The following is a 55840-nucleotide window of genomic DNA, read 5'->3' on the forward strand; positions in this document are numbered from 1 at the left end:
ACTTGATGGGGTAAGGCTCCCAGTAGACGACTGGGTTGATAGGCCGGATATGGAAGCCAGGTGACTGGTGGAGTTGACCGGTACTAATAGGCCGAGGGCTTGTCCTCAGTTGCTCGCGTCCACTGTGTTAGTTCTGAAGTAACGAACATGCCGAGACCACCGTGTGGTCGGCTGGTTCGACATCTTCATAGTGTTTCGGTGGTCATAGCGTTAGGGAAACGCCCGGTTACATTCCGAACCCGGAAGCTAAGCCTTTCAGCGCCGATGGTACTGCAGGGGGGACCCTGTGGGAGAGTAGGACACCGCCGAACAATTTTTCAGGGAAAGCCCCGGACCATTGGTCCGGGGCTTTCCCGCGTTGTGCGCAGTTTATGCGGCATGATCGACGCCACCCCTGTGTACCCGCTCCACCAGGCTGAAGGTAGGGTCAGGGAGCATCGTTGGTACGTTCGGCACAGGAGGCCCCCGGGTGGAGGTCCAGGAGACCCGCGTTCAGACCGACCGGGTACTCACCATCCCCAACATCCTCAGCATGGCTCGCCTGCTCGGCGTACCGCTGTTCCTGTGGCTGATCCTCCTGCCCGAGTTCGGCGGCCCGAAGGCGGACGGGTGGGCCCTGCTCGTCCTCGCCCTGAGCGGCGTCAGCGACTACCTCGACGGGAAGCTCGCCCGGCGATGGAACCAGATCAGCAGCCTCGGCCGGATCCTCGACCCCGCCGCCGACCGTCTCTACATCCTTTCCACCATCGTGGGCCTCACCTGGCGGGGGATCCTGCCGCTTTGGTTGACCGCGGCACTTTTGGCGCGGGACCTGATGCTCCTCGTGATGGTGGGAATCCTGCGCCGGCACGGCTATCCGCCTCCCCAGGTGAACTTTCTGGGCAAGGCGGCTACCTTCAACTTGATGTATGCGTTCCCGCTCCTGCTGCTCAGCGACGGAAACGGGTGGCTTGCGTCACTCGCCGAAGTTTTCGGATGGGCGTTCGCAGGATGGGGTACAACTCTGTATTGGTGGGCAGGGATCCTCTATGTGGTCCAGGTCCGCCGACTCGTCAAGGCTGACGCCGTGGCCGATTGAGCCGTATGCACGTAGCTGTGCAGAGTCCCACCGGTCCGCATGAGAACTGGAGAGGGCCTGCCCGGACGGGTGAAGTCGGCTGGACCGTCGTCTCTTCAAGGAGGACGCTTCCGACATGAAGGCCGTCGTGATGGCTGGTGGCGAAGGAACACGACTTCGCCCCATGACCTCGAGCATGCCCAAGCCACTGCTGCCGGTGGTCAACAGGCCGATCATGGAGCATGTGCTGCGCCTGCTCAAGCGGCACGGGCTCAATGAGACGGTCGTGACCGTCCAGTTCCTCGCTTCCCTCGTCAAGAACTACTTCGGCGACGGTGAAGAGCTAGGGATGGAACTCACCTACGCGCACGAGGAAAAGCCACTCGGTACCGCGGGTAGCGTGAAGAACGCAGAAGAGGCGCTCAAGGACGACGCATTCCTCGTCATTTCCGGCGACGCGCTCACCGACTTCGACCTCACGGACCTCATCCGGTTCCACAAGGAGAAAGGCGCACTGGTCACCGTGTGCCTGACCCGGGTGCCGAATCCTCTTGAATTCGGCATCACGATCGTGGACGAACAGGGCAAGGTCGAGAGGTTCCTGGAGAAGCCGACCTGGGGCCAGGTCTTCTCCGACACCGTGAACACGGGCATCTACGTCATGGAGCCGGAGGTCTTCGACTACGTCGAGCCCGATGTCTCCGTGGACTGGTCCGGTGATGTCTTCCCGCAGCTGATGAAGGAAGGCAAGCCGATCTACGGCTACATCGCCGAGGGCTACTGGGAGGACGTCGGCACCCACGAGAGCTATGTGAAGGCCCAGGCCGACGTTCTCGAGGGCAAGGTCGACGTGGAGATCGACGGCTTCGAGATCTCGCCCGGCGTCTGGGTGGCGGAGGGCGCGGAGGTCCATCCGGACGCCGTGCTGCGAGGCCCGCTCTATGTCGGCGACTACGCCAAGGTCGAAGCGGACGTCGAGATCCGCGAACACACCGTGGTCGGGTCCAATGTGGTCGTGAAATCAGGTGCGTTCCTGCACCGGGCCGTCATTCACGACAACGTCTACATCGGACCGCACAGCAATCTGCGCGGCTGCGTCATCGGCAAGAACACCGACATCATGCGCGCCGTGCGGATCGAGGACGGGGCCGTCATCGGTGACGAGTGCCTGATCGGCGAGGAGTCGATCGTCCAGGGCAACGTGCGGGTCTATCCGTTCAAGACCATCGAGGCCGGCGCGTTCGTCAACACCTCGGTGATCTGGGAATCGCGAGGTCAGGCGCAACTCTTCGGGGCCCGGGGCGTATCGGGAATCCTCAACGTCGAGATCACGCCGGAACTCGCCGTGCGGCTCGCGGGGGCGTACGCGACCACCCTGAAGAAGGGCGCTACCGTCACCACGGCCCGTGACCACTCCCGAGGCGCGCGAGCACTGAAACGCGCGGTGATCTCCGCACTCCAGGCCAGTGCCATCGACGTTCGGGACCTGGAGAACGTGCCGCTGCCGGTCGCCCGGCAGCAGACGGCCCGAGGCAGCGCCGGCGGCATCATGATCCGCACCTCGCCGGGTGTCCCCGACTCGGTCGACATCATGTTCTTCGACGAACGCGGCGCGGACCTGTCGCAGGGCGGTCAGCGGAAGCTCGACCGTGTATACGCACGTCAGGAGTACCGTCGCGCGTTTCCCGGCGAGATCGGAGACCTCTTCTTCCCGGCGAGCATCTACGACTCGTACACGGGATCGCTGCTGCGCAACGTCGACACCAGCGGTATCGCGGAGGCCGGGCTCAAGGTCGTCATCGACGCGTCCAACGGCAGTGCCGGCCTCGTGCTCCCGAGCCTCCTCGGCAGGCTCGGCGTGGACGCGCTGACGATCAACCCCGGGCTCGACGAGTCGCGGCCGACCGAGACGCTGGAGCAGCGCAGGCAGGGCCTGAAGCGGCTGGGCGAGATCGTGGCCTCCGCGCACGCCGCCTTCGGCGTGCGCTTCGACCCCGTCGGCGAGCGGCTGTCGCTCGTCGACGAGCGGGGCCGGATCGTGGAGGACGACCGGGCGCTGCTCGTCATGCTGGACCTCGTGGCCGCAGAACGCCGCAGCGGGAAGGTCGCGTTGCCCGTGACCACGACCCGTATCGCCGAGCAGGTCGCCGCCTACCACGGCACTCAGGTGGAGTGGACCACCACGTCCCCGGACGACCTGACCAGGGTCGGCCGGGAAGAGTCCACCATCTTCGGCGGGGACGGCCGCGGTGGCTTCATCATTCCGGAGTTCAGCAGCGTCTTCGACGGCCCGGCGGCGTTCGTGCGGCTTCTCGGCCTGGTCGCCCGCACCCAGCTCACGCTGAGCCAGATCGACGCCCGCATCCCACGGGCCCATGTGCTCCGCAAGGACATCGCGACGCCCTGGGCGGTCAAGGGGCTCGTGATGCGCCGGGTCGTCGAGGCCGCCGGCGACCGCTTCGTGGACACCACCGACGGTGTCCGCGTGGTGGAAGCGGACGGCCGCTGGGTTCTCGTCCTGCCCGACCCGTCCGAGGCCGTCACCCATCTGTGGGCCGAGGGTCCCGACGACGCGTCCGCCCAGGCACTCCTGGGCGAGTGGTCCACGGTCGTGGAAAGTGCAGGTGACGCCGCGAAGGAGTGAGGGTGCCGGGGGTCTGACGACCATGTGCCGGGATGCGGGACGGTCCGCATCCCGGCACAACCCCGGGGCCATTCGGCGGTAGCGGTTGCGACGTGCGACGATGTGCGGCATGCCGCAGCAGCCCCCCGTCCCGAGGACCGCCTCACCGCCGCCGCGCCCCGATGCCTCCATGTCGCTGCTGAACAACGTCATGGACCACAGCCTCGACGACGGCTACGCGGAGGCCACGGCGCGGAGGGAGTCGGAGGGCGGGCCCCGGCCCCAGACACTCAGGGCCAAGCTGTGGCTCGCGGCCGGGCTGGTGCTGGCGGCTCTGGTCGTCACACTCGGGGCTGCGCAGGCGCGGATATCGGCACCCGTCGTCGCGAAGGAACGCGAAGAGCTCATCGACCGCATCGAGGCAGAGACCGCGGCCGCGGACGAGCTGGAGAAGAACGTCGACCGGCTCCGCGAGGAGGTCGGTGAGCGGCAGCGCAAGGCGCTCCAGCAGCAGGGCGGACACCAGGGGGACCTCGTGGCGCTGCTCTCCGGCGCGACCGAGGTGACCGGCCAGGGGGTCAAGCTCGTCGTCGACGACGCCGAGGACAGCGAGGCGGACGGCGGCGGTCCGCGGGAGAGCAGCAGCTTCTCCGACACCGGCCGGGTCCGCGACCGTGACATGCAGCGCGTCGTCAACGGGCTCTGGGAGTCCGGCGCGGAGGCCGTGGCGATCAACGGGCAGAGGCTGACCGCCCTGTCCGCGATCAGGGCCGCCGGTGACGCGATACTCGTCGACAACAAGCCGCTGGTGCCGCCGTACACGGTGCTCGCGGTCGGGGACGGGAAGAAGCTGAGCACCGCCTTCCAGGACAGCGCGGACGGCCAGTACCTCCACGCGCTGCAGGAGAATTTCGGGATCCGGAGCAGCATCTCCGCCCAGGAGAAGGTGCGTCTCCCGGCCGCACCCAGCCTGATCGTACGTACCGCAGAGCCGAGGACCGCCGGTGGCACGCCCGCCGGTCAGGGCACGGCAGAGACAGGGAAGGGCACATCGTGATCGCCGTACTGGGCCTCGTCTTGGGAGTCGTGGCGGGATTGTTGCTCCGCCCCGAGGTGCCGGCGGTGGTCGAGCCCTACCTTCCGATCGCCGTCGTCGCGGCCCTCGACGCGGTGTTCGGCGGCCTGCGCGCCATGCTCGACGGGATCTTCGTCGACAAGGTCTTCGTGGTCTCGTTCCTGTCGAACGTCGTCGTGGCCGCACTGATCGTCTTCCTCGGCGACAAGCTGGGCGTCGGCGCGCAGCTGTCCACGGGGGTGGTGGTCGTGCTCGGCATCCGGATCTTCTCCAACGCGGCCGCGATCCGCCGCCATGTGTTCCGGGCGTGAGGCCGATGAGCGACAACGACAAGACCCTGCGTGAAACGCCCGACCCCCAGGACGGGACGCCGAGGACGACCGGCGGGCGGACGCCCGAGGTCGCGCCGCCCCGCCGGCCCGAAGCACCGCTGCCGGAGCGGAGCGTCCCCACCGCGCCCGTCGGGCCGGGCCCGCTTCCCGCCCCGGTCCGGGCGGCGCCCGAGGAAGCCGGGAAGGCCGGCGCGGCGTCCGCCGCTCCCACGACCGACGGCGCCGCTCCCGCCGGCGCCGGTGCCGACGGGAGCGATGGCGCGAACCGCTCCGCCGCCCGCACCCCGGACTCTCCCGCGGATGAAGAGGCCGGGGAAGCGACACCGGCCGGCGACGGCCCTCATCTGACCGGTCGGCAGCGACTGGCGGCCGGACTGTGGCCTCCCCGCTTCTCGCGCGCCCAACTCATCGTGGCCCTCCTGCTGTTCGTCCTCGGGCTCGGTCTGGCCATCCAGGTCCAGTCGACGAGCGACAACAGCGCCCTGCGCGGCGCGCGCCAGGAAGATCTCGTGCGCATCCTCGATGAACTGGATGACCGCACCAAGCGTCTGGAAGATGAGAAGCAGCGCCTCGAGGACCAGCGGACCGAACTGGAGACCAGCTCGGATCAGGCCGAAGAGGCGCGCAAGCAGACACAGGAAAAGGAGCGGCAGCTGGGCATCCTCGCCGGTACCGTGGCCGCACAGGGCCCCGGTATCACGCTGACCATCGGCGACGGGGCCGGCGCGGTCGAGTCGGACATGCTGCTCGACGCGATCCAGGAGCTCCGGGCCGCGGGGGCCGAGGCGATCCAGGTCAACGGGGTGAGGGTCGTCGCGGACTCCTACTTCTCCGACGTCGGCGGGGCCATCGAGGTCGACGGCAAGAAGATCGACGCTCCGTACCGCTTCAAGGTCATCGGCAAGCCGCAGGACCTCGAACCGGCGCTGAACATTCCCGGCGGCGTGGTGCAGACCCTGGAGAAGGAGCAGGCCACCGCCACGGTGGCCCGGTCGGAGAAGATCGTCGTGGATGCCTTGCGACCCGTGGAACGGCCTGACTACGCTCGGTCGTCCTCCCAGTGAGACAAGGGCGTGTGAGGGAGGCCGGAGATGGACAAGGGGTTGCGGGGGGTCGGCGCATCGTAAGAGTGCTGCGTGGTGGAAACTGTCCGGAGGGTACGGACGTTGTGAGGATGTCCGGGTCGGCAGGTGTGTTCATTCAGGGTTCCTGCCCCACGGGCGGGTCTGTTTCGGTCAAGGGGAATCGCCCGTGAAGTTGTTTGGGAAGTTGTTCGGCAAGAGCGCACGCGAGGACAGCGGCACCGCCCGTCATCGCGCACCGCGCCATGGCCAGGAGGCGGAGCAGGGTGGGGAGCGCCCGCTCTTCCGGGACGAGGTCGCCGGTGGTGACATTCCCGGCGGTCAGGGCGCGTCTGCTGTTGACCCTGCCGGTCCCGGCCGCATAGGTTTCGGGGAACCGTCAACCTCAAGTGCGGGTGGAGGGTTTACGCCCGACCCGTATGCATCCCATGCCCCCGCGGGGCAGCCGCGGCAGGAGGACCCGTCCATGCCGGTGTGTACGCGATGCGGCAACCGCAATGCCGAGACCAGCCGCTTCTGTTCCAACTGCGGTGCGCCCCTGCGGTCCGGGGCTCCGGCGGAGCGTGCTTCGGAGACGACCTCGACGATCTCCATCTCGGGGATCGAGGCCTATGAGGCGGAGGCCACGGGCCAGACGCCGATCCCGTCGCTCTCGCCCGAGGCCCAGGCCGCCGTCGAGGCACTGCCGCTCGGCTCCGCCCTGCTGGTGGTGCGTCGCGGGCCGAACTCGGGCAGCCGCTTCCTCCTGGACAGTGAGCTGACCACGGCGGGCCGCCACCCCCAGAGCGACATCTTCCTCGACGACTTCACCGTCTCCCGCCGTCATGTGGAGTTCCGCAGGGCGGCCGACGGCACCTTCACCGTCACCGATGTCGGCAGCCTCAACGGCACGTACGTCAATCGCGAGCCGATCGACTCGGTCGTCCTGGCGAACGGTGATGAAGTTCAGATCGGCAAGTACCGGCTGGTCTTCTACGCGAACCAGCGGGGCTTGTGACCTCAGGGACGTCCATGCGGCGAACTCCGACGGGCGGTGCCGGCCACGGCACCGCCGGTGGCGACCGGCTGGTCAGCATCGGCTCGGTGCTGAACCAGCTCCGCGACGAGTTTCCCGAGGTCACGATCTCCAAGATCCGGTTCCTGGAGTCCGAGGGGCTCGTCGAACCACAGCGCACGCCGTCCGGCTACCGCAAGTTCAGCCCGGAGGACGTCGAGCGGCTCGCGCAGGTGCTCCGCATGCAGCGGGACCACTATCTGCCGCTGAAGGTCATCCGTGAGCACCTCGACGCACTGGCCCGGGGCGAGCGGCCCCCGCTGCCCTCCCAGGGCGGACCGGCGGAAGCCGGCGGGGCGGACGGGTTCCCCGCCGAGGGGCCGACGGCGGCCCGGGTCGGGCGGGCGGAACTGCTGGCCGCCGCGGAGGTGACCGAGGAGGAGCTCGACGAGTGGGAGTCCTACGGTCTGATCACTCCTTCGGCGGACTCCTCCTATGACGCCGAGTCCGTGACGGTGGCCAAACTGATCGCCGACCTGGGCAGGTTCGGTCTGGAACCGCGGCATTTGCGGGCGATGAAGGCGGCTGCGGACCGCGAGGCGGGCCTGGTCGAACAAGTGGTCGCCCCGCTGCGGCGGCACCGCAATCCGCAGACCAGAGCTCATGCGGAGGCGACCACGAAGGAGCTGGCGGCGCTCTCCGTCAGGCTGCACTCGGCGCTGGTCCAGACGGCACTCGGGGTGCGCCTCCCCTGAGTCCGGGGGCGGCTTGCACCGATCTTGGGGGAGCCCGACTACCCAAACCTGCCGGGCACGTCCTAGGGTTGCTGTGTGAACGAGCTCGACGTTGTGGGTGTCCGGGTGGAAATGCCCTCCAACCAGCCGATCGTGCTCCTGCGCGAAGTGGGAGGCGATCGGTACCTCCCCATCTGGATCGGACCGGGTGAGGCGACCGCGATCGCCTTCGCGCAGCAGGGGATGGCGCCGGCCAGGCCGCTGACCCACGACCTGTTCAAGGACGTGCTGGAGGCCGTCGGCCAGGAGCTCACCGAGGTGCGGATCACGGACCTGCGGGAGGGCGTTTTCTACGCGGAGCTGGTCTTCGCCAGCGGCGTGGAGGTGAGCGCCAGGCCGTCGGACGCCATAGCGCTTGCGCTGCGCACCGGTACGCCGATCTACGGCAGCGACGGCGTTCTGGACGACGCGGGCATCGCGATCCCCGACGAGCAGGAGGACGAAGTCGAGAAGTTCCGCGAGTTCCTCGACCAGATCTCGCCGGAGGACTTCGGCTCCAGCAGTCAGTGATCCGTCGGCCGGGCACCGCGATCCCCGCGAAGGAGCCTCGTTGCGGCAGGCGTGCGGGCGAGGCCGAGGCGAAACGATGCGCCACCCGGGCATCCGGCCACGTTTTCCCGGAAACAGGGCACGCGAAACCACTCTCAGGGTGATTATCACTCGGCGTGCCGAGTGTGGCGATCGTTGACGCACCCCGGGTGACTCCCTACCGTCGAGAGGGCAGGTCAAGGACGGAGGTCGGCGTGAGAAGCAGCGGCGACGGTACGGCAGCGGGTTCTCACGGGCGCGGTCCCGCCGAGGGCGTGCCGTATCCGCTTCACGACAGTGCACAGGCCGACGTGACCCCCGAGACCGTGGGCTACCGGGGACCGACCGCCTGCGCGGCGGCCGGCATCACGTATCGCCAGCTCGACTACTGGGCGCGCACCGGCCTGGTCGAACCGAGTGTCCGGCCGGCCTACGGATCGGGCACCCAGCGGCTCTACAGCTTCCGGGACGTGGTCGTCCTCAAGATCGTCAAGCGTTTCCTGGACACGGGTGTGGCCCTGCAGAACATCCGCGCCGCGGTGCAGCATCTGCGGGCCCGTGGCTTCGCGGACCTGGAGCGGATGACGCTGATGAGCGACGGCGCGACCGTGTACGAGTGCTCCTCGCCGGACGAGGTCGTGGATCTCCTCCAGGGCGGGCAGGGCGTGTTCGGGATCGCCGTCGGAGTGGTGTGGCGGGACGTCGAGGCGGCGCTTTCGCAACTGCACGGTGAGCGCATCGACACCGGTGAGACGCTGATCGGCCACGACCCGGGTGACGAGCTGGCCAGGCGCCGCCGCGAGCGCGCCGGCTGAACCCCCCGGGCCGGGGACGAACCCCGGGCCGGCTCGTACGCGCGTACGGGCGATTGTCAGTGCCGTAGGGCAGCATCGGAGCTGTGAGACCCGCGCCCACGATCCTGCATCTCGACATGGATGCGTTCTTCGCCGCAGCGGAGCAGGCGGCGAAGCCGAGTCTGCGCGGGAAGCCGGTGGTCGTCGGCGGTCTGGGGCCGCGCGGAGTGGTCGCCACCGCCTCGTACGAGGCGAGACGGTTCGGTGTGCACTCGGCGATGCCGATGGCGCAGGCGCGCAGACTGTGCCCGAACGCCGCGTATCTGGTGCCGCGCTTCGCGCTCTACCGGTCGGTCAGCGACCAGGTGATGGAGCTGCTGGGCGCGCTCTCGCCACTGGTGGAGCCGCTGAGCCTGGACGAGGCGTTCGTGGACCTGGAGGCGGGCGGGACGGCCGATGACTCGCGCTCGGCCCGGGAGGCCGGTGAGCGACTGCGCAGGGACATTCTGAGGACCACGGGGCTGACGGGGTCGGTGGGGCTGGCGGGCTCCAAGATGCTGGCGAAGATCGCCTCCGAGCAGGCGAAGCCAGACGGCCTGGTGCTCATAGAGCCCGGCACGGAGCGGGAACTGCTGGGGCCGTTGCCGGTGCGGACGCTGCCGGGCGTGGGACCGGCGACGGGGGAGCATCTGCGGCGGGCCGGGATGACGACCGTGGCGGATCTGGCCGCGGCGGGGGAGGACGAACTCGTACGGCTGCTGGGGCGGGCCCACGGGGGAGCGGTCTTCCGGATGGCGATCGGCCACGACGACCGGCCGGTGGTCGCCGAGCGGGACGCGAAGTCCGTGTCGGTCGAGGACACCTTCGACGTGGATCTGCACGACAGGGTCCGCATCCGGATGGAGGTGGAGCGGCTGGCCGACCGCTGTGTGCGCCGGCTGCGGGCCTCCGGACACTCGGGGCGCACGATCGTGCTGAAGGTGCGGCGGTTCGACTTCTCGACGCTGACCAGGTCGGAGACGCTGCGGGGGCCCACCGACGATGCCGCCGTGGTGCGGGAGGCCGCGGCGCGGCTGCTGGAGGCGGTGGACACCACGGGCGGGGTCCGGCTGCTCGGCGTGGGCGTGAGCGGCCTCGCCGACTACACGCAGGAGGATCTGTTCGCGCAGGCAGCCGCGGGGGAGCGGCAGGACGGGGAGGAGACGGACCCGTCCCGGGAGCCGGTCCTCATGGAGCAGGCCCAGGGCCGGGACACCCGGCCGGAGGCCGAGCGGCGCTGGTCGGCCGGCCAGGACGTGCGCCACGGCGACTACGGCGCCGGGTGGGTGCAGGGCAGCGGGCTCGGGAGGGTCACGGTCCGCTTCGAGGAGCCGTGGTCGGCCGTCCCGGGCCGGGTGCGGACGTTCGCGGTGGACGACCCGGGACTGCAGCCCTCGGATCCGCTGCCGCTGGTGCGTCCGCCCGAGGATCAGTCGTCGTGGCCCGCCAGCCGCCCGAAGTCGCGGTCCGCCGCCGACCCGGAGCCCGAGCCGGGATCCGCCGACGCGTCGCCGGGCGGCGGAGAGGTGGCCGGCCTCTGCGGCGGTGAGGGCAGGTCGAGACCGTAGTGGTGGTACAGCTGCAGTTCCTGCTCGGGCGAGAGGTGGCGGCCGACGCCGAAGTCGGGCGCATCCTTGATCAGGGCCCGATCGAAGGGTATGTGGAGACCGTCGCCCTCGAGTTCGCTCGGTTCCAGCGGTACGAACGCGTCCCGGCTGAACAGCCCGGTCCGTACGGCCGCCCATTCGGGGACGCCCGTCGCGTCGTCGAGGTACACCTCGTCCACGGTGCCGATCCTGGTGCCGTTGCGGTCGAACGCCTTGCGGCCGATCAGGCTGCGCGGATCGATGTCGGTCTGCACGGTCCCTCCAACAGGTCGCACGGGTTCGCTGAACACTACGAAAGTGCACATCTTGGGCGTCGTCCACTCGAAGGTCCCAGGTGAGGCCGCGCTGGTACGCTGGCAGCGGCTGCTGACCCCGTGCGGGAGAGTGCCCCGGCGAAAGCCGGAGCCGCCGAAGGAGCAAATCCTCCCCGGAATCTCTCAGGCCCCTGTACCGCATGGACGAGGTCACTCTGGAAAGCAGGGCGGGCGTCGGACGGCATCCGCTCTCACCGACGGTGAAAGCCGGCGCGCCCCCGGGTGCTCCGGTGAAGCTCTCAGGTTGAGATGACAGAGGGGGAGGCCGTCCGGGCACCCGCGCCGTGGTGCCCCTCGCAGGTCGTTACGACCAGGAGGCCTCCGCAATGACCGCCAACCGCATTCCGCTCTCCCAGCTGGAGCGAGGCACCCCCTTCGAGCAGCGCCACATCGGCCCCGACACCGAGGCCCAGGCGAAGATGCTGGCGCAGGTCGGCTACGGCTCGCTGGACGAGCTGACCGCCGCCGCCGTGCCGGACGTGATCAAGAGTGCCGAGGCCCTGGGGCTGCCCGGCGCCCGAACCGAGGCCGAGGTGCTCGCCGAGCTGCGCGACCTCGCCGACCGCAACCAGGTGCTCGCCCCGATGATCGGCCTGGGCTACTACGGCACCTTCACGCCGCCGGTCATCCTGCGGAACGTGATGGAGAACCCGGCCTGGTACACGGCGTACACGCCGTACCAGCCGGAGATCTCCCAGGGCCGTCTGGAGGCGCTGCTCAACTTCCAGACCATGGTCGCCGACCTGACCGGCCTGCCCACCTCCGGCGCCTCGCTGCTCGACGAGGGCACCGCCGCCGCGGAGGCCATGGCGATGTCCCGGCGCGTAGGCAAGGTCAAGGACGGTGTCTTCCTGGTCGACGCCGACGCCCTGCCGCAGACCATCGCCGTGATCGAGACCCGGGCCGAGCCGACCGGCGTCGAGGTCGTCGTGGCCGACCTCAGCGGCGGGATCCCCGCGGAGATCGCCGAGCGCGGTGTCTTCGGCGTACTGGTCCAGTACCCGGGAGCCTCCGGTGCCGTCCGCGACATCAAGCCGATCATCGACCAGGCCCACGAGCTCGGCGCGATCGTCACCGTGGCCGCCGATCTGCTCGCGCTGACCCTGCTGACCTCGCCCGGTGAGCTCGGCGCGGACATCGCCGTCGGCACCACCCAGCGGTTCGGTGTCCCCATGGGCTTCGGCGGCCCGCACGCCGGCTACATGGCCGTCCAGCAGAAGCACGCCCGCAGCCTGCCCGGACGGCTGGTCGGCGTCTCCGTCGACGCGGACGGCAACAAGGCGTACCGCCTCGCGCTGCAGACGCGTGAGCAGCACATCCGCCGCGAGAAGGCCACCAGCAACATCTGCACCGCCCAGGTGCTCCTCGCCGTCATGGCGGGCATGTACGCCGTCTACCACGGCCCCGAGGGTCTGCGGACGATCGCCCGCCGCACCCACCGCTACGCCGCGATCCTCGCCGAGGGGCTGCGCGCCGGCGGTGTCGAGCTCGTCCACGGCACCTTCTTCGACACGCTGACCGCCCGCGTCCCGGGCAGGGCCGCCGACGTCGTCGCAGCGGCCCGCGAGGGCGGCGTCAACCTGCACCTCGTCGACGCCGACCACGTGTCGTTCGCCTGCGACGAGACCACGCTGCGCGCCCAGGTGTCCGCCGTCTGGGCCGCCTTCGGCGTCGATGGCGACATCGATGCGCTGGACGCGACCGTCGAGGACACGCTGCCGCCCGCGCTGCTGCGCACGGACGACGTCCTCACGCACCCGGTCTTCCAGGCACACCGCTCCGAGACCGCGATGCTCCGCTACCTGCGCCGGCTCGCCGACCGCGACTACGCGCTGGACCGCGGCATGATCCCGCTCGGCTCCTGCACGATGAAGCTGAACGCGACCACCGAGATGGAGCCGGTCACCTGGCCGGAGTTCGGCCAGATCCACCCCTTCGCCCCCGTCGAGCAGGCCGAGGGATACCTGACCCTCATCCACGAGCTGGAGGAGCGTCTCGCCGAGGTCACCGGCTACGACAAGGTCTCCATCCAGCCGAACGCCGGTTCCCAGGGCGAACTCGCGGGTCTGCTCGCGGTGCGCGCCTACCACCGTGCCAACGGCGACGAGCAGCGCACCGTCTGCCTCATCCCGTCCTCCGCGCACGGCACCAACGCGGCCAGCGCCGTGATGGCCGGAATGAACGTCGTCGTCGTGAAGACCGCGGACGACGGCGAGATCGACGTCGCGGACCTGCGCGCCAAGATCGAGCAGCACCGCGACGAGCTGTCCGTCCTGATGATCACGTATCCGTCCACGCACGGTGTGTTCGAGGAGCACGTCGCCGACATCTGCGCCCAGGTCCACGAGGCGGGCGGCCAGGTGTACGTCGACGGCGCCAACCTCAACGCGCTGGTGGGCCTCGCCAAGCCGGGCAAGTTCGGCGGCGACGTCTCGCACCTCAACCTGCACAAGACCTTCTGCATCCCGCACGGTGGCGGCGGCCCGGGCGTCGGACCGGTCGGCGTCCGCGAGCACCTCGCCCCGTACCTGCCGAACCACCCCCTCCAGCCCACCGCCGGGCCCGAGACCGGCGTCGGCCCGATCTCGGCCGCCCCGTGGGGCTCCGCGGGAATCCTGCCGATCTCCTGGGCGTACGTCCGGCTGATGGGCGGCGAGGGCCTCAAGCGCGCCACCCAGGTCGCCGTGCTCGCGGCGAACTACATCGCCAAGCGCCTCGAACCGCACTACCCGGTGCTGTACACCGGCCCGGCGGGCCTGGTCGCGCACGAGTGCATCGTCGATCTGCGGCCGCTGTCGAAGGCGACCGGCGTGAGCGTCGACGACATCGCCAAGCGCCTCATCGACTACGGGTTCCACGCGCCGACGATGTCCTTCCCGGTGGCCGGCACGCTGATGATCGAGCCCACCGAGAGCGAGGACCTGACCGAGATCGACCGGTTCTGCGACGCGATGATCGCCATTCGTGCGGAGATCGAGAAGGTCGCCTCGGGTGAGTGGCCCGCGGAGGACAACCCGCTGCGCAACGCCCCGCACACCGCGGCCGTGCTCGGCGGGGAGTGGGGGCACGCGTACAGCCGTGAGGAGGCGGTCTTCCCGGCCGGTGTCCTGGCGACGGACAAGTACTGGCCGCCGGTACGCCGGATCGACGGCGCCTTCGGTGACCGGAACCTGGTCTGCTCCTGCCCGCCGCTGGACGAGTACGACGGCTAGTCCGCTGCCGGGGTCACCCGGAAAGCATCAGGGCCGGCTCGGAGATCTCTCCGGGCCGGCCCTCTTCGTCGGTGCCGTCGGTGCCGTGGGTGCGTCTCTGTGCACAGGGCGCAGCGGCGCTCCGCACGACGGTCGCGGGTGTCCGCGCCGTGCGGGCGGCGGGCCTCAGGCCGCTGTCACGATCCTCAGCGGCCGGTGCGGGGCGATGATCTGCCCGTCCGGCAGCAGCTCTCCCGTGTCCTCGAAGAGCAGCACTCCGTTGCACAGCAGGCTCCAGCCCTGCTCCGGATGGTGCGCCACGAGACGGGCCGCCTCCCGGTCGGCGGAGTCTGCTGTCGGGCACGGCGGCTGGTGCTGGCACATGGATGGGTTCTTTCGCTGCGATGTGGTGAGTGTCCTGCGGCTCGATGCGGTGCTCATGGCCGCCCCCCGTATCTGTCGTCGGTCCCAGTGTTGCCCCACGAGCGTCGATCCGCAGGGATTTCACGGCAGCTCGTCCTACCAGTTAATGACGTGTCACCCCGGCGGGCGGTTCAGCTCAACTGCACCGTCCCTTCGGGTGGTTCGTACTGGCCTTAGTGGGCTAGTCCGGAAGGGGCATGAACATGCCCCGTGACACGGTGTCACGGGGCATCGCCGTTCGGTGGCTCCGGTCAGGCGGGGAATCCGAGCAGGGGCACGGGAGTGACCCGCAGGGTCATCACCGGCAGCAGATCGGCGACACGGTGCGGCCGGTGGGCGGCGATTCCCGGAGGCGCGGGAGCGAGCGGCACCAGCAGATCGGCGGGGGCCGGCTTGCCCTTCGCCGGATCGGCCTCGCGGTTGCCGTGCAGCCACAGCGTGAGCATGTACAGCTCGGGCACGGACAGCAGCCTCGGCTGGAAACTGCCCGGGAGGGCCTCGGCCTGTTGCAGCGCCCGCTCGGTCGACGCGATGTAGGGGCCTTCGAAGAAGTGGGAGAAGGCCCAGCCGTCGGGGGTCAGCATGGTGTCCGCGGCGGCGATGGCGCGGTCGCCGCCGCGGATCAGGAATCGCCAGCCCGCCAGTCGGGTGCGCGGCCTGCGGCTGCCCTGCGGCACCACCTGGTCCAGGACGTGGACGGGAAGCGGGAGTTCGGCGGTCACCGCTCCCTGGACGGAACGGAGGGCAGGAGTGCGCGCCTCACGGACTGCGGAGGGGGATCCGAGTGCCGTGAGGACGCTGCGCAGGGCGGGCGCGGGAGCCGGGGGGACGTGCAGCGGCATGGTGGGTCGCCTCTCACTCAAGAGACAGGGTGATGCGAGGGCAGATGCGGACGGCTCTGTCGGCGTGGGCCGGAGGGGGGCCGGATTTCCGTGGCCGGGCGCCGACTTTCTGCCTCGTTCGCGCGAGTTTATACGACGTGTGTTCACTCAATGTTTCTGCTAGCTGTCCCCGGCATTGCGGTCAAGGCCGAAACAGGCCTTTGGCTCGCGGAGTTCGAGAGGAATATCCGTGAACGCACCGCCGTCACCTGGTGTGTTACCCCACGGGTGGACGGCCGAATCTCGTCGGAGTTTTTCACCACACGCCGGGAAGTGGTAAATGCGCACTGCGCCATGCCTACGGAATGTGCCGCACGGATGCCGCACGGACACGGGTCCAGACTAGCGGCCGGCCGGTCCCGCGCGAGACGTTATGGATCTCTTCGTCTGGGCATTATCGTCCGTGACACGAGCAGCCCGGCCGCGGACTGCCCACTCGAGGAGGGACCCTTCGATGGGGGAGAAGATCGTGGCAGGCGGGTTCGACCTGTCCGATCGGCAAAGGTACCGGAGAAAGCTCCAGCAGTGCCTGGCGGGACTGGGGAGACTCCTGACGGAGAAGAGGTTCGATCGCCCCAGGAATCTGATGGGGCTGGAGATCGAGCTCAATCTCGCCGGATCCGACGGCCTGCCCCGGATGATGAATGCCGAGGTGCTCGACCGGATTGCCAGCCGTGATTTCCAGACCGAGCTCGGAATGTTCAATCTGGAGGTCAACATTGCGCCGCACCGGCTGGACGGCCGGGTCCTCGACCAGCTCGCCGAGGAGCTGCGCACAGGTCTGGGATATGCCCACCGCAAAGCCGCCGAGGTCGACGCCGGAATCGTGATGATCGGAATCCTGCCGACCCTCAACGGCAATGATCTGGTCTCCGCGAACCTGTCGGACGTCGACCGCTATGCACTCCTCAACGACCAGATCGTCGCCGCTCGCGGTGAGGACTTCACCCTCGACATCGACGGCGTGGAGCGCCTGAGCTGCACTTCGTCGTCGATCGCCCCGGAGGCGGCCTGCACGTCGGTGCAACTGCACCTCCAGGTGACGCCGGCCCGGTTCGCCCAGGTGTGGAACGCCGCCCAGGCCGTGGCCGCGGTCCAGATCGCCGTCGGCGCGAACTCCCCGTTCCTGTTCGGCAAGGAGCTCTGGCGTGAGTCCCGGCCGCCGCTGTTCCAGCAGGCCACGGACACCCGGCCGCCCGAGCTCCAGGCCCAGGGCGTGCGGCCCAGGACCTGGTTCGGCGAGCGCTGGGTGGGCTCCGCCTACGAGCTCTTCGAGGAGAACCTGCGGTACTTCCCGGCCCTCCTGCCGATCTGCGACGACGAGGAGCCCCTGCGGGTGCTCGACGACGGCGGCGTACCGCGGCTGCAGGAACTCGTCCTGCACAACGGCACCGTCTACCGCTGGAACCGGCCCGTGTACGGACTCGCGGACGGAGTGCCCCATCTGCGTGTCGAGAACCGGGTGCTCCCGGCCGGGCCCACCGTCACCGACGTCGTGGCCAACGCGGCCTTCTACTACGGGCTCGTGCGGGCGCTCGCCGAGGAGTCGCGACCGTTGTGGACCCGGATGCCGTTCGAGACCGCCGCCGCGAACTTCGAGACCGCCTGCCGGCACGGCATCGAGGCCGAGCTGGAGTGGCCCCGCCCGGGCCGGGGCGCGGGGCTCACCCGGGTGCCCGCGGTCAAGCTCGTGAGGGACGAGCTCCTGCCGCTGGCGGCGGCGGGGCTGGACGCGTGGAACGTGGAACCCGCGGACCGGGACTTCTATCTGGGTGTCATCGAGGGGCGGTGCAGGCGCCGGGTGAACGGCGCGTCCTGGCAGGTCGAGGCCTTCCACCGAGCGCTGGACGCCGGGCTCGACCGGCAGGCCGCCCTCGCCGCGGTCACCCGCCGCTACAGCGTGCTGATGCATTCGGACGAGCCCGTGCACACCTGGCCCGCCGGGCCGGGGGACTGACCGCTCCGTCACCGGGTCCCGCCTTCGACCCCGGTCCCGCAGTCGGGCAAGCTGTGACGGCGGGACCGAGGCAACGGGAGGCAGTGTGCAGGCGGAGGCGGGACGGGTGTCCGGATCGGCGCCCGAAGGGGGATTGCCGCGCGGGATCCTGCGGTCCGAGACCCTGATCGTCCTGGCGCTCTCGCTGGGCGCCAGCGCGGCGTCGTCGCTCATCAGCTTCATCGGGGCGCTGACGAAGCCCGGGGGGCTCAAGGACCAGGCCGCGAACCTCAACAGCTCCTACGCGCCGGGCAGGCCGTGGCTCGACCTCGCCTGGCAGCTGTTCGGCATCGCGACGGCGCTGGTGCCGGTCGTCCTCGTCGCCCACCTGCTGCTGAGGGAGGGGGCCGGGGGGCTGAGGGCCATCGGCTTCGACCGCACCAGGCCGTGGCCCGACCTCGGGCGCGGCGCGCTGGTCGCGGCCGGCATCGGCAGTGCGGGGCTGGCGTTCTACCTGGCGGTCAGAGCCGCGGGGGCCAATCTCACCGTCGTCCCCGAGTCGCTTCCGGACGTCTGGTGGAAGTACCCGGTTCTCATCCTCTCGGCGGTGCAGAACTCCGTGGTCGAAGAGGTGATCGTCGTCGGGTACCTGCTGCGGCGGCTGGACCGGTTGGGGTGGAGCCCGATCGGGGCCCTCGCGGCCAGCTCGGTGCTGCGCGGCTCGTACCACCTCTACCAGGGGATCGGCGGCTTCGTCGGCAACATGGTGATGGGCGTGGTCTTCGTCCTGCTGTACCGCCGCTGGGGCCGGGTGGGGCCGCTCGTGGTCGCCCACGCCCTCCTCGACATCGTCGCCTTCGTGGGCTACGGACTGCTGGCGGGCAAGGTGGGCTGGCTGCCCACGGCTTGACGCGCGGCGCCCGCGGCCCGGTGCCCGGCGCCCGCAGCCCGGTGCGCGGGCCCCCGGCCCGGTGGGGGCGCTCACGGCTTGATGCCCGGCCTGATGGCGCCGAGGGGCGTGCGGCGGGTGCCGTACGCCCCTTCTGCGGGCCGGGGTCCGGCCGCCCGGCGCCGCGGCGGACTCGTGACCGTCGGCGAACCGGTCAGGGGCCGAAGAGCAGTTCGCCGTCGACGACGGTCACCGCGCCGCCGGTGAGCAGGACGCGGTCGCCGCTCACCGCCGTCCGCACCAGGCCGGAGCGGGCGGAGGCCTGCAGCCCGGTCAGCTCCGGGCGCCCCAGCCGTGCCGACCAGAAGGGCGCGAGGGCCGTGTGGGCGCTGCCGGTGACGGGATCCTCGTCGATGCCGACGTTCGGGAAGAAGCAACGCGAGACGTAGTCGTACCCCTTCGCCGGGTCCGCGGCCGCCGCGGTGGCGATGATCCCGCGCCGAGAGTGGGCGGCGAGGGCCCGGACATCGGGCCGCAGGGCGCGCACGGTCGCCTCGTCGGCGAGCTCGACCAGCAGGTCGCCGATGTGGTCCGAGGTGTCCAGGGCCGAGAGCGGGGCGGCTCCCAGGGCTTCGGCGACGCCGTCCGGGACGTCCACCGGGGTCAGGGAGGACACCGGGAAGTCCAGGGTGATCGCACCGTCCTCGCGCAGGGTCGCGGTGAGGATCCCGCAGCGCGCGGCGAAGCGCACGGTGCCGCTCGCGGCGCCGGTGCGGTGCAGCACGTGGGCCGTGGCGAGGGTCGCGTGTCCGCACATGTCCACCTCGGTGACCGGCGTGAACCAGCGCAGTGCCCAGTCGGCCTCGCCGCCGGCGGGCAGCGGGTGCGCGAAGGCGGTCTCGGAGAGGTTCATCTCCTTCGCCACGTCCTGGAGCCGGTCGTCGTCGGGGAAGGCGTCGGTGTCGAGCAGCAGGACCCCGGCGGGGTTCCCCGCGAAGGGCCGGTCGGTGAAGGCGTCCACGATTCGAATCCGCATGGCGCCGACCGTAGGGGGCCGCCGGCGCCGCAGGCCAAGGCCAATCCCGGGGATCTGGACCGGTCGGCGATTGTCATGAGAAGTGTTCCGATATATCGTTGAGGCATCGCGACAGATCGATGATGGAGGGAGCGTAGCGATGCGTTCACATGGACAGGGCTTCGGATCCGGACCGGGACAGGGCAACTGCGGATCCGGTCATCACGGTCGGGGTGAGTACGAGGGGCGTCGCGCCGCCTTCGGTCCGTTCGGGCCGGGCTTCGGAGGGCCCCCGTGGGGCGGCGGCCGCGGCCGCGGCCGGGGGAGGGCGCGCCGCGGTGATGTGCGCGCCTCGATCCTGGTCCTGCTGAAGGACCGCCCGATGCACGGGTACGAGATGATCCAGGAGATCGGCGAGCGCAGCGGCGGGGCCTGGAAGCCCAGCCCCGGCTCGGTGTATCCGACGCTCCAGCTGCTGGAGGACGAGGGGCTGATCACCAGCGAGAGCGACGGTGGCAAGAAGCTGTTCACGCTCACCGACACGGGGCGCACGGAGGCCGATTCGGTCCCCGACGCGCCCTGGGAGGAGGCCGGCCGCGGGATCGACTGGGATGCCATGAACGAGATACGGCAGGCCGGATTCGGGCTCATGGAGGCCTTCGGTCAGGTCTGGAAGACCGGGACCCCGGAACAGCGGCAGAAGGCGATCTCGGTGATCGGCGAGGCCCGCAAGAAGCTGTACCTGATCCTGGCCGACGAGGACTGACGGCACGCGCCCGTCCGGCGTTCAGCGGCCGGGCGCCGGTGCCGGAAACCACTGGCACCGACCGGTCCGGGACCGTACGGGGCCGGCCGGCCGGGCGCGATGGCAGGGGCCGCCGCCGCGCCGGGCTGGGCGAAGGGCTCCGCATCGTGCGGAGCCCTTCGTACGCCTGCCGGCCGGTCAGCCCACGAGCCCGCCGAGTTTGCGCAGCGACTCGTTGAGCGCGGCCGTCGCCGAGTCCCTGAGCTTGCCCGCCATCAGCGAGACGGCGGCACCCGTGAACTCACCGTCGATGCGCAGGGTCGTGGCGTCCCCCTCCGGGGTGAGCGTGTAGCGGGTGCCGACGAGGACGCCCATCGGTCCCTTGCCTCTGATCGCGAGAACCCGCTCGGGCTCCAGTTCCTCCACCGTCCACTGGACCTCCGCGGGGAAGCCCATGAGCTTCATGTTCTCGGCGAAGGTCGCGCCGGTCTCGAGGGTCTCAGGGCCGCCCTGCGGGAAGCTCGTGTGCGTGGCGTTCCACCGGCCGTACGAGGCGAAGTCCGTCAGCTGGGCCCACACCTTCCCGGCAGGCGCCCCGATGCGTGCGTCCGCGCTGACCTCGGCCATACGACCACCCCTTCTCGTCGGGCTCGGCGCCCTTCGGGTTCCGGTGTCGCGGAACGTAGCCGTGCGGCCTGCAACATTCAATACTGATGAAGCGTCAGATCCGGGGCGGACCGCCGGGCATTGCGCTACGCCTCCCGCCGCCACGAGCCCGCCTGCCGCAGACGTGGGAGCGAGCGCCGGTCCGCCCCGTCAGGGCCGCGTCTCCTCCGCAAGGAGGAGGAGCGGCACGCCGTGCCCACCTTCCGTGGGATGCCCGAATGCTCCCGTACGGCGATGACCGGCATCGTTCCCGCTGATGGGGTGGGACCGTGCACTTCCCTGTCCCGCGCGTACCCCGGCAGCCTGCCCCCGGCCCCACCGGGGGCGACGCCGGACTCTCCGAGGAACTGGCCCCTGTCGTCGCCGGTGCGCGCAGGCGTGCGCTGAGGGACGGTGACCACCTGATCGACACGGCCCATATGCTGCACTCCCTGCTCGAGTCCGAACCCGAGGTGCGGGCGGCCTTCGACGGCCCGGACCAGGTCGCCCGGGTCCTCGGCTATCTCGTGCAGCGCAGCATCGGATACGGGCTGCGCTGGCAGGCGACGGTCGAGAGCCCCGGCGCGGCCCCGGTGGTCCCGGCGGGCCGGGGTTCCGGTCGGACGGGCTGGTCGCCATCGGCCGCGGCCGCCATGGTGCGCGCGCGGGAACGCGCCGCGGGACGCGGTGTGCCGCATGCCGGCGGCCTCGATCTGCTCGCCGAACTCGCCGTCGACCGGGACTCCAGGGCCGTCGAAGTGCTCGCCCACGCGGGGGTCGACCCCGGGCGGCTGGCGGGCCGGATCGGCGAACTGTCTCAACAGGTGTGACGGACGTGACGCTCATGACGCGGGCTGCCATGATGTGCCGATGCACGCTTCTCGGGAAAGGAACGCCGGGCTGGGACTCGCCCTGGTCTCGGCGTTCGCCTTCGGTGGTTCAGGTGTGGCGGCCAAGCCGCTCATCGAAGCGGGGCTCGACCCCCTGCATGTGGTGTGGCTGCGAGTGGCCGGTGCCGCCCTCGTTATGCTTCCCGTCGCCTGGCGCCACCGCGACCTGCTGATACGCAAACCGGCGCTGCTCGCCGGATTCGGAATGCTCGCCGTCGCCGGCGTCCAGGCGTGCTACTTCGCTGCGATCTCCCGCATTCCCGTGGGCGTGGCGCTGCTCATCGAGTACCTGGCCCCGGCTCTCGTCCTCGCCTGGGTCCGCTTCGTCCAGCGCCGCCCCGTCACCCGTGCCGCCGCCGCCGGTGTCGTCCTCGCGGTCGGCGGACTGGCCTGCGTCGTCGAGGTCTGGTCCGGGCTGGGATTCGACGCGATCGGCCTCCTGCTGGCCCTCGGGGCCGCGTGCTGCCAGGTCGGCTACTTCGTCCTGTCCGACCAGGGCGCCGACGGCGACGACGCCGCCGACCCGCTCGGCGTCATCGCGTACGGACTGCTCATCGGCGCGCTCGTGCTCACCGTGGTCGCCCGCCCGTGGGAGATGGACTGGCAGGTGCTCGGTGGCGGCGCCGGCCTGGCCGGCACCACGGTCCCGGCGGCTCTGCTCCTCGGCTGGATCGTCCTGATCGCGACCGTCGTCGCCTATGTCACCGGCGTGGTGTCCGTCCGCAGGCTCTCGCCGCAGGTCGCCGGAGTCGTCGCGTGCCTGGAGGCCGTGATCGCGACGGTGCTGGCCTGGGTCCTGCTCCGCGAGCATCTCTCCGCGCCCCAGATCCTCGGCGGCACCGTGGTGCTCGTGGGAGCGTTCATCGCCCAGTCGTCGGCGCCGAAGGCCGCATCCGGACCGGTCGCGGGAGGTTCCGGCACCGTGGCCGGGGCGGCCGACGGCGACTTGGCGGCCGAGCGGGCGGCGGTCTGAGGGCTGTCCCGTCATCACCGGTGGATCAGCGCGCGGCGTCAGATGCGGTGGATCGCAAGGCGGAGGGTCGTAAGGCGGAGGGTCGTCCTCATACTGGGTGTATCCGGGCGATCCGCCAACGCGGCGAGGCGCGGTGGCTGTCGTCGTGCGCCCGCCGGGCATTGCGGAACAGGCCTTAGGATGGCGATCATGCATTCGACCGTCCTTCCGCCGCCCGCCGCGTAGCGCGGGCGGTTCTCCGCCGACGAAGACCGGATCCGGGGTGTGGAAGCCCCCCGGCGGTTCGTCGCTGCCCGCGCGTGGAGTCCAGCGGCCAACTGCCCTGTCTTCCCGGCCCGTCGTGGGACGCGATTCCCACTGCCCTTCAGGGGCGGGCCTCCGGGGGCGATCCCCCGGGCACCCAGCACGGAGTACTCACGTGTCGAATCCCTCCTCGGCTGCCGTCGTCGGCCTGCCCGTCCGCCGCAGCCTGCTCTACCTCGTCGTGGCCGGTGTGGCCTGGGGGACCGCCGGGGCGGCCGCCTCACTGGTCTTCGCGGTCAGCGATCTGGGCCCGCTCGCCCTGTCGTTCTGGCGCTGTCTCGGCGGACTGCTGCTGCTCGCGGGCGCACTCGCGCTGCGCGGGCGCCGGACGGCGCGGACCGGCGCCGCCGTCGTGGCCCGGCCGGAACCGCGCCGTCGCAGGCTGCTGCGCATCCTCGGCACCGGTGTCGGCCTGACGGTCTTTCAGAGCGCTTATTTCGCCGCCGTCGAGCAGACGGGTCTGGCGGTCGGCACGGTCGTCACCCTGGGCGCCGGGCCCGTACTGATCGCGCTCGGCGCGAGGATCACCATGGGGGAGCGGCTCGGGGGCGGTGGGATCGCCGCCGTCGTCGGCGCGCTGACCGGGCTCGTGGTGCTGGTCCTCGGCGGCGGGAGCGGTACGGTGCGGCCGGCGGGCGTGGTGCTGGCCGTCGTCTCGGCCGCGGGCTACGCGGCCATCACCCTGCTGACCCGATGGCTCGGCCGGGACGGCGACGGTCCCGATCCCCTGTCGACGACCATGTGGACCTTCGTGGTCGGCGCCGTCGGCCTGCTGCCGGCGGCCCTCGTCGAAGGACTCCTGCCGCACACGGCGGAGCCGGTGCGGGTGCTGGGCCTGCTGGTGTACGTCGCCGCGGTGCCGACGGCGCTCGCGTACGCGCTCTACTTCGCGGGTGCGGCCGTCGTCCGCGCCGCCACGGTGTCGGTGATCATGCTTCTCGAGCCGGTGAGCGCTGCGGTCCTGGCCGTGACGGCGCTGAACGAACGGCTGACCTCGGCGACGGTGGTCGGGACGGTGGTCCTGCTCACGGCGGTCGTCGGGCTGGCCTGGCAGGAGGCCCGGCCGGCGGCCGGGCGGCGGGCCGTGGTGGACGCGCCCGTCTGATCGGGCGGCGCCTCGACGGCCACGACCGCGGAGGCCGGGCGGCACACCGGAGCCGGGACGGTTCGGGTGGACTTCCGCGGACCGGTGCCACCGGCCCCGGGCCCGCCCGCTCTCCGGCTGGCGCCCCGTTCCCGGGGTGCCGGCCGGACCGAGGCGGGCGCGTGCCCGGACCGCGACCCGTCCGCGGTCCGCGCGGAGTCGTCCCGGGCCCGGCCGTCACAGGCGGACGGACCCGGGCGTCCGTCACAGCGCGGACAGATACGCGGGAAGCGGCACCGACGGGTCCAGGTCGTCCGCTGCGACCGGCGCGCCGTAGCCCCGGACCACGGGGACGACGCCGGTCCAGTACGGAAGCGCCAGGTCCTCGGGGTCGTCGCCGGGACCGCCCGTGCGGACCTTGGCGGAGACCTCGTCCAGATCCAGCCGGAGCACGGCGGTCGCGGCGAGTTCCTTGGCATTGGCCGGTCGCGAGTCGGAGGAGCGGCCGGGGACGACGTGGTCGACGAGGGCGTCGAGCGCGGTGCGCTTCTCCTCCGGGTCGGTGACCTGGCGGGCGGTTCCGTGGACCACCACCGACCGGTAGTTGATCGAGTGGTGGAACGCCGAGCGGGCGAGGACCAGGCCGTCGACGTGGGTGACGGTCAGGCAGACCTCCAGGCCGCGGTCGGCCTGCCCGGCCATGCGCAGCGGACGGGATCCGGTCGAGCCGTGCACGTACAGCACGTCACCGACCCGGCCGTAGAGGGTCGGCAGCACCACGGGCGCCCCGTCGCGGACGAAGCCGAGATGGCACACGGAGGTCTCGTCGAGTATCGAATGCACCAGTTCGCGGTCGTGGGACGCGCGCTCCCGCACCCGGGTGGGGACGGTTCGGTCAGTGGCCCGGTAGGGCGGTGCCGCCTGCGACGGTGTCATTGCGCTCTCCATTGCACTAGTGCATAATGTTGTTTGTGCTAGGAGAGTATCGGATCCAGGGTCGCGGCGCATCGGAGATTGCCGCCAGCATCGAGCGCGGCGTCGGATCGGGAGACCTCGGCCCCGGTCAACTGCTACCCCCTATGCGGGAGTTGGCGGCAACGCTGGGGGTCAACCCGAACACCGTCGCGGCCGCGTACCGTACGCTGCGCGACCGCGGCGTGATCGAGACGGCGGGCCGAAAAGGCAGCCGAGTGCGGGAACGGCCGGCCAGTACGGCGCGCGGCTCGCTCACGATCGACGCCCCGCCCGGCGTACGGCAGATCTCCGAGGGCAACCCGGACACGGCCCTGCTGCCCCCGCTCCACGACGCCTTCGCGGCGGCGGCACGCCTCCACGACGCCCGGCCGGTGCTCTACGGGCAGCCCGCCGTCGACCCCGAGCTGGCGCGGCTCGCAAGGGCCGGACTCGACGCGGACGGCGTGCCGGACGGCCCGGTCGCCGTCACCTCCGGCTCGCTCGACGCCATCGAGCGGGTGCTCCACGCCCATCTCCGGCCGGGCGACGCCGTGGCCGTGGAGGACCCCGGCTGGGGGAGTCTGCTGGACCTGATTCCGGCGCTCGGGCTGCGGCCGGTGCCGGTCGCCGTCGACGACGACGGACCGCGTCCCGAGGACGTCGAGCGGGCGCTCGCTCGCGGGGCGAGAGCCCTGATCGTGACCGACCGGGCCCAGAACCCCACGGGCGCCGTCGTATCCGCGTCGCGCTCCCGTGAACTCCGTGACCTGCTGGGCCGGTTCCCGCGGACGCTTCTCGTCGAGGACGACCACGGCCACGCGATCGTATGCCGGCCGCTGTACCCACTCGCCGGAGTGACGGACCACTGGGTGCTCGTGCGGTCGGTCGCCAAGGCGTACGGTCCCGACCTCAGGCTCGCCGTGCTCACCGGGGACCGGGTCACCCTCGACCGGGTCCAGGGGCGGCAGCAGCTCGGTCCCGGCTGGGTCAGCCGGCTGACCCAGCGCGCCGTCGTGGAACTGTGGAACTCGGGAGCCGTCGACCCGGTGGTGGTGTCGCGCGCGTACGGAGACCGGCGCGACGCTCTGCTGACGGCCCTGGCGGAGCGGGGCGTCGAGGCCCGCGGCCGCAGCGGGATGAACGTATGGGTGCCCGTCGCGGACGAGACGGGGACGGTGGCCCGTCTGCTGCACTCCGGCTGGGCCGTCGCCCCCGGAGCCCGCTTCCGCATCTCCTCGCCACCGGCGGTGCGGCTCACGGTGTCGGCTCTGACGGCCGGCGACATCACCCGGCTCGCCGACGCCGTGGCCCGGGCGGTCGGCCCGGTACGGCCGCGCAGCTACGGCTGAGCGGTTGCGGATTCGGCTCGGGCCGAACGGCGATCGGGCGGCGAGGCGCCTCGCCGCCCGCCAGCCGATCGCCGTCACCGCACGCCTCTGGTGGCGGCCCGTCCCGGCAGCCGGCCGTGGCCGCACGGTCATGGCCGCCCGCGGGGCGCCCCCGCCCGCGGCCGTGCGGTCACGAGCGGATGCGGCGCGAGCGGGTCCGGGGCACCCGGACGGTCTTCCGCGGGGTCTTCGGCCCGGACCGGCTCTGGGTGAGCGCGGCGCCGGCCAGCACGATCAGGGCGCCGACCGGGGTGTTCCAGCCCAGCCGCTCGTCGAGCAGCGTGACGCCCGCCGCGGTCGCGATGACCGGGATGAAGTAGGTGACCATCGTCGCCGTCGTGGGCCCGACCTCGGCGACCAGACCGTACTGCAGCAGCATGGCGAAACCCGTCCCGAGCGCGCCCAGGGCGACCACCGCGAGCAGCGGGGCCACCGGCAACGAGCTCGGCAGGGTCGTGAACAGAGGCGTCACCACGGCCAGTTGGAGCGTGGCGAGCATCAGCTGCGCCCCGGTCAGGGACAGGTGCGAATGAGATGAGCCCGCGAGCGTACGGCGGACGTAGATCCAGCCGACCGGGTAGCTCAGCGAGGCGAGCAGGGCCATCGCCGTGCCGCCGACGTCGAGGCCGGAGAAGCCCTGCCAGGCGCCCAGGACGGTCAGCACACCGATGAAGCCGATGCCCAGACCGGCGACACGGCGACGCGTGGGCCGGTCCTCGGAGAGCGCCACCAGCGAAAGCGCCATGCCCCAGAGCGGGGACGTGGCGTTGCAGATCCCCGCCAGTGTCGACGGGATGGTCAGCTCCGCGTAGGCGAAGAGCGAGAACGGCAGCGCGTTCAGGAAGAACGCCGCGACGGTCAGATGCGCCCAGGTGCGCGCACCGCGCGGCAGCCCCTCACGCCGCACCGCCATCGCGACGGCCAGCACGGCCGTACCGAAGAACAGCCGTCCGAAGGTGACCTGGAACGGTGCGTAGCCCTCCGTGCCGACCTTGATGAGCAGGAAGCTGAAGCCCCAGATCAGGGCGAGCACGGCGAACCTCAGGCGCCAGCCGAAGGCCGGGCGGTGTCGGGCGTCGGGAGCGTCCGCGGGCGGTGGGGCCGCCGGGGGAGAGGCGGGCGCGGAGGAATCGGTTCCCGTCGAGGGCTCCGCGTGTGACGGCGGCGTGGCGGTGGTCATGGCATCCACCCTGGAGCCAATGTCCTCTTAGAACAAGCGAGACTTGTTTCAGTTATCCGATTAGCATTGCTTACATGTTGAACCTGGAGCGCCTACGGACCCTGGACGCCCTGGCCCGGCACGGTTCCGTCAGTGCCGCGGCCGACGGGCTGCACGTCACGACCTCGGCCGTGTCCCAGCAAATGGCGAAACTGGAGCGGGAGGTGGGCCAGCAACTGCTGGCCAAGAACGGGCGCGGGGTGCGGCTCACGGACGCCGGGCGCCTGCTCGCCGACCACGCCGCCCGCATCCTGTCGCAGGTCGAGCTCGCGCAGGCGGACATCGAGGCGCAGCGGGGCCAGGTGGTCGGCGAGGTGCGGCTCGGGGCGTTCCCGACGGCTGCCCGGGGGCTCTTCCCCGCCGCGCTCACGACCCTGCGGGCCGACCACCCCGACCTGCGGGTGCGCACCAGCGAACTGGAACCGGAGTACGCCCTGCGCCAGGTGCTCCGGGGCGATCTCGATCTGGCGGTGGCGCTGGACTGGAGCAACAAGCGGCTCCCCGTCCCGGGCGGGCTCACGCGCGAGCCGCTCCTCGACGACGCCGCCGACGTGGCGATGCCCGCGGACCACCCGCTCGCGGGCCGTGGTGACGTGGATCTGGAGGACTTCGCCGACGACGACTGGGTCTCCTGGCCCGAGGGTGAGTTCTGCTACGAGTGGCTGGTGTTCACGCTGCGCGCCAAGGGCATCGAACCCCGCATCGCCCACCTCGCCGGCGAACACCACACGCAGCTGGCCCTGATCGCGGCGGGCCTGGGCGTCTGTGTGACCCCGCGGCTGGGCCGGGGTCCGGTCCCCGACGGCGTCAGGCTGGTCCCGGTGCGGCAGAAGGTGCGCCGGCACATCTACGCGGTCTGGCGGACGGACGCCGACCGCCGGCCGTCGATCCGCGCGGCGCTGGCGGCGCTCCGGTCCGCGGCGGCGTCCGTCTGAGCGCCCGCGCGAGGCGTTCCCGCACTTCGCGGGGAGTGCGACGTCGGCGGGTGCGGTCCGGGGGAGGGTTCAGAGCCCGCCCAGTTTGCGGAAGTCCCACGACGCGATCGCCTCGGGCGTCAGCCGGAGCCAGGCATGCCGGCCGTCGTGCGGCATCGAGTCCAGGCCGAAGTTCTTCCGTGCGAACAGCCGCTCGGGGGCTTCGAGTTCCGGGCACGGCTCGCCGGTGCGCGGGGCCTCGCCCACGAAGACCGCGGTGCCGGAGAGCTCCACGCCGCGGAGTTCGCCGTACTCCTCCCCGGCGTCCACCACGACCGCGATCCGCGGATCGCGGCGCAGTTCGGACCATCGCCGGCTGCGCGTGATCGAGTACAGCCACAGCGACGTGCCGTCCCAGGCGAACCACAGGGCACTGACATGGGGCGTTCCGGCGGGCGATACCGTCGCCACCCGGCAGGTGCGCTGCTCGCCGAGGAAGGCGTCCAGCTCGGCGGGCGACATCATGATCCGCCGGCCCCGGCGCTGTGTGACGGCCATCGGCGGCGCCTCCTCCCGCGAGCCGGCGTTCCGCCGGCCCGACGACTGATGTGGTGTCAGAAAGGATGAGCGCTCTTCCCCCGTGACGCAATGCCCGTTACCGTCGCGCGCCCGGGCCGCCGGCGCCGCGAGGCCGTCCGTGGCCGGACGCGGACCCGCACTCGGACCGTCCGCGGCCGGGCCCGGACCGACCCGGACCCGGCACGACAGGTCCGGCACCGACAGGGGCCGTGCGCGGCCCGGACGAAGCGGAGGGGGAAGCGAATGCCTTCGTACGAACAGCTGGTGGCGCAGCTCGATCCGGCCTCCACGGTCCTGCTGACCGTCGAATGCCAGCAGGGCGTCGTCGGCCCGGACAGTGCCCTCCCGGAACTCGCGGCGCAGGCGCGGTCGTCGGGTGCCCTGGAGAACATCGGCCGGCTCGTGGACGTGGCCCACGGAGCCGGGGTGCAGGTCATGCACGCGGTGGCGGAGCGGCGCCCCGACGGGCGCGGCGCCAGCAGAAACGCCCGTCTGTTCCGCGCCGCCGAGCGGCTGCCGGTCCAGCAGCACTCCGGAAGCAAGGCGGTCCGCGTCGCCGATCCGATCGAGGTGGCGGACGAGGACATCGTGGTGCGCCGACTGCACGGCCTGTCGCCGCTCTCCGGCACCGACGTGGACCCGCTGCTGCGCAATCTGGGCTGCCGCACGCTGGTCGTCACCGGCGTCTCGGCCAACGTGGCGATACCGAACGCCGTCTTCGACGCGGTCAACCTCGGCTACACCGCGGTCGTTCCCGCGGACGCCATCGCGGGGGTGCCCCCCGAGTACACCCCCGCGATGATCAGGAACACGCTCGCTCTCGTCGCCACCGTCACCACCACGGACGACGTGCTCGCGTGCTGGAAGGCGCCGCGCCGGGCCGCACGCACCTGACGTGCGCTGCCCGGCCGGGCCGCCTGCCGGTCAGGCGAGCTTGATCGAGCCGCCTTCGACGACGATGGCCGCGGCGGGCAGCGGCGTCGTCGCCGGGCCGCTCTTCACGCTGCCGTCGCCGGCGTCGAAATTGCTGTTGTGGCAAGGGCAGTTGATGATGCCGTCGGCGACGCTCTTCACCGCGCAGCCCTGGTGCGTGCACTTGGACGAGAAGGCCTTGAACTCGCCCGCGGTCGGCTGCGTCACCACGATGTCGCCGATGACCTTGCCGCCTCCCTCGGGGATGTCGGCGATGCTCGCGATGACCTTGCCACCGCTGCCGCCGGTCGTACCGCCGGTCGTGCCGCCCGTCGAACCACCGGTCGAGCCGCCGTCCGCCGGAGTCACGGTCCCGCTGCCCGAACTCTCCGAGCCGCCGCACGCCGTCAGTGCCGCGGCCAGCCCGGCACCGCCGGCTGCCGTGAAGACGGTGCGACGCGCCACGGCGCGCGCCGGTCCCTGCGTTCCGGTCATGCCGCTCCCTTTCCACAGTCGGCCCCCGTCCCGGGCCGCTCGTGTTGTTCTACGGGACCGGGCCACCGCTCGTTCAACGGCCACGCCGGAAAACCGCAAAGTAATCTGGCGCAATGCTTTCCGAAGTCACAGCGACCCGCTATGTCACGCCCTTGCGTGAGGGCGGCTCGCTCCCGGGCATCGTCGAGGCCGACGATCTCGGCACGTACGTCATGAAGTTCACGGGGGCCGGGCAGGGGCGCAAGACCCTGGTGGCCGAGGTCATCTGCGGGCAGCTGGCGCGCAGGCTCGGGCTGCGCGTCCCCGAACTGGTCCGGATGCAGCTCGATCCGGTGATCGGCCTCTCCGAGCCGGACCAGGAGGTGCAGGAGCTGCTGAAGGCCAGCGGCGGGCTGAACCTCGGGATGGACTTCCTGCCAGGCTCGATCGGCTTCGACCCGCTCGCGTACGAAGTGGACGCCGCGGAGGCGGGGCGCGTCGTCTGGTTCGACGCGCTGATCAACAACGTGGACCGGTCCTGGCGCAACCCCAACATGCTCGTGTGGCACGGAGACCTGTGGCTGATCGACCACGGCGCCACCATGATCTGGCACCACAACTGGCCGGGGGCGGCGGCCTCCGCCGCGAAGCCCTACGACGCCTCCGACCACGCCCTGGCACCGTTCCGGCCCGACATCGCCGGCGCCGCCGCCGCACTGGCGCCGCTGGTCACCCGTGAGCTGCTGACCGAGGCCGCCGCTGACGTCCCGGACGAATGGCTCGTGGACGAGCCCGGGTTCGAGACCACCGACGCGCTCCGCCGCGCCTATGTGGAGGCCCTGCTGCCGCGGGCGGCCACCATCCACGAGCGCATCACGCTGGAGGCGCCCTCCCGGCCCCGGCCTTCCCAGGCGCCGGGCTGGCTCACCGATCACCTCGGCTCCTGGCCGCACCCCACCAAGAAGAGCACGAAGGACGGTGGCCAGTGACCCGGCACGACCCCCGGAGGGACGTCTTCGAGTACGCGCTGCTGCGCGTCGTCCCGCGCGTCGAGCGCGGTGAGTGCTTCAACGCGGGCGTGGTCGTCTACTGCCGCGCCAGGTCCTTCGTGGCCGCCCGCACCCACCTGGACGAGACCAAGCTGCGGGCGCTGGACCCGCGGGCCGACGTCACCGGCGTACGGGCGGCGCTGCACGCCGTGGAGGGGGTCTGCCGCGGCGGCGAGGAGGCCGGACAGGCGTCCCGGGACGACGCGGGACGGCGCTTCCGCTGGCTGATCGCCCCCCGCTCCACCGTCGTGCAGCCGGGGCCCGTCCACACCGGTCTGACCGCCGACCCCGAGGCCGAGGTGGAGCGGCTGCTGGAGCTCCTGGTGCGCTGAACGAGCCCATCGGAGTGGGTACGTGACGGGGGGCACCCGGTGTGCCGTTGACACCGGGTGCCAGGGCTTCTAGCGTCTCGTCTGCTGAAGGTACTAAGCGGTCGCTCACCCTCCGGGTCGAGTCGACGGGCCGTGCCGGGCGAGCCGTATCCAAGTGATCCGAGGGCGAGGAGAACGAACCATGTCCAGCAACGAGCAGCGCGTCGCGATCGTGACGGGGGCGGCGCGCGGCATTGGCGCCGCCACCGCCGTGCGCCTGGCGGCCGAGGGCCGTGCCGTGGCGGTACTCGACCTCGACGAGGCGGCGTGCAAGGACACCGTCGAGAAGATCACCTCCGCGGGCGGCAGGGCGATCGCCGTCGGCTGCGACGTCTCGGACTCCGCCCAGGTCGAGGCCGCAGTGGAGCGGGTCGCCACCGAGCTCGGCGCGCCGACGGTCCTCGTCAACAACGCGGGCGTGCTCCGCGACAACCTGCTGTTCAAGATGAGCGAGTCCGACTGGGACATCGTGATGAACGTGCACCTCAAGGGCGCGTTCCTTATGGCCAAGGCCTGTCAGAAGCACATGGTCGACGCGGGCTTCGGCCGGATCGTCTCCCTCTCCTCCAGCTCCGCGCTGGGGAACCGCGGCCAGGCGAACTACTCGGCGGTCAAGGCCGGTCTGCAGGGCTTCACCAAGACCCTCGCCAAGGAGCTCGGCAAGTTCGGCGTCACCGCCAACGCCGTCGCGCCCGGCTTCATCGTCACGGAGATGACCGCCCAGACCGCCGCCCGGGTCGGCATGGGCTTCGAGGAGTTCCAGGCCGCGGCCGCCACCCAGATCCCCGTCCAGCGGGTCGGCCGGCCGGAGGACGTCGCGAACGCGATCGCCTTCTTCACGGGCGACGACGCCGGATTCGTCTCGGGCCAGGTCATGTACGTGGCCGGCGGCCCGCTCAACTGAACCGGAGGCGACCGACATGACCGCACAGGAGCGAGAGCTTCCCCCGCTGTCCGGCAAGGTGGCCCTGGTGACGGGTGGCAGCCGCGGCATCGGCTACGGCGTCGCCGAGGCGTTCGTCGCCCGCGGAGACCGGGTCTGCATCACCGGCCGCGGCGAGGACGCGCTGAAGGAGGCCGTGGAAAACCTCGGGGCGGACCGGGTGATCGCCGTCGCGGGCAAGGCCCACGACGAGGCGCACCAGGCCATCGCCGTCGAGCGCGCCATGGAGGCGTTCGGCCGGGTCGACTTCCTGGTGAACAACGCCGGCACCAACCCCGTCTTCGGCCCCATCGCGGAACTCGACCTCAACGTCGCCCGCAAGGTCTACGAGACGAACGTGATCTCGGCGCTCGGCTTCGCCCAGCAGACCTGGAAGGCCTGGCAGAAGGACCACGGCGGTGCGATCGTGAACATCGCGTCCGTCGCGGGGCTCTCCGCGTCCCCCTTCATCGGCGCGTACGGCATGAGCAAGGCGGCCATGGTCAATCTGACCCTCCAGCTGGCGCACGAGTTCGCGCCGGTCGTCCGGGTCAACGCGATCGCTCCGGCCGTGATCAAGACGAAGTTCGCGGAGGCGCTGTACGAGGGCCGCGAGGCGGAGGCCGCGGCCGTCTATCCCATGGGCCGGCTCGGGATCCCGTCGGACATCGGCGGAGCCGCCGCGTTCCTCACGTCCGACCAATCGGACTGGGTCACGGGGCAGACACTGGTGGTCGACGGCGGTATTTTCCTTAACGCCGGAGTCCACTGAGTCGATTTTCTCCTGAATGGCTCAGAATTGCCTCAAGTGCCCCGCCGGACCACCCCGTTGTTCCGGCGGGGCACTGCGGTATGGTTCGCCGACCCATGGCTGAACGAGGAGCGTGCACGTGTTCAACCGGACGATGCTGCAGGCGGCTGCAGCCCTTGCGTCCATATCCCTGGTGGCGGGATGCGGTCTGTTTTCGGACGATGACGCCGATGGGGCGAAGCCCATCGTCGTCGGTACGACGAGTGCCCCCAGCACACTCGACCCGGCCGCCGCGTGGGACGGTTCCTGGGAGCTGTACCGGAACGTCTTCCAGACCCTCCTGAGCTTCCCGACCGGAAGCACCACGCCCCAGCCGGACGCGGCCGAGAAGTGCAAATTCACCGACCCGGCCAACACGGCTTTCCAGTGCACGCTCCGCGAGGGCCTGACCTTCTCCAACGGTCACCCGCTGGACGCGGCCGCGGTCAAGCACTCCATCGACCGCATCCAGAAGATCGACGTGGACAGCGGTCCCAACGGGCTCCTGGGCTCGCTCCGCGAGGTCAAGCAGGACGACGACCGTACCGTCACGTTCCACCTGACCAAGCCGGACGCCACCTTCCCGTTCATCCTCGGCACGCCCGCGATGTCCCTGGTCGACCCGGCCGAGTACCCCGCGGACAAGCTCCGGGAGGACGGCAAGCTCACCGGCTCCGGCCCGTACGTCCTGGAGTCCTACCAGGAGGGCTCGAAGGCGGAGCTCAAGAAGAACACCCGCTACAACGGCTTCGCCGACCGCAAGAACGACGCCGTCACCATCCGCTACTTCAACCAGTCCGAGGCCATGGTCGCGGCGCTGAAGCGGAAGGAGATCGACGCCACCTACCGCGGTCTGACCGCGGAGGAGGTCGTGGACCTCCAGGAGAAGAAGAAGGCCAACGAGGGCCTCCAGCTCGTCGAGACCACCGGCGCCGACATCCGGTACCTGGTGTTCAACCCCTCCGACAAGTCGGTCCGCAAGCTGCCGGTCCGCCAGGCCATCGCCCAGGTCGTCGACCGCGGCACGCTGGTCGGCAAGGTGTACCGGGGCACCGCCGAGCCGCTGTACTCGATGGTCCCCAAGGGCATCGCCGGCCACACCACGAGCTTCTTCGACAAGTACGGCGAGCCGAACGTCGCCAAGGCGCGGGGCATCCTCCGGGACGCGGGGATCGAGACCCCCGTGCCGCTGACGCTGTGGTTCACGACGGACCGGTACGGCTCCTCGACGGCGGCCGAGTTCGCCGAGCTCAAGCGCCAGCTCGACGAGTCCGGCCTGTTCGAGGTCAAGCTCCAGAGCAAGCCGTGGAAGACGTTCCAGCAGGGGTACAAGAAGGGCGAGTACCCGGTCTTCGGACGAGGCTGGTTCCCCGACTTCCCCGACCCGGACAACTTCATCGCGCCGTTCGTCGGCAAGGACAACGTGCTGGGCACGCCGTACGACAGCCCGGAGATCACCCAGCAGCTGCTGCCGGAGACCCGCCAGCAGAGCGACCGCGGTGCGGTGTCCAAGCAGTTCGAGCGGGCGCAGACGATCTTCGTGGACGACGTCAGGCTGCTGCCGCTGTGGCAGGGCAAGCTGTACGTGGCGTCGAGCGAGGAGATCGCCGGCGCGGAGCGCGCCCTGGACCCGCAGACGGTCATGCAGCTGTGGGAGCTGCACCGCCAGACCAGCTGGTAGTGGCGCTCCGCCCTCCGGGACGCCCCACCGCCGTGGGCGTTGTCAGTGGCCGCGGGTAGGTTCTGTGGTCGATAACTGATCGCACCCCGGAGGTTGTTGACGTGACCGACACCGACATGCTGCCCGAGTCCTGGCGCGGCGTCCTCGGCGAGGAGCTCCAGAAGCCGTACTTCAAGGAGCTCGTCGACTTCGTCGAGGACGAGCGCGCCAGGGGGCCGGTGTACCCGCCGCGCGACGAGGTCTTCGCGGCGCTGGACGCCACGCCCTACGACCGGGTGAAGGTGCTGGTGCTCGGGCAGGACCCGTACCACGGCGAGGGGCAGGGCCACGGTCTCTGCTTCTCCGTGCGTCCGGGTGTGAAGACGCCGCCCTCGCTGCGGAACATCTACAAGGAGATGCAGGAGGAGCTGGGCCTGCCGGTGCCGGACAACGGCTATCTGATGCCGTGGGCCGAGCAGGGCGTCCTGCTGCTCAACGCGGTGCTGACGGTCCGCGCCGGTGAGGCGAACTCGCACAAGGGCAAGGGCTGGGAGAAGTTCACCGACGCCGTGATCCGCGCGGTCGCCTCACGGCCCGACCCGGCGGTCTTCGTGCTCTGGGGCAACTACGCTCAGAAGAAGCTGCCGCTGATCGACGAGTCGCGCCATGTCGTGGTGAAGGGCGCCCACCCCTCGCCGCTCTCCGCGAAGCGGTTCTTCGGGTCCCGTCCCTTCACCCAGATCAACGAGGCGGTCGCCGCCCAGGGCCACGCGCCCGTCGACTGGCGCATCCCCGACCTGGGCTGACGCTGTTGGCGCACCTGGCTGACAGTTCGGGGCACCGCCCGAGCCTGTGCCCGATTGCCGCCGGCGGCGGCTAGCGTCGGGACGACGGGTCGAGGCGCTGGAGGCCGCAGTGGTGGAGCAGCAGGGGGCGTCGGGCGACGCGGTCACGACCAGGATCGGGCAGGCGATCATGCTGCTCCACGGCGGCGACCGGGAGGAGGCGCGCAACCGCTTTTCCGCACTGTGGGCGCAGCTGGGACAGGACGGCGATCCCCTGCACCGGTGCACGCTCGCCCACTATCTGGCGGACACCCAGGACGATCCAGGCGACGAGCTCGCCTGGGACCTCCGGGCGCTCGCGGCCGCCGAAGCGCTCACCGACGGGCGGCCGGAGCGGCACGAGGCCGCCGTCGCCGCCCGGGGGCTCTATCCGTCGCTCCATCTGAATCTGGCCGCCGACTACCTGAAACTGCACCGTCCCGAGGTCGCCCGGGTCCATCTGGACCGCGCCAGGGCGGCCTCCGCGGCGCTCGGGGACGACGGCTACGGCAACGGGGTGCGGGCCGCCATCGACCGGCTGGACCGGCGGCTGTCCGGCCTCTGACGGCGTGCCCGCCGCCCGGCGGCACCGTATTCCGCGACCGGGGAGGTTGGCTCAGGCCCCCGTGGCACCGTCGATCCGCTCCCTGAGGAGATCGGCGTGCCCGTTGTGCCGGGCGTACTCCTCGATCATGTGGACGTAGATCCAGCGGAGGCTGAACCGCTTCCCGTGGCGCTCCTCCTTGGAGAGATCGTCCAGGGACCGTGACGCGGCCAGTTCGCGGGCCCGCGCCGTCTCGGCACGCCACGCGGCCCCCGCGGCCTCGAAGGTGTCGTCCGGACCGACGTGGAACTCCCCGTCCGGGTCCTGCTCGCTGAAGTAGAGGGGTGGGGCGTCCTCGCCATCGAGGACCCTGCGGAACCAGATCCGCTCGACCTCCGCCATGTGCCGCACCAGTCCGAGCAGGCTCAGCCCCGACGGCGGCACCGAGGTCTCCCGCAGCTGCTCGTCGCCGAGCCCGGCACATTTCAGGGCGAGGGTCTCGCGGTGGAAGTCGAGCCAGCCCTCCAGCATCTCGCGTTCACCCGCGACGGCGGATACCTCGGTGCGCTCCGATGACGTCATGACCCGATCTTCGACGACGTCCGCCCCTCGCCGCAGGCGGATTCACGGAGAAGCGGCCGGGCCTCACGGCTCCGGGAGGCATTTCTCAGACGCGGCCCAGCATGCCGCCGATCAGTTCGGCGAACCCCTTCCTCAGCTCGTCCCTGCCCGGTACCGAGGCGTGGTATGAGCCGACGGCGCAGGAGAACATCAGCCCCTCACACCAGGCCACCAGCGACAGCGCGTGCCGCTCCGGCTCGGCCGACCCCGCTCCGGCCATCAGCGCCACCAGCGGTTCGCGGAACGCCGCCCCCGCCCGGTCGTAGAAGGCCCTCAGCTCAGGACGGCGCGTGGCCTCGAGCGCCAGCTCGTACCGGCAGACCAGCAGCCGGCGGTGATCCGTCAGATAGCGGTGGAGGGCGAGCGAGAGCGCGTCGAGCAGTACCTCAGTGCCGCCCTGCGGCGAAGGCATCTCGGCGGGTGTGAGCACCTGGGCCTCGCGCTCGGCCAGCCTGCGCACGGCGGTCTCGAGGAGCGCCTGCCGGGTGCGCGCGTGGTTGGAGGTCGACCCCTGGGGGAGCCCGGCGCGCTCGTCCACCGCCCGGTGGGTCAGTCCGCGCATCCCGCGCTCGGCCAGGAGGTCCAGTGCGGCGTCGGCGATCAGCTCGGCGCGCGGGGCGGACGGTCGGGAGGCGGCGGTGCGTGCGGTCATGGGGACAACCTATCTCGCTCACTACATCTGTAGTACGGTGCTGTGGTCACTACAGATGTAGTTGCAGGAGGAGTCATGAACCGGCCCACGAGCCGCCGACCGCCCCGCGCCGTCGTCGTCGGAGGCGGCATCGGCGGCCTGACCGCCGCCGTCGCGCTGCACCAGGCGGACTGGCACGTCACCGTGCTCGAACGCGCCGAAGCCCTCGCCCCCGTGGGCGCGGGCATCGGACTCGCCCCCAACTCCCAGCGCGCGCTGGACGTGATCGGCCTCGGCGACCGGGTGAGGGAACTCGCCGCCTGGCAGGGCGACGGTGGACTGCGCGACCCAGCCGGGCGCTGGCTGAACCGCACCGGCAGCGACGCCACGGCGAAGCGGTTCGGCGGCCCGCTGGTCCTGCTGCACCGGGCGACCCTCGTGGGCATCCTGACGTCGGCCCTGCCCGCCGGGACCGTACGGACCGGTGCTCCCGCGGAGCTCACGGACGCCGGGGACGACCGGCGCGCCGCCGTGGTGACCACACCGGACGGCCCCCTCCGGGCCGACCTCGTCGTGGCGGCCGACGGGATCGGATCTGCCGTGCGGCGGACCCTGTTCCCGGGCCACCCCGGACCCCGGTACTCCGGCTTCACCACCTGGCGCGTCGTCGTCCCGGCCCCCGAGCGCCCCTTCACCCCGCACGAGACATGGGGCCGCGGCGCCCTGTGGGGTACCCAGCCCCTCAAGGACGGGCGGGTGTACGCGTACGCCGCGGCCCTCGCCCCCGCCGGCGGCCGCGCCCCCGACGACGAGAAGGCAGAACTGCTGCGCCGCTTCGGCGACTGGCACGACCCCGTCCCGGATGTCATCGCGGCCGCCGGACCCGGCGGCGTACTCCGCCACGACGTCCACCACATGGCCGAGCCGCTGCCCGCGTATCACCGGGGCAGGGTGGCACTGCTCGGCGACGCGGCCCACGCCATGCAGCCCACCCTCGGACAGGGCGGCAACCAGGCGATCGAGGACGCGATCGTCCTCGCCCACCACGCCGGCCGCGGACAGGACGTCGTGGGGCGGCTCCCCGCGTACACGGAGGAACGGCTGCCGCGCACGATGGGCATCGTGCGCCAGGCCACCAGGACGGGCCGCCTGGCCATGCTCAGCGGTGCCGGCCCGGTCGCCGCGCGCAACGCGCTGATCCGTGCTGTCTCCCGCCTCGGACCCGGCATCGTCCTGCGCGGTTTCGACGGCATCGCCGACTGGCAGCCGCCCGGGCGGACGTATGCTGCCGGGGCGGAGCCGACGACGGCGCCGCGCTGACGGCAGGCAGGACAGGGCGGACTGGGGAGGTCCAGGTGAAGGTCGGCTGCATCGGGCTCGGGGACATCGCGCAGAAGGCGTATCTGCCGGTCCTCACCGCCCTGCCGGACGTCGAACTGCATCTGCAGACCCGGACGACGGCCACCCTCGACCGGGTGGCGGCGGCCCACCGCATCCCCGGCCGCCAGTGCCACACCGCCCTGGACTCCCTCCTCGGCGCCGGGCTCGACGCCGCCTTCGTCCACGCCCCGACGACGGTCCACCCGGCGATCGTCACCCGGCTGCTGGAGGCCGGAGTCCCCACGTACGTCGACAAGCCGCTCGCCTACGAACTCGACGACTCCCAGCGGCTGGTCGAGCTTTCCGAGCGGACGGGAACCAGCCTCACCGTCGGTTTCAACCGCCGCTTCGCCCCCGGGTACGCCCAGTGCCTGGAGCACCCGCGCGATCTGATCCTGATGCGCAAGAACCGGGTCGGCCTCCCCGAGGACCCCCGCACCCTCGTGCTCGACGACTTCATCCACGTGGTCGACACCCTGCGCTTCCTGCTGCCGGGGCCCGTCGAGCACACCGCCGTACGGGCCCGCGTGCGCGACGGCCTGATGCACCACGTGGTGCTCCAGCTCTCGGGCGACGGATTCACCGCCGTCGGCATGATGAACCGGATGAGCGGCTCCGCGGAGGAGATCCTCGAAGTCGCCGGACAGGACGCCAAGCGCGAGGTCCTCAACCTCGCCGAGGTCGTCGACCACAAGGGCCAGCCGACGGTGCGGCGCCGCGGCGACTGGGTGCCGGTCGCCCGGCAGCGCGGCATCGAGCAGGCCGTGCTGGCCTTCCTCGACGCCGTCCGTGCCGACAAGTTCCTCAGCGCCCAGGACGCACTGGCGACCCATGAGCTGTGTGAGCGGGTGGTGCGGGAGGCGCTGGAGCAGGCCTCCTGAGGGCACGCAGACCCTCTCCCGCGCAGAACGCCGCCAGCACCGCCAGCGCGCCGTACACCACCCAGTCCCCGAACCGGAGGTACGGCGTCGTGCCCCGGGCGAGCGGGACCTCGTAGACGACCGCGGTGCTCTCGTCCGTACCCAGCCGGGGGCCCAGCCGCTCCCCGTCCGGCCCGTACACCGCGCTCACTCCCGTCAGCGTCGCGTGCACCATCGGCCGGCCCGTCTCCGCCGCCCGCAGCGCCGCGAGTGAGGCGTGCTGCGCGGGCGCCCAGCTGTCCTGGAACGTGGAGGTGGCGGACTGCGCCACGAGGAGTTCGGCACCGCTCCTGGCGAGCCTCCGGCTCATGTCGGGGAACGCCGACTCGAAGCACACCAGCGGACCCACCCGCAGCCCCGCGCGGCCCTCGCCGCCCGGCAGCGTCATCACCACCTGACGGCCGCCCCGCATCCGGTCCTCGCCGGCGGCCTTGCCGACCGACGTGGCCCAGCCGAGGACGCTACGGAAGGGGACGTACTCGCCGAAGGGGACGAGCCGCATCTTGTCGTAGCGGTCACCGGTCGGCCCGCCGGGACCCACCAGCACACTGCTCTTGAAGATCCCGGGCCGGTCGGAGCGCCGGGCGTCCACGTTCACCAGCACGTCGGAGCCCACCTCGCGCGACAGCGCGGCGAGCCGGTCCGCGAGGTCGCGCCGCGCCGCGAGATCCGCGCCGACACTGCTCTCGCCCCACACCACGAGGTCCGGCCGCTGTCCCGCCAACCGCCGGGTCAACTCCTCACTGCGGGCGAACCGCCGCTCCGCGCCGCCCACGCCGTTGACGACCCCCGGCTGGACGACCGCCACACGGATCACCCCGCCGGTCCGTTCCGGCCGGGGCACCCACAGCCACACCGCGCCCGCCGCCACCGCGCACGCGCACACGGCCGCGACCGCGGGGATCCGCGCCGGCGGCACGGCCACCAGCACGGCCACCGCGGTGTTCACCGCCACCACCAGCAGCGTCACCAGCCACACCCCGCCCACCGAGGCGAGCCGCAGTGCGGGCGGGACCTGCCACTGGCTCGCCCCCAGCAGCCCCCACGGGCCGCCCAACCCCTCCCAGGACCTGACCAGTTCGATCGCCAGCCAGCCCGAGGGGACGACGACGACCGCCACCGCCGTCCGTCCGGCCGGCGGACGGCCGCCGAGCAGCATCCGGACCAGCAGGCCCCAGGGGGCCCACAGCAGGCCGAGCAGCGCGGCCAGGACGACGAGGAAGACGTGAAGGTTCGGCATCAGCCAGTGGTGCACGGCGATCACGAAGCCGGTGCCGCCGAGCCAGCCGTCCAGGGCGGCACGGCGGGCCGTGGGCGCCGTACGGGCGAGCAGCAGCCACGGTACGAGCGCGACGTACGCGAACCACCACAGCCCGGGGTCGGGGAACGCGAGCGCGGGCAGCGCGCCCGCCGCCACCGCGGCCGCGCCGCGCCACCACGGCGACGACAGCAGCCGCGTCGGCTGCTCCCGCCGGCCCACCGGAATCCGCATGCAGCGCCTCCACGAGAGCGGTGTCTGACTCCAGTGTGAAGGAGCCGCCCCGGGCCCGGACGGGCCACGTCGGTCATTCGGCCGCGCGGAGGAACGCGGCACGCCGCCACTTCTCGTGCACGGTGACCGAACTCAGCCGCCAGCCGTCGTCCCCGCGTGCCAGGCCGAACGTGTAGCGGCCGCCGGAAACGAAGTCGTCCCCCGACTCCAGCCGCATCGGATTGACGTAGTCCGCCCGCACGTCCGCCCGGTCCGCCGGGTTGCCGTCCACGTCCTGCAGCCGCACCCGCCGGTTCACGATCAGATGCTGGCGCACGGGGAACAGGCGCATCGTCTCCGCGAGCCAGCCCGCCACTTCGGCCGCGGGCCCCTCGATGCCTCCGGCCTCGCGGTAGTCGGCGCGCCCGTCCCGGGTGAACAGTGCCCGGTAGGCGGGCCAGTCGGCGTCGTCCACGGCCACCGCGTACCGGGAGACGACTTCGTCGATGGCCAGCCGGTCCATCACCGTCGCGAGATCCACGCGCTGCGTCATCGGCCAAGTGTCGGGCAGCGGGCGCGCCACGCCAAGAGGCCCGGCACGGTCAGGACCGGGGAGGGGGGACCGGTTCGCCGCGGCGCACGGCGCCCGGGGCGCGGGCGGCGGGATGGTCGGCGCGGGCGGCGGACTGCAGCTGCCAGGGGACGCTCGTCACCATCACTCCTGGTGTGAACAGCAGGCGGCTCTTCAGCCACAGCGCGGACTGGTTGTGCAGCACGTTCTCCCACCAGTGGCCCACGACGTACTCGGGGATGAACACGGCGACGACGTCCCTCGGGCTCTCGCGCCGGATCGAACGCACGTACAGCAGTGCGGGGCCGGTGATCTCCCGGTACGGCGAGTCCAGGACCTTCAGCGGTACGTCGATGCCGGCCGCCTCCCACTGCCGCTTGAGCTCCGCGGCGGCCTCGCGGTCGACGGCCACGGTCAGCGCCTCCAGCCGGTCGGGGCGGGTGGCCCGGGCGTAGGCGAGCGCCCGGAGCGTCGCCTTGTGCAGCCGGGAGACCAGGACCACGGTCAGGACCCGGGACGGCGGCGCGAGTTCCTTGCGCGGGTCGGTGACCGCCAGTTCGGCCGAGGTCGCGTCGTAGTGCCTGCGGATGCTCCGCATCGTCACCCACAGCACCGTGGCGGCGAGGACCGCCAGCCAGGCTCCCTGGGTGAACTTGGTGAGCAGCACGATCACCAGCACGAGCGCGGTGATGACCGCACCGGTCCCGTTGACGATCCGGGACGTGCGGTGGCGGCGGCGCCGCACGGGGTCCGTCTCCGTGCGCAGTTCGCGGCCCCAGTGCAGGACCATGCCCGTCTGGCAGAGCGTGAACGAGGTGAACACACCCAGGATGTAGAGGTGGATGAGGCTCGTGACGTTCGCCCGGTACGCCCACAGCAGCACGCCCGCGACGACCGCGAGGGCCAGGATGCCGTTGGAGAAGGCGAGCCGGTCACCCCGGTTGTGCAACTGGCGGGGCAGATAGCGGTGCTGCGCGAGGATCGAGGCCAGCAGCGGGAAGCCGTTGAAGGCGGTGTTCGCGGCGAGGATCAGGACGAGGGCGGTGGCGGCCTGGACGTAGAAGAAGCCGAAACTGCCCTCGCCGCCGAACACGGACGCCGCCAGCTGCGCGATGACGGTGCGCTGCGTGTAGTTCTCGCAGTCGGGCAGGCCCGTCAGCCGGCAGGGGTCGTCGGTGACGCGGACGTCGGCGACGATCGCGAGAGTCGTGACGCCGACGAACATCGTGACGGCGATGAACCCCATCACGGCCATGGTGGTGGCCGCGTTGCGCGACTTCGGCTTGCGGAAGGCGGGCACGCCGTTCGAGATCGCCTCCACGCCGGTCAGCGCCGTGCAGCCGCTGGAGAAGGCCCGCAGCACCAGCATCACGAGGGCGAGCCCGACGAGGTTCGCCTCCGCCGGGACGGGCGCGATCCCGTACTGCGCGGTCGCCGCCACAGGAGGATCGCCCAGGAGGTAGCGGAGCAGTCCCGTCCCGCACATGAGGAGCACCCCGGCGATGAACAGGTACGTCGGCGCCGCGAAGGCCCGGCCCGACTCGCGCACCCCGCGCAGGTTGATCGCGGTCAGCAGGGCGACGAAGACGAGCGCCAGCAGCACGCGGTACCCGGCCAGCGCCGGCACCGCCGAGATGATGTTGTCCACCCCCGAGGCCACGGACACGGCCACGGTCATCACGTAGTCGACCAGCAGCGCGGCGGCTACCACGAGACCGGCCGAGGGCCCGAGGTTGGTCGAGGCCACCTCGTAGGAGCCACCGCCGCTCGGGTAGGCGTGCACCACCTGGCGGTACGACAGCACGACGACGGTCATCAGGAACACGACCGCGGCCGCGATCCACGGTGTGAAGTGCAGATAGGCCAGCCCGCCCAGGGTGAGGACCAGCAGGATCTCCTGCGTCGCGTAGGCCACCGAGGACAGCGGGTCGGAGGCGAAGATCGGCAGCGCCAGCCGTTTGGGCAGCAGCGTCCCGCCGAGTTCGTCGCTCCGCAGCGCGCGGCCGAGGACCAGCCGTTTGAGGAACGCCGTCACGTTGAACACGGCGTGAGGTTATGGGGGGACCCGGTACGGCCCCGCCCCGCCGCGCCGTCGCGCAGTGGGGCGGGGGGCGTCATGGGCCGCCCGGGGGACCTCCGGGACGCGCGAGGCCGGCGCCGCGGCGGGAGGTCAGCCCGCGGACTCGCCCGCGTGGGGGCTGAGCACGTCGGTCCCCACCAGGATGAAGATCAGGATGCCGAGGATGATCCGGTAGACGACGAAGGGCATGAAGCTCTTGGTCGTGATGAACTTCATGAACCAGGCGATGACCGCGTAGCCGACGGCGAACGCGATGACGGTCGCGAAGACGGTCGGGCCCCAGGACACATGGCCCTCGCCCGCGTCCTTCAGCTCGAAGATGCCCGAGGCGAGGACGGCCGGGATCGCCAGCAGGAACGAGTAACGGGCCGCCGCCTCGCGGGTGTAGCCCATCAGGAGACCGCCGCTGATCGTGGCGCCGGAGCGGGAGACTCCGGGGATCAGGGCCATGGCCTGGCACACGCCGTAGATCAGCCCGTCCTTGACGGACAGGTCCCGCAGCGACTTCCGCTCCTTGACGACGCGGTGCTTGCCGCCCGTCTCGTCGCGGGCCGCCAGGCGGTCCGCGACACCGAGCACGATGCCCATGACGATCAGCATGGTCGCGGTCAGCCGCAGATCACGGAACGGCCCCTCGATCTGGTCCTTGAGGGTGACCCCGAGCACGCCGATCGGGATGGATCCGATGATCACCAGCCAGCCCATCTGGGCGTCGTGGTCCCGGCGCATCTCCTTGTCCGTCAACGAGCGGAACCAGGCGCCGACGATGCGGGCGATGTCCTTCCGGAAGTAGATGAGCACCGCCGTCTCGGTGCCGATCTGGGTGATCGCGGTGAACGCCGCACCCGGGTCGTGCCAGCCGGCGAAGGCGGCCGTCAGGCGCAGATGCGCGCTGGAGGAGATGGGGAGGAACTCCGTCAGCCCCTGGACGAGCCCGAGGATGAGTGATTCGAACCACGACATGAAAGCTAAGCCGTCCAAGTACTGGTCAGGTCGGAACGTACGGTACGGGCCGCGATCATGCGCCCATCGCGAGGCAGCGTAGCGCCCGAAGGTTTCGGGGTGTCGGGCGGGCTGCCCCGGTGGCTGCGCGCGGTCCCTGGGGAGGTTCGCGGCCCCCCGTCGGCCGGTCGGGCGGCGCCGCCGGGCCCTCCGCCGGGCCCTCCGCCGGTCCCGGCACCGGCCGGCCGGGTGGGTGCGCCCCCGGCGCCGGCTCGCGTCCGGGGCGGCCCCGGCACCGCGCGGCGCGCGGCCGGCCGCCTGTCCCCGGTCAGGAGTCGCGGGTCAGACGGTGGCGCTTGCGCCAGGCGACGATGGCGCCGGCCAGGGCGGACAGGACGATGAAGCCCATCGACGCCAGGAAGACGGGTGACGTGGGCGATGCCGCGGTGCTGCCGGCGATCACGTAGGCGGCGGTGTTCGGGACCGAGCCCAGGCCGGTGGCCAGCAGGAAGGGGAGGTAGCCCATGCGGGACACGGCGGCGCAGTAGTTGGCGGCGGCGAACGGGATGCCCGGGAACAGCCGCAGCGCGAGCATCGAGCGGAACCCGTGCCGGCTCAACTGCCCGTCGGCGGCCTTGAGCCAGCGCCCGCGCAGGAGCGGCCGCAGCGCCTCCTGGCCGAGGAACCGTCCCAGGGTGAAGGAGATGCCCGCGCCCAGCACCGTCCCGGCGATCGCCGCCGTCAGACCGGCCTGCGAACCGAAGAGCGCGCCCGCCGCCAGGTTCAGCAGGGGGCGCGGGACGAACGCTGCGGTGCACAGCCCGTACGCCACGGCGAAGAGCGCCGGCGCCGTCGGACCGCCGATCTGCGGTGGCCAGCCCGCCACCAGCAGTTGCTGAGGCTCGTACGCCACGACCGCCGACGCCGCGGCCGCCAGTACGGCGACCAGCAGGGCGAGACGGGACCAGGGGGAGAGAAGGACGCGGCCGAAGCGGAGAGCGGAGCCGTCGCGCGGCCCGGGGACTGGGTCGAGCATCAGGGGAGACTAACCGACCGCGCCGTGTGATCGCCGTAAGGTGTGGCACATGACGCCCCCGGTGCCGAGCAGCGACCTCGCCGACACGGTGCTCGATCGGCTCACCGCGATCTACCCGGCGGCCGCCGACCCGGTGCGGGCCCGCGAGGCCGCCGCGTACATGAAGGACGTCGCGCCCTTCCTCGGGATCCGGACCCCGGAGCGCCGCGCACTGTCCCGCGCCGTCCTCGACGGCACGCCCCGCCCGGCCGAGGCCGACTGCACGGCGATCGCCCTGCGCTGCTGGCGGCTGCCCGAGCGGGAGTACCACTACTTCGCGGCCGACTACCTGCGACGTCACGTCGGACGCTGCTCGTCCGCGTTCGTGCCGGTGGCGCGCCATCTCATCACCACGGTCTCTTGGTGGGACACCGTGGACACCCTCGCCGCGCACGTCGTGGGCGCACTCGTCGCGGCCGATCCCGGGCTGGTCCGGGTGATGGACCGCTGGATCGAGGACGACGACCTCTGGGTCGCCCGGACGGCCCTGCTCCACCAGCTGCGCCACAAGGAGGCCACGGACGCGGAACGTCTCTTCCGCTACTGCCTGCGCCAGTCCGGTCATCCGGACTTCTTCGTCCGCAAGGCCATCGGCTGGAGCCTGCGCGAGTACGCCAAGACGGATCCGGACGCGGTGCGCGGCTTCGTCCACTCCGCCCGCGACCGGCTCGCGCCGCTGTCGGTGCGGGAAGCACTGAAGAACCTCTGACCTCCGGCGGGCGCCGACCGGTCCGCCGCCTCCCCTCCGCCGAAAACCATTCGACGGACGCCGGCGCCGTCGGCGATCATCGACCCATGTTCCGGCAGACCTTCCTCGCAGCGCCGTCCGCAGTCGCGGACGCGCCGAAGGCTGCCCGCTTCCCCGCCTTCACGGCCTTCTCCGCCGGCCTCGACGGCGCGACTGACCCGGTTGCCGCCGTCGCGGCCGCCGGCGTCACGGCCGCTGCCGCGGCGCCGGTCGACGGCGCCCGAAGCTGACTCTCCCCGGATCGTCCGGCGGACCCCGCAGGGGGAGGGTCGGTACGGCCCAGGGGTCCCCCTCCGCGAGGAGTTCATCTTTCGAGTTCCGGGAAGGAACTGCGACAGCATGCCCAAGACGGCATACGTGCGGACCAAGCCGCACCTCAACATCGGCACCATGGGCCACGTCGACCACGGCAAGACCACCCTGACCGCGGCCATCACCAAGGTCCTCAGCGAGCGCGGCAGCGGCACCTTCGTGCCGTTCGACAGGATCGACCGCGCCCCCGAGGAGGCCGCCCGCGGCATCACCATCAACATCGCGCACGTCGAGTACGAGACCGACACCCGGCACTACGCCCACGTCGACATGCCCGGGCACGCCGACTACGTCAAGAACATGGTCACCGGTGCCGCCCAGCTCGACGGCGCGATCCTCGTGGTCTCCGCGCTGGACGGGATCATGCCGCAGACCGCGGAGCACGTCCTGCTGGCCCGTCAGGTCGGCGTCGACCACATCGTCGTCGCCCTCAACAAGGCCGACGCGGGCGACCCCGAGCTGACCGACCTCGTCGAGCTGGAGGTGCGCGAGCTGCTCACCGCGCACGGATACGGCGGCGACTCGGTGCCGGTCGTGCGGGTCTCCGGTCTCGGGGCCCTGGAGGGGGACCCGCGGTGGACGGCCGCCGTGGAGGCGCTGCTCGACGCCGTCGACACCTATGTGCCGATGCCGGTCCGCTACACCGACGCACCGTTCCTCCTTCCGGTGGAGAACGTCCTCACCATCACCGGCCGGGGCACGGTCGTCACCGGGGCGGTCGAGCGGGGCACCGTGCGCGTGGGCGACCAGGTCGAGGTGCTCGGGGCCGGCACGACCACGGTCGTCACCGGACTGGAGACCTTCGGCAAGCCCATGGACACGGCGGAGGCCGGGGACAACGTGGCCCTGCTGCTGCGGGGCGTTCCGCGCGACGCGGTCCGCCGCGGCCATGTGGTCGCCGCGCCCGGCAGCGTGACGCCGAGCCGCCGGTTCACCGCGCAGGTGTACGTGTTGTCCGGCCGTGAGGGAGGACGCACGACTCCGATCGCCACCGGATACCGGCCGCAGTTCTACATCCGGACGGCGGACGTCGTCGGGGACGTCGACCTCGGCGAGGCGCCGGTCGCCCGGCCCGGCGAGACGGTCGTCATGACCGTCGAGCTGGGCCGCGACGTGCCGCTGGAGCCCGGGCTGGGCTTCGCGATCCGCGAGGGCGGCCGGACCGTGGGCGCGGGCACCGTCACCGGCCTCGTCTGACGCAGGGGCATCCGCCGTCCGCGCGAGCGGGCGGCGGATCGGCCCCCTACACGTCACACTGCGTCCATGGCGGACACGGATCACCAGGGCGCTGAGGCGGGAACGGACGGGACCGGGCCGGCGCGGCGGGGAACCACCGCGCTGGTGCTCGGCGGCGGCGGGCTCGCCGGCATCGGCTGGGAGGTCGGGGTCCTGCACGGGCTCGCCGAGGCCGGGGTGGATGTCTCCGCGGCCGATCTGATCGTCGGCACCTCGGCGGGATCCGTGGTCGGTGCCCAGCTCTCCTCCGGCCTGCTCACTCTTCCGGAGCTGTACGAGCGTCAGCTCGCGGACCCGGACGGGGAGGTTCCCGCGGGGATGGGGCCCACCGTGCTCGCCCGCTACGTCTGGGGGGTGCTGCGCTCGCGCGACGCCGAGGCGTACGGCGCGCGCATGGGACGGCTCGCGCTGTCCGCGCGCACCGAGCCGGAGGAGGCCCGGCGCGCGATCTTCGCCGCACGGCTCCTCACCCACGAGTGGCCGTCGGCACGCCACCTCGTCGTCACCGCCGTGGACGCGGTCACCGGGCAGTTCCGCGCGTTCGACCGGGACAGCGGGGTGGGGCTCCTCGACGCCGTCGGCGCCAGCTGCGCCGTGCCCGGGGTCTGGCCGCCCGTCACCATCGGCGGGCGGCGTTTCATCGACGGCGGAGTGCGCTCGTCCACGAACGCGGATCTCGCGGCCGGGTACGCGACCGTCGTCATCGTCGCCCCCATCTCGGTCGGCGGCGGCCCGGTGCCGTCGGCGCGCGCCCAGGCGTCCGGGCTCGCCGCCGCCGGGGCCCGCGTCGTACTGATCACCCCGGACCGCGCGGCCCGGAGGGCGTTCGGGCGCAACGTCCTCGACCCCGCGCGCCGGGCGCCCGCCGCCCGCGCAGGGCGCGCCCAGGCAGTCGCCCACGCGGACGCGGTCCGGGCGGTCCTGCCGGTCTGAGCCGCCGGCCACGCCGTGGAGCCCCGGGCTCCCGGTCCGGGGCCCTCGGCATTCGCGCAGACGCCCGCGGGCGGACAATGGGCGAGTGGACGACCCCATTCCCGTCGAGCGTGCCGTGGACAACGGCACCGCCAAGCTCCTGCCCGACCTCGACCGGCCCAGGGCCTGGCTGCTCACCGTGGAGGGAGCGCCGCAGTCGTACGTCGACCTGGACGATCCCACGCATCTGGAGTTCGAGTACGCACGGCGGCTCGCACACGTCGTCGACGCGACGTCGGAGGAGAGCACACCTCTCGACATCCTGCATCTCGGCGGCGGCGCCCTCACCCTGCCCCGGTACGTCGCCGCCACCCGCCCCGGCTCACGGCAGGACGTGGTGGAGGCGGACCGCGGGCTGCTCGCACTGGTCGCCGAGCGACTGCCGCTGCCGCCCGGCTCGGGGATATCCGTGCACGCGGCGGACGCGCGCGCGTGGCTGGAGCGGGCGCCAGAGGACTCGGCCGATGTGCTGATCGCCGACGTGTTCGGAGGTTCGCGGGTGCCCGCGCACCTCACGTCCGGGGAGTACGCCAGGGCCGCGGACCGCGCCCTCCGCCCCGGCGGCGTCTACGCGGCGAACCTCGCCGACAGCGCCCCGTTCGACTTCCTCCGCTCCCAACTGGCCACTTTCGCGGCCGTGTTCCCGGAACTTGCGCTGGTCGCCGAGCCGGGGGTGCTGCGGGGGCGCCGCTTCGGCAACGCGGTCCTGCTGGCCTCGCACACCGCCATCGGCGTCACCGGCCTCGCGCGCCGTACGGCGTCGGACGTCTTCCCGGCCCGTGTGGAGTACGGCGACGGCCTGCGGCGCTTCATCGGCGACGCCAGGCCCGTGCGCGACGAGGACGCGACCGGATCCCCCGAGCCGCCACAGGGGTCGTTCGGCATCGGCTGACCGGTCCGGCAGTGGGCCGGGGTCAGCCGCCGGACCCGCGGCGGTGGGAGCGGCGGTGGAGTTCCCGGACCTCCTCGGCCAGACCGGGTACCGGCCCCTCCACCGCGAGACCGGGGACCACGTCACGCACCGGCAGCGCGCGCACGGGAGCGGCCGGCAGGCCCAGTTCCACCAGCCAGGCGGTCGTCTGCTCGGCCGAACTCACGTACACGATGCGGCCCAGGCCGACCCACCCGTGCGCGGCCGCGCACATGGGGCAGTGCTCGCCCGAGGTGAAGACCGTGGCCGCGGCCCGGTCCTGCTCGGTCAGGTTCTCGGCCGCCCACCGGGCCAGCGTGAACTCCGGGTGACGCGTCGCGTCGCCGGCCGTGGCGACGCGGTTGCGGTCCTCGGCGAGCACCCTGCCGTCCGCCCCGACCAGCACGGAGCCGTACGGCTCGTCACCCGCGTCCACGGCCTCGGCCGCGAGCTCGACACAGCGGCGCAGATGGCGCAGCTCGGCCTCGGTACGGTCCTCGTGTGTCACGATGCTCCGTTCATCTGGTGTGTGCACGGGCCGGGGCGGACCGGTTCCGTCTGCCGGCCGGCCCCGGTGCACCCTACGCAGCGCGGCTTCCCGGGCCGGACGCCACACCGGATGTGAGCGTGGGCCCCTCCCGCCGAAGCGGTGCGCCGCCCGGGGGAGAGGCGGCACGGGTCAGAGCGTCTCCCGCGTGTGGAGCTCGGTCGCCGTGCCGGCGGCCGGCGCCGGGGCGGAGCCGTGGCCGGCGACGTGCTTCGTACGGCGCGTCAGATTCCGTACGTCCGGGACCAGCAGCACCAGCGCCGTCACGATGACGATCAGTGCCGAGCAGCCCCAGAGCGCGGTCTCCCGGCCGAAGACGCTCTCCGCCGGACCGGCCAGTGCCGTGGAGAGCGGCAGCATCGCGGTCGATCCGAACCAGTCGTACGCCGAGACCCGGGACAGCTTCTCCTCCGGGATCTCCTGGTGCAGCGTGGTCATCCAGGCGACGCCGAACACCTCGATCGCGACGCCGCTGACGAACATGACCACGATCAGCGCGCCGATCTGCACCGGCACGGCCAGCGCCGCCGACGGAAGCGCCAGCGGGAGCACACAGAGCGTGCCGACGAGCAGCATCCGCCGGGGCTTCCAGCGCATCATCAGCAGCGCTCCGCCCAGCGTGCCCGCGCCGAACGCCGCGAGCGCGAGGCCCCACGGGCGCGCGCCGCCCAGCGACTCCTCGGCGACCAGCGGCCCGTACACCGCGTCCGCGGCACCGACGACCGCGACGACGACCGAGAACTGCGCCACGATCGACCACAGCCAGGGGCGGCTCGTGACTTCCTTCCACCCGTCGCGCAGATCGGCGAGCAGCCCTCCACCAGGGCCCCGCGCCGGGATGTGACCGACGTCGAGGAACGCGCGGAGCGCACCGGCCACCGCGAACGCGGCGGCGTCGATGGCCAGCACCCAGCCCGGGCCCACGGCGGCGATCATCGCGCCGCCGAGCGCCGCGCCGCCGATGCCCGCACCGTGCATCGCCATCCGGAACAGCGCGAACGCGCGGCTCGCGTGCTCGCCGTCGACGGTGGACATCAGCATGCCCTCGGCGGCGGGATTGAAGAACGCCTGCCCGGTGCCGCAGAGCGCGGTGAGGAGCATCATCTGCCACAACTGCGGGTCACCGGCCAGCACCAGCACGGCGAAGGTCGCCTGCGACACGCAGTTGAGGGCGTTGGCCGCCACCATGACACGGTGCCGCGGCAGCCGGTCGGCGATCGCGCCGCCGATGAGCAGGAACAGCACGAGCGGGAGGGTGCGGGCCGCCGCGACCAGCCCCACGTCGCCGCCGTCGCCGCCGGACTCCAGCACCGCGAACGCCGCCGCGATCAGCGCGCCGTGCGTGCCCAGGTTGGTGACGATCGCGGCGGCGGTCAGCAGTGAATAGTTGCGGCCGGCCCATTCGGGACGGCGGCGGAGGAGCGGCGTACGAGAAGTCACCCCGGGACTATCGCCGCCGCCGCCCCCACTTGCCAAACCGGTTTCAGGACGACGGGATCTCCGCGAGCCGCACGGTCCCCAGGATCTGCTGGATCGTCGCGTCCGGGATCTCGCCGGTGACGCCCTTGTTGGCGTAGAGCACCCAGGAGGCGAAGTCATTCTTGGCGTTCTTGAAGGAGAAGGCGATGGCCTTGCCGTCGCTGTCGCACTTGTTCTCCTTCTTCACCCCGATCGCGGTCGCCGTCGCGACATGTCCGCTGAGCCCCGACTTGGTGGTGTACGGCTGCGCCTTGGTGACCTTGACGGTGCCCTTGGGCTCGGTCTGGGCGTAGGCGGCCCAGACCCAATTGCCGGCCTCGTTGTACGCGGCCTCGGCGGTGTTCTTGGCGCCCTGGCCGCCCTTGGTGCCCGTCGCGCCCAGCCCGGAGTCCTCCGCCTTGCCGTCGAGGTCGGAGTCGACCGAGCACCACTTGCTCTTGAAGTACGCCGGCGCGGTCATCACGACGACGGGCGAACCGTCGCCCTTCTTCTCGTCCTCGAAGCCGGTGGCGACGCCCGTGCCGGCGATCTCCCATCCCTCCGGCACGTCGAACTGCGTGCCGTGCTTGGGGTTGGTGACGACCTTCCAGCCCGGGATCGTCGGCTTGGCGCCGCCGGACCCGTCGCGCGGGTTGTCGGTCGGGGAGGGGGCCTCGGTGGGCTGCGACGACGACGCCGCGGGCTTCTTGCCGTCCGCGACGTCCGAGCCCTTGTCGTCGTCCTGCAGGACCAGGACACCGGTGATCACGGCCGCGGCGACCACGGCCGTGGCGGCGACGACCGCGACGACGACCGTCTTCTTCCTGTCCTGGGACGGGCCGGGGCCACCGGACTGCGGCGGTCCGGGGACGCTGTACTGCGGCACGGTCGGCTGCTGGTACGGGTTGGGCTGCTGGTACCCCTGCTGCGGGTAGCCGGGCTGCTGCGGGTACCCCGGCTGCTGGTAGGGGTTCGGCTGCTGGTACCCCGGCTGCGTGTACGGGTTCTGGTCCTGCGGGTTCTGCTCGCCCCCGGGCGGCTGCTGTCCTGGCCACATGGCGAGTAACCATAGAGGTGCGGCGTGTGCGCCGGCACGTCCGCCCCCGTGAGGGGATGGCGAAGTTCTGCTACTCGTGGGTAACATCCGGTCCATGAGTGCAGACCAGATGTCCGTCGGCGAGCTGCTCGCCGCCACGGTCCCCATGGCCAGGACCCTGAACCTGGAGTTCCTGGAGACTTCGGCCGAGCGTGCCGTGGTCCGGTTGCCGGACCAGCCCGACTACCACAACCACGTCGGCGGGCCGCACGCCGGAGCGATGTTCACGCTCGCCGAGTCCGCCAGCGGTGCGATCGTGCTCGCCGCCTTCGGCGAGCAGCTGTCCCGGGCCGTGCCGCTCGCGGTGAAGGCCGAGATCGCCTACAAGAAGCTCGCCAAGGGCGTCGTCACCGCCACCGCGACCCTCGGGCGCCCCGCGGCGGAGGTCGTCGCGGAACTGGACGCCGGCGGGCGCCCCGAGTTCCCGGTGACCGTCGCGATCACCCGTGACGCGGACGGCGCGGTGACCGGAGAGATGACGGTCGTCTGGACGCTGCGCCCGAACGGCTGACCCTCCCGGGGCGCGGCCTCGCGCAGACCGCCGCCGGGGTGCCCGGCGGCCGCGCGCGAGCGCCGGATTCCGCAGCGTCCCCGCGCCGGCGGCCGGACGCGGGGACGCCCGTCCGTCCGGGTAGGCTGCCCGGCGTGCGCCGCAGGGAGCGCACGCCGGGCAGCCCGAGCCCGATTCCACACGGGCACGGGCGGAGCCCCACGACCACGAGCGGGCGCCCGGGACAACGGGAGGATCCTGCGTTGCACGTCCAGGAGTGGCTCGAGACCGTGCCGGCCGTGGCCGTCTACGTCCTGGTGGGCGTGGTCATCGGACTCGAGAGTCTCGGGATCCCGCTGCCGGGCGAGATCGTCCTCGTCAGCTCGGCCCTCCTCGCCTCGCAGCACGGCGACATCGACCCCTGGGTCCTCGGCATCTGCGCCACCGCCGGCGCGATCGTCGGCGACTCGATCGGCTACGCCATCGGCCGCAGGGGCGGACGGCCCCTGCTGGCCTGGTGCGGCGGCAAGTTCCCCAAGCACTTCAGCGAGGCCAACATCGCGCTGGCGGAGCGCTCGTTCCAGAAGTGGGGCATGTGGGCGGTCTTCTTCGGCCGGTTCGTCGCCCTGCTGCGGATCTTCGCCGGCCCCCTCGCCGGCGTGCTGCGCATGCCGTACTGGAAGTTCCTCGTCGCCAACGTCTTCGGCGGCATCCTGTGGGCGGGCGGCACGACGGCGGTCGTGTACTCGGTCGGCATCGTCGCCGAGGCATGGCTGAAGCGCTTCTCCTGGCTGGGGCTCGTGGTGGCCGTGGCCTTCGGACTGACCTCGATGCTCGTGCTGAGGAACCGGGCGAAGAAGGCGGCCGCCCGTGCGGAGGCCGCCGGAGCCGCCGGCGCGACGACCGCCCCGGCGGACGGTCCGGCCGTGGCATCGCCTACGGTGCGGGTGGGAGCGGCCCAGAAGCAGCGGGTGTGAGGAGCAGACGATGGTGCAGCGCGAAGGGGCACTGATCTCGGCGGTCGGCGGCAAGGAGCCGCGGATCTCCCCGGAGGCGTTCACCGCGCCCACGTCCGTCGTGATCGGTGACGTCACCATGGCGGCGGGCGCGAGCGTGTGGTACCACACCGTGCTGCGCGCCGACTGCGGCCCGATCGTCCTCGGCGCCGACAGCAACATCCAGGACAACTGCACCGTCCACGTCGACCCCGGCTTCCCCGTGACCGTCGGCGAACGCGTCTCCGTGGGCCACAACGCCGTCCTCCACGGCTGCACCGTCGAGGACGACGTCCTCGTCGGCATGGGGGCGACCGTCCTCAACGGCGCCCACATCGGCGCAGGGTCCCTCGTCGCGGCACAGGCACTCGTTCCGCAGGGCATGCGGGTCCCGCCGGGCTCCCTCGTCGCGGGTGTCCCGGCCAGGGTCAGGCGCGAGCTGACGGACGAGGAGCGCGAGGGCGTCAAGCTGAACGCCGCGATGTACCTGGAGCTGGTGAAGGGCCACCGGGCGGCGCTCGACGGCTGACGCGCGGGGCGTCGGATCCTTCGACCGCTCAGCGGACCCGCA

Annotated in this window: 55 protein-coding genes, 2 rRNA genes, 1 pseudogene and 1 riboswitch; of the genes and pseudogenes, 39 read left to right on the plus strand and 19 right to left on the minus strand. The window is 71.8% G+C overall.

Translation table 11 applies throughout. The annotated features are described in order from the left end of the window. The 12 genes from BLT82_RS13340 to BLT82_RS13395 form a co-directional block, all read left to right on the plus strand. A 23S ribosomal RNA gene (locus BLT82_RS13340) occupies positions 1-107 on the plus strand; the annotation flags it as partial. An 87-nt stretch (positions 108-194) separates the two neighbouring features. Further along, positions 195-311: ribosomal RNA gene (gene rrf, locus BLT82_RS13345) — 5S ribosomal RNA — on the plus strand. A 158-nt stretch (positions 312-469) separates the two neighbouring features. After that, complete coding sequence (locus BLT82_RS13350) at positions 470-1078, plus strand: cardiolipin synthase ClsA (RefSeq protein WP_093654293.1); 609 nt, start codon at positions 470-472, stop codon at positions 1076-1078. A 115-nt stretch (positions 1079-1193) separates the two neighbouring features. Further along, a complete protein-coding gene (locus BLT82_RS13355) occupies positions 1194-3701 on the plus strand; it encodes a mannose-1-phosphate guanyltransferase (RefSeq protein ID WP_093654295.1) in 2508 nt (835 codons plus the stop codon). A 109-nt stretch (positions 3702-3810) separates the two neighbouring features. After that, a complete protein-coding gene (locus BLT82_RS13360; RefSeq protein ID WP_093654297.1) occupies positions 3811-4737 on the plus strand; it encodes a DUF881 domain-containing protein in 927 nt (308 codons plus the stop codon). Further along, entirely contained in the window at positions 4734-5066 is a 333-nt protein-coding gene (locus tag BLT82_RS13365) for a small basic family protein (RefSeq protein WP_017948521.1), read from the plus strand. The genes BLT82_RS13360 and BLT82_RS13365 overlap by 4 nt, the downstream gene beginning before the upstream one ends. Before the next feature lie 5 nt (positions 5067-5071). Beyond that, positions 5072-6151, plus strand: a complete 1080-nt coding sequence (locus BLT82_RS13370) for a DUF881 domain-containing protein (protein ID WP_342029409.1) — start codon at positions 5072-5074, stop codon at positions 6149-6151. Positions 6152-6233: 82 nt separating this feature from the next. Beyond that, positions 6234-7166: an FHA domain-containing protein gene (locus BLT82_RS13375; RefSeq protein WP_208867897.1), complete on the plus strand. Its 933-nt coding sequence runs from the start codon at positions 6234-6236 to the stop codon at positions 7164-7166. A 14-nt stretch (positions 7167-7180) separates the two neighbouring features. Then, positions 7181-7918 (plus strand): transcriptional regulator FtsR, encoded by a 738-nt coding sequence (gene ftsR / locus BLT82_RS13380; protein WP_093654301.1) that lies wholly within the window; start codon positions 7181-7183, stop codon positions 7916-7918. Between the two features lie 75 nt (positions 7919-7993). Continuing rightward, the gene (locus BLT82_RS13385; RefSeq protein WP_026281837.1) at positions 7994-8467 is read left to right on the plus strand and encodes a bifunctional nuclease family protein; all 474 of its coding nucleotides are present in this window, start codon (positions 7994-7996) and stop codon (positions 8465-8467) included. Between the two features lie 233 nt (positions 8468-8700). Further along, complete coding sequence (locus BLT82_RS13390; protein ID WP_093654303.1) at positions 8701-9300, plus strand: MerR family transcriptional regulator; 600 nt, start codon at positions 8701-8703, stop codon at positions 9298-9300. Between the two features lie 83 nt (positions 9301-9383). Beyond that, positions 9384-10886, plus strand: a complete 1503-nt coding sequence (locus BLT82_RS13395) for a DNA polymerase IV (RefSeq protein WP_093654305.1) — start codon at positions 9384-9386, stop codon at positions 10884-10886. A 134-nt stretch (positions 10887-11020) separates the two neighbouring features. Here BLT82_RS13395 and BLT82_RS38810 read toward each other — a convergent pair. Next, positions 11021-11230, minus strand: a pseudogene (locus BLT82_RS38810) (PRC-barrel domain-containing protein); the annotation flags it as partial. Positions 11231-11292: 62 nt separating this feature from the next. Next, positions 11293-11388: riboswitch (glycine riboswitch) on the plus strand. Positions 11389-11565: 177 nt separating this feature from the next. On the opposite strand from BLT82_RS38810, the gene gcvP reads away from it, so the two are divergent. Continuing rightward, a complete protein-coding gene (gene gcvP, locus BLT82_RS13405) occupies positions 11566-14451 on the plus strand; it encodes an aminomethyl-transferring glycine dehydrogenase (protein ID WP_093654308.1) in 2886 nt (961 codons plus the stop codon). A 165-nt stretch (positions 14452-14616) separates the two neighbouring features. On the opposite strand, the gene BLT82_RS13410 is transcribed toward gcvP, so the two are convergent. Further along, complete coding sequence (locus BLT82_RS13410) at positions 14617-14814, minus strand: DUF5999 family protein (RefSeq protein WP_093654310.1); 198 nt, start codon at positions 14812-14814, stop codon at positions 14617-14619. Positions 14815-15104: 290 nt separating this feature from the next. Beyond that, positions 15105-15695: a hypothetical protein gene (locus BLT82_RS13415; RefSeq protein WP_093654312.1), complete on the minus strand. Its 591-nt coding sequence runs from the start codon at positions 15693-15695 to the stop codon at positions 15105-15107. A gap of 493 nt (positions 15696-16188) precedes the next feature. Between BLT82_RS13415 and BLT82_RS13420 the strand changes: the two genes are divergently transcribed. Continuing rightward, positions 16189-17691: a glutamate-cysteine ligase family protein gene (locus BLT82_RS13420; RefSeq protein WP_093654314.1), complete on the plus strand. Its 1503-nt coding sequence runs from the start codon at positions 16189-16191 to the stop codon at positions 17689-17691. An 85-nt stretch (positions 17692-17776) separates the two neighbouring features. Further along, positions 17777-18580 carry a CPBP family intramembrane glutamic endopeptidase gene (locus tag BLT82_RS13425; RefSeq protein ID WP_093654316.1) on the plus strand — a complete coding sequence of 268 codons (804 nt, stop codon included), beginning with the start codon at positions 17777-17779 and terminating at the stop codon, positions 18578-18580. Between the two features lie 193 nt (positions 18581-18773). On the opposite strand, the gene BLT82_RS13430 is transcribed toward BLT82_RS13425, so the two are convergent. Continuing rightward, positions 18774-19595, minus strand: a complete 822-nt coding sequence (locus BLT82_RS13430) for a PhzF family phenazine biosynthesis protein (RefSeq protein ID WP_093654318.1) — start codon at positions 19593-19595, stop codon at positions 18774-18776. 139 nt (positions 19596-19734) lie between these two features. Between BLT82_RS13430 and BLT82_RS13435 the strand changes: the two genes are divergently transcribed. Beyond that, the gene (locus BLT82_RS13435; RefSeq protein WP_093654320.1) at positions 19735-20340 is read left to right on the plus strand and encodes a PadR family transcriptional regulator; all 606 of its coding nucleotides are present in this window, start codon (positions 19735-19737) and stop codon (positions 20338-20340) included. 177 nt (positions 20341-20517) lie between these two features. Here BLT82_RS13435 and BLT82_RS13440 read toward each other — a convergent pair whose 3' ends face one another. Next, complete coding sequence (locus BLT82_RS13440) at positions 20518-20946, minus strand: type II toxin-antitoxin system Rv0910 family toxin (protein WP_093654322.1); 429 nt, start codon at positions 20944-20946, stop codon at positions 20518-20520. 308 nt (positions 20947-21254) lie between these two features. On the opposite strand from BLT82_RS13440, the gene BLT82_RS13445 reads away from it, so the two are divergent. The 3 genes from BLT82_RS13445 to BLT82_RS13455 all read left to right on the plus strand — a co-directional run bounded on the left by BLT82_RS13445 (position 21255) and on the right by BLT82_RS13455 (position 24235). Then, positions 21255-21794: a Clp protease N-terminal domain-containing protein gene (locus BLT82_RS13445; RefSeq protein ID WP_093654324.1), complete on the plus strand. Its 540-nt coding sequence runs from the start codon at positions 21255-21257 to the stop codon at positions 21792-21794. A 40-nt stretch (positions 21795-21834) separates the two neighbouring features. Continuing rightward, positions 21835-22827, plus strand: coding sequence for an EamA family transporter (locus tag BLT82_RS13450; protein WP_093654326.1), 993 nt, complete (start codon positions 21835-21837; stop codon positions 22825-22827). A 418-nt stretch (positions 22828-23245) separates the two neighbouring features. Beyond that, positions 23246-24235: a DMT family transporter gene (locus tag BLT82_RS13455; protein ID WP_093654328.1), complete on the plus strand. Its 990-nt coding sequence runs from the start codon at positions 23246-23248 to the stop codon at positions 24233-24235. Between the two features lie 243 nt (positions 24236-24478). Here the strand turns inward: BLT82_RS13455 and BLT82_RS13460 are convergent, their stop codons facing one another. After that, positions 24479-25150, minus strand: coding sequence for a pyridoxamine 5'-phosphate oxidase family protein (locus BLT82_RS13460; RefSeq protein WP_093654330.1), 672 nt, complete (start codon positions 25148-25150; stop codon positions 24479-24481). A gap of 35 nt (positions 25151-25185) precedes the next feature. Between BLT82_RS13460 and BLT82_RS13465 the strand changes: the two genes are divergently transcribed. Beyond that, positions 25186-26517 carry an aminotransferase class I/II-fold pyridoxal phosphate-dependent enzyme gene (locus BLT82_RS13465; protein ID WP_208867882.1) on the plus strand — a complete coding sequence of 444 codons (1332 nt, stop codon included), beginning with the start codon at positions 25186-25188 and terminating at the stop codon, positions 26515-26517. 169 nt (positions 26518-26686) lie between these two features. Here the strand turns inward: BLT82_RS13465 and BLT82_RS13470 are convergent, their stop codons facing one another. After that, positions 26687-27736: a DMT family transporter gene (locus tag BLT82_RS13470; RefSeq protein WP_093654334.1), complete on the minus strand. Its 1050-nt coding sequence runs from the start codon at positions 27734-27736 to the stop codon at positions 26687-26689. A 74-nt stretch (positions 27737-27810) separates the two neighbouring features. Here BLT82_RS13470 and BLT82_RS13475 point away from each other — a divergent pair, with 74 nt between their 5' ends. Continuing rightward, positions 27811-28710: a LysR family transcriptional regulator gene (locus BLT82_RS13475; RefSeq protein ID WP_093654336.1), complete on the plus strand. Its 900-nt coding sequence runs from the start codon at positions 27811-27813 to the stop codon at positions 28708-28710. A 69-nt stretch (positions 28711-28779) separates the two neighbouring features. Here BLT82_RS13475 and BLT82_RS13480 read toward each other — a convergent pair whose 3' ends face one another. Continuing rightward, a complete protein-coding gene (locus BLT82_RS13480; RefSeq protein WP_093654338.1) occupies positions 28780-29247 on the minus strand; it encodes a pyridoxamine 5'-phosphate oxidase family protein in 468 nt (155 codons plus the stop codon). A 264-nt stretch (positions 29248-29511) separates the two neighbouring features. On the opposite strand from BLT82_RS13480, the gene BLT82_RS13485 reads away from it, so the two are divergent. Beyond that, positions 29512-30162, plus strand: coding sequence for a cysteine hydrolase family protein (locus BLT82_RS13485; RefSeq protein ID WP_093654340.1), 651 nt, complete (start codon positions 29512-29514; stop codon positions 30160-30162). Positions 30163-30192: 30 nt separating this feature from the next. On the opposite strand, the gene BLT82_RS13490 is transcribed toward BLT82_RS13485, so the two are convergent. Continuing rightward, positions 30193-30675 carry a Rieske (2Fe-2S) protein gene (locus BLT82_RS13490; RefSeq protein ID WP_093654342.1) on the minus strand — a complete coding sequence of 161 codons (483 nt, stop codon included), beginning with the start codon at positions 30673-30675 and terminating at the stop codon, positions 30193-30195. Positions 30676-30788: 113 nt separating this feature from the next. Here BLT82_RS13490 and BLT82_RS13495 point away from each other — a divergent pair, with 113 nt between their 5' ends. From BLT82_RS13495 to BLT82_RS13525, 7 genes are all read left to right on the plus strand, one after another. Further along, positions 30789-31643: a HipA family kinase gene (locus BLT82_RS13495; RefSeq protein ID WP_093654344.1), complete on the plus strand. Its 855-nt coding sequence runs from the start codon at positions 30789-30791 to the stop codon at positions 31641-31643. Beyond that, positions 31640-32035: a DUF3037 domain-containing protein gene (locus BLT82_RS13500; RefSeq protein ID WP_093654347.1), complete on the plus strand. Its 396-nt coding sequence runs from the start codon at positions 31640-31642 to the stop codon at positions 32033-32035. The genes BLT82_RS13495 and BLT82_RS13500 overlap by 4 nt, the downstream gene beginning before the upstream one ends. Positions 32036-32216: 181 nt before the next feature. After that, positions 32217-32978, plus strand: coding sequence for a 3-oxoacyl-ACP reductase FabG (gene fabG / locus BLT82_RS13505; protein ID WP_093654349.1), 762 nt, complete (start codon positions 32217-32219; stop codon positions 32976-32978). 16 nt (positions 32979-32994) lie between these two features. Further along, a complete protein-coding gene (locus BLT82_RS13510) occupies positions 32995-33768 on the plus strand; it encodes an SDR family oxidoreductase (RefSeq protein ID WP_093654351.1) in 774 nt (257 codons plus the stop codon). Between the two features lie 118 nt (positions 33769-33886). Then, the gene (locus BLT82_RS13515; RefSeq protein ID WP_093654353.1) at positions 33887-35467 is read left to right on the plus strand and encodes an ABC transporter substrate-binding protein; all 1581 of its coding nucleotides are present in this window, start codon (positions 33887-33889) and stop codon (positions 35465-35467) included. Positions 35468-35568: 101 nt separating this feature from the next. Next, positions 35569-36252, plus strand: a complete 684-nt coding sequence (gene ung, locus BLT82_RS13520) for a uracil-DNA glycosylase (RefSeq protein ID WP_093654355.1) — start codon at positions 35569-35571, stop codon at positions 36250-36252. Between the two features lie 109 nt (positions 36253-36361). After that, positions 36362-36835 carry a hypothetical protein gene (locus tag BLT82_RS13525; RefSeq protein ID WP_093654357.1) on the plus strand — a complete coding sequence of 158 codons (474 nt, stop codon included), beginning with the start codon at positions 36362-36364 and terminating at the stop codon, positions 36833-36835. Positions 36836-36886: 51 nt separating this feature from the next. On the opposite strand, the gene BLT82_RS13530 is transcribed toward BLT82_RS13525, so the two are convergent. Together BLT82_RS13530 and BLT82_RS13535 are read right to left on the minus strand one after the other, a co-directional pair. Then, positions 36887-37396: a DinB family protein gene (locus tag BLT82_RS13530; RefSeq protein ID WP_093654359.1), complete on the minus strand. Its 510-nt coding sequence runs from the start codon at positions 37394-37396 to the stop codon at positions 36887-36889. A gap of 85 nt (positions 37397-37481) precedes the next feature. Beyond that, a complete protein-coding gene (locus BLT82_RS13535; RefSeq protein WP_093654361.1) occupies positions 37482-38087 on the minus strand; it encodes a TetR/AcrR family transcriptional regulator in 606 nt (201 codons plus the stop codon). Positions 38088-38162: 75 nt separating this feature from the next. Between BLT82_RS13535 and BLT82_RS13540 the strand changes: the two genes are divergently transcribed. Further along, positions 38163-39386, plus strand: a complete 1224-nt coding sequence (locus tag BLT82_RS13540; protein WP_093654363.1) for an FAD-dependent monooxygenase — start codon at positions 38163-38165, stop codon at positions 39384-39386. Between the two features lie 35 nt (positions 39387-39421). Next, positions 39422-40327, plus strand: coding sequence for a Gfo/Idh/MocA family protein (locus BLT82_RS13545; RefSeq protein ID WP_093654365.1), 906 nt, complete (start codon positions 39422-39424; stop codon positions 40325-40327). Here BLT82_RS13545 and lnt read toward each other — a convergent pair. The 5 genes from lnt to BLT82_RS13575 all read right to left on the minus strand — a co-directional run bounded on the left by lnt (position 40251) and on the right by BLT82_RS13575 (position 46466). Continuing rightward, entirely contained in the window at positions 40251-41858 is a 1608-nt protein-coding gene (lnt, locus tag BLT82_RS13550; RefSeq protein WP_093654367.1) for an apolipoprotein N-acyltransferase, read from the minus strand. The genes BLT82_RS13545 and lnt overlap by 77 nt on opposite strands. Before the next feature lie 73 nt (positions 41859-41931). After that, positions 41932-42390, minus strand: coding sequence for a nuclear transport factor 2 family protein (locus BLT82_RS13555; RefSeq protein ID WP_208867885.1), 459 nt, complete (start codon positions 42388-42390; stop codon positions 41932-41934). A 49-nt stretch (positions 42391-42439) separates the two neighbouring features. Further along, the gene (locus BLT82_RS13560; RefSeq protein WP_093654369.1) at positions 42440-44452 is read right to left on the minus strand and encodes an APC family permease; all 2013 of its coding nucleotides are present in this window, start codon (positions 44450-44452) and stop codon (positions 42440-42442) included. Between the two features lie 126 nt (positions 44453-44578). Further along, a complete protein-coding gene (locus BLT82_RS13565; protein WP_093654371.1) occupies positions 44579-45451 on the minus strand; it encodes an undecaprenyl-diphosphate phosphatase in 873 nt (290 codons plus the stop codon). A gap of 307 nt (positions 45452-45758) precedes the next feature. Further along, positions 45759-46466: a TVP38/TMEM64 family protein gene (locus BLT82_RS13575; protein ID WP_093654375.1), complete on the minus strand. Its 708-nt coding sequence runs from the start codon at positions 46464-46466 to the stop codon at positions 45759-45761. 49 nt (positions 46467-46515) lie between these two features. Between BLT82_RS13575 and BLT82_RS13580 the strand changes: the two genes are divergently transcribed. The 5 genes from BLT82_RS13580 to BLT82_RS13600 all read left to right on the plus strand — a co-directional run bounded on the left by BLT82_RS13580 (position 46516) and on the right by BLT82_RS13600 (position 50665). After that, positions 46516-47214: a DNA alkylation repair protein gene (locus BLT82_RS13580; protein ID WP_093654377.1), complete on the plus strand. Its 699-nt coding sequence runs from the start codon at positions 46516-46518 to the stop codon at positions 47212-47214. Between the two features lie 86 nt (positions 47215-47300). Continuing rightward, entirely contained in the window at positions 47301-47483 is a 183-nt protein-coding gene (locus tag BLT82_RS13585; RefSeq protein WP_093654379.1) for a hypothetical protein, read from the plus strand. Positions 47484-47592: 109 nt separating this feature from the next. Further along, positions 47593-48762: an elongation factor Tu gene (gene tuf / locus BLT82_RS13590; RefSeq protein ID WP_093654381.1), complete on the plus strand. Its 1170-nt coding sequence runs from the start codon at positions 47593-47595 to the stop codon at positions 48760-48762. A gap of 66 nt (positions 48763-48828) precedes the next feature. Beyond that, positions 48829-49734, plus strand: a complete 906-nt coding sequence (locus BLT82_RS13595; RefSeq protein ID WP_093654383.1) for a patatin-like phospholipase family protein — start codon at positions 48829-48831, stop codon at positions 49732-49734. Positions 49735-49819: 85 nt separating this feature from the next. Beyond that, positions 49820-50665, plus strand: coding sequence for a spermidine synthase (locus BLT82_RS13600; RefSeq protein ID WP_093654386.1), 846 nt, complete (start codon positions 49820-49822; stop codon positions 50663-50665). A gap of 22 nt (positions 50666-50687) precedes the next feature. Here the strand turns inward: BLT82_RS13600 and BLT82_RS13605 are convergent, their stop codons facing one another. The 3 genes from BLT82_RS13605 to BLT82_RS13615 all read right to left on the minus strand — a co-directional run bounded on the left by BLT82_RS13605 (position 50688) and on the right by BLT82_RS13615 (position 53745). Next, positions 50688-51191 carry a nucleoside deaminase gene (locus tag BLT82_RS13605; protein WP_093654388.1) on the minus strand — a complete coding sequence of 168 codons (504 nt, stop codon included), beginning with the start codon at positions 51189-51191 and terminating at the stop codon, positions 50688-50690. Positions 51192-51362: 171 nt separating this feature from the next. Beyond that, on the minus strand, positions 51363-52670 hold the full coding sequence (locus tag BLT82_RS13610; RefSeq protein WP_093654390.1) for an MFS transporter: 1308 nt from the start codon (positions 52668-52670) through the stop codon (positions 51363-51365). A gap of 43 nt (positions 52671-52713) precedes the next feature. Next, positions 52714-53745 (minus strand): DUF8017 domain-containing protein, encoded by a 1032-nt coding sequence (locus tag BLT82_RS13615; RefSeq protein ID WP_093654392.1) that lies wholly within the window; start codon positions 53743-53745, stop codon positions 52714-52716. A 94-nt stretch (positions 53746-53839) separates the two neighbouring features. On the opposite strand from BLT82_RS13615, the gene BLT82_RS13620 reads away from it, so the two are divergent. From BLT82_RS13620 to BLT82_RS13630, 3 genes are all read left to right on the plus strand, one after another. Beyond that, a complete protein-coding gene (locus tag BLT82_RS13620; protein WP_208867886.1) occupies positions 53840-54295 on the plus strand; it encodes a DUF4442 domain-containing protein in 456 nt (151 codons plus the stop codon). 242 nt (positions 54296-54537) lie between these two features. Then, positions 54538-55251 (plus strand): DedA family protein, encoded by a 714-nt coding sequence (locus BLT82_RS13625; RefSeq protein ID WP_093654396.1) that lies wholly within the window; start codon positions 54538-54540, stop codon positions 55249-55251. Positions 55252-55261: 10 nt separating this feature from the next. Further along, the gene (locus tag BLT82_RS13630; RefSeq protein WP_093654398.1) at positions 55262-55798 is read left to right on the plus strand and encodes a gamma carbonic anhydrase family protein; all 537 of its coding nucleotides are present in this window, start codon (positions 55262-55264) and stop codon (positions 55796-55798) included. Positions 55799-55840: the final 42 nt, after the last annotated feature.

The organism is Streptomyces wuyuanensis, from assembly GCF_900103455.1.
Lineage (GTDB): Bacteria > Actinomycetota > Actinomycetes > Streptomycetales > Streptomycetaceae > Streptomyces > Streptomyces wuyuanensis.

Coding starts and splice junctions, on each gene's coding strand:
- BLT82_RS13355 (WP_093654295.1), top strand. CDS start 1,194: ATGAAGGCCGTCGTGATGGCTGGTGGCGAAGGAACACGACTTCGCCCC.
- BLT82_RS13360 (WP_093654297.1), top strand. CDS start 3,811: ATGCCGCAGCAGCCCCCCGTCCCGAGGACCGCCTCACCGCCGCCGCGC.
- BLT82_RS13370 (WP_342029409.1), top strand. CDS start 5,072: ATGAGCGACAACGACAAGACCCTGCGTGAAACGCCCGACCCCCAGGAC.
- ftsR (WP_093654301.1), top strand. CDS start 7,181: ATGCGGCGAACTCCGACGGGCGGTGCCGGCCACGGCACCGCCGGTGGC.
- gcvP (WP_093654308.1), top strand. CDS start 11,566: ATGACCGCCAACCGCATTCCGCTCTCCCAGCTGGAGCGAGGCACCCCC.
- BLT82_RS13410 (WP_093654310.1), bottom strand. CDS start 14,814: ATGTGCCAGCACCAGCCGCCGTGCCCGACAGCAGACTCCGCCGACCGG.
- BLT82_RS13415 (WP_093654312.1), bottom strand. CDS start 15,695: ATGCCGCTGCACGTCCCCCCGGCTCCCGCGCCCGCCCTGCGCAGCGTC.
- BLT82_RS13420 (WP_093654314.1), top strand. CDS start 16,189: ATGGGGGAGAAGATCGTGGCAGGCGGGTTCGACCTGTCCGATCGGCAA.
- BLT82_RS13430 (WP_093654318.1), bottom strand. CDS start 19,595: ATGCGGATTCGAATCGTGGACGCCTTCACCGACCGGCCCTTCGCGGGG.
- BLT82_RS13435 (WP_093654320.1), top strand. CDS start 19,735: ATGCGTTCACATGGACAGGGCTTCGGATCCGGACCGGGACAGGGCAAC.
- BLT82_RS13440 (WP_093654322.1), bottom strand. CDS start 20,946: ATGGCCGAGGTCAGCGCGGACGCACGCATCGGGGCGCCTGCCGGGAAG.
- BLT82_RS13450 (WP_093654326.1), top strand. CDS start 21,835: ATGCACGCTTCTCGGGAAAGGAACGCCGGGCTGGGACTCGCCCTGGTC.
- BLT82_RS13460 (WP_093654330.1), bottom strand. CDS start 25,150: ATGACACCGTCGCAGGCGGCACCGCCCTACCGGGCCACTGACCGAACC.
- BLT82_RS13470 (WP_093654334.1), bottom strand. CDS start 27,736: ATGACCACCGCCACGCCGCCGTCACACGCGGAGCCCTCGACGGGAACC.
- BLT82_RS13475 (WP_093654336.1), top strand. CDS start 27,811: ATGTTGAACCTGGAGCGCCTACGGACCCTGGACGCCCTGGCCCGGCAC.
- BLT82_RS13480 (WP_093654338.1), bottom strand. CDS start 29,247: ATGGCCGTCACACAGCGCCGGGGCCGGCGGATCATGATGTCGCCCGCC.
- BLT82_RS13485 (WP_093654340.1), top strand. CDS start 29,512: ATGCCTTCGTACGAACAGCTGGTGGCGCAGCTCGATCCGGCCTCCACG.
- BLT82_RS13490 (WP_093654342.1), bottom strand. CDS start 30,675: ATGACCGGAACGCAGGGACCGGCGCGCGCCGTGGCGCGTCGCACCGTC.
- BLT82_RS13495 (WP_093654344.1), top strand. CDS start 30,789: ATGCTTTCCGAAGTCACAGCGACCCGCTATGTCACGCCCTTGCGTGAG.
- fabG (WP_093654349.1), top strand. CDS start 32,217: ATGTCCAGCAACGAGCAGCGCGTCGCGATCGTGACGGGGGCGGCGCGC.
- BLT82_RS13510 (WP_093654351.1), top strand. CDS start 32,995: ATGACCGCACAGGAGCGAGAGCTTCCCCCGCTGTCCGGCAAGGTGGCC.
- BLT82_RS13530 (WP_093654359.1), bottom strand. CDS start 37,396: ATGACGTCATCGGAGCGCACCGAGGTATCCGCCGTCGCGGGTGAACGC.
- BLT82_RS13535 (WP_093654361.1), bottom strand. CDS start 38,087: ATGACCGCACGCACCGCCGCCTCCCGACCGTCCGCCCCGCGCGCCGAG.
- BLT82_RS13540 (WP_093654363.1), top strand. CDS start 38,163: ATGAACCGGCCCACGAGCCGCCGACCGCCCCGCGCCGTCGTCGTCGGA.
- lnt (WP_093654367.1), bottom strand. CDS start 41,858: ATGCGGATTCCGGTGGGCCGGCGGGAGCAGCCGACGCGGCTGCTGTCG.
- BLT82_RS13555 (WP_208867885.1), bottom strand. CDS start 42,390: ATGACGCAGCGCGTGGATCTCGCGACGGTGATGGACCGGCTGGCCATC.
- BLT82_RS13565 (WP_093654371.1), bottom strand. CDS start 45,451: ATGTCGTGGTTCGAATCACTCATCCTCGGGCTCGTCCAGGGGCTGACG.
- BLT82_RS13575 (WP_093654375.1), bottom strand. CDS start 46,466: ATGCTCGACCCAGTCCCCGGGCCGCGCGACGGCTCCGCTCTCCGCTTC.
- BLT82_RS13580 (WP_093654377.1), top strand. CDS start 46,516: ATGACGCCCCCGGTGCCGAGCAGCGACCTCGCCGACACGGTGCTCGAT.
- BLT82_RS13585 (WP_093654379.1), top strand. CDS start 47,301: ATGTTCCGGCAGACCTTCCTCGCAGCGCCGTCCGCAGTCGCGGACGCG.
- tuf (WP_093654381.1), top strand. CDS start 47,593: ATGCCCAAGACGGCATACGTGCGGACCAAGCCGCACCTCAACATCGGC.
- BLT82_RS13595 (WP_093654383.1), top strand. CDS start 48,829: ATGGCGGACACGGATCACCAGGGCGCTGAGGCGGGAACGGACGGGACC.
- BLT82_RS13615 (WP_093654392.1), bottom strand. CDS start 53,745: ATGTGGCCAGGACAGCAGCCGCCCGGGGGCGAGCAGAACCCGCAGGAC.
- BLT82_RS13620 (WP_208867886.1), top strand. CDS start 53,840: ATGAGTGCAGACCAGATGTCCGTCGGCGAGCTGCTCGCCGCCACGGTC.
- BLT82_RS13630 (WP_093654398.1), top strand. CDS start 55,262: ATGGTGCAGCGCGAAGGGGCACTGATCTCGGCGGTCGGCGGCAAGGAG.